Genomic DNA, 51,236 nt, shown 5'->3' on the forward strand with positions numbered 1-51,236 from the left:
TTCTTCGTCGGTTGTTCGATGAACTGTCGTCCGCAGTCGTGGCATTTGAACCGTTGTTTACCATTGTGGATACGTCCGTTCTTGACCGTTTTGACGGACGCACAAAGGGGGCAGGCAGGCATAGGAGGAGAACAACTCTACTTCTCTATCATTACATCTTGAGCACTACCATTTGGTGAAACGCACAGTAGAACGAGATTTACTGCCAATGGCAGAAGACTTAAATTTGAGCATTCTGGATTGGTCGCCGCTGGCGGGGGTGTGCTGACGGGGAAATACTTGAACGCTGATTCTGACCACGATCGACTTAACAAAGCTGAGTACTTTCAGCATTACAAAGTCGAGCGTGCCATGCAGATTGCTCAAATCGTGATCGATATTGCGGCTGAAGTCGGCTGTAGTGCTGCTCAGGTTGCCCTTGCTTGGATTCGGCAACAATCACCTTGCCACATTCCCATCATTGGAGCCAGAAATCTCGATCATCTCAAAGACAATCTTGGTTGCCTGAATGTCACGTTGAACCAGGCTCAACTCACTCGTCTTAATACAGCCAGCGAAGTTGATCCAGGTTTTGCTCTACAGTTTTTGCGTCGATTGCAAAACCTATTTCTAAGATCCTAAATAATTAGGATGAGAAAAAATGGGTAGTCCTAAAAATTTAATGATAGCTATGAATGCTTCCAGATCAGGGTTTCAGGACTTAAAGCTAACTTTGTAGACCTGAAGTAGCTCGACTTTTTTCACGTCTTTGCAACAACACATCCAGGAGCGCAACGAGAAAAGCAGCACTGTGGCTTCTATCTTAGACCGATACTTAGAGCTGCTCATACGACAGTCTCTCAATAAAATCCAGACAGGCAAGGTGTTTCAGCCAGCATTACCTTTAGGGCACTGCCAAAAAATGAATCGAACTCTCCTCCAAACAACTACCCTGATTTTGATTGCCGCTTCTCCTATTTTGGCTGCTCCTGCTCAAGCACAAAGTTTGATTCAACTGCCAACGGGGTTTCAGTATCCCAATGGCATCACTCACAGCCGCGATCCAATACGGCTCAGGTCCGCTGCAAGTACGTTGTATGTTGGCTCTGTTACGAGTGGACAAATTCTCCGCATCACGCTAAATGGCAAGACAGAAACCTTCTTTCCAGGAACAGACGAGATTTTTGCCGCAACCAGTCTACGCTTGGATGAGCAACGGGGCGTTCTCTGGGGAGCCTCACCTGACTTTCTTGGCGTTCGCGGTGCCGATGGTCAGGTGACTCGTCGCCCTCACCGAATTTTTGCGATCGATATTCGCACCGCTAAAGTCCTGCAAGTAATTGCCATGCCTGCTGGTGGATTTAGCAATGATATTGCACTGGATGAGAATGGAGGAGTCTATGTAACGGATAGTTCGCGTCCACGCATCCACTACCTTGCTCCTGGAACCACGCAGTTCCGAGTTTGGGCAGAAGATGAGCAGTTTCGCTCTCGTCAAATTGGGTTAGGTGGCATTGCCCGTGCTGCCAATGGCGTTTTGATTGTAGGCATGTTCTCAGATGGCAAGCTGTTGAAAATAACTCCGCAAGCGCAGGGAAACCCGAAAGTGGAAGCGATTCCGTTGCCGCGATCGCTAGAGAATCCCGATGGAATGCAATTTGCACCTGATGGTTCGCTGCTAATCACCGAAGGAGCAGTCTCCAGCGGTAATGGTCGTCTACTGCGGATCAGGAATATTTTGGATACCAAGACACCGAAGGAGATCGAAACGCTGGCAAGCGGACTGGAATCACCTGTAAACTTGACGATCGCGGGTCAAACCATCTGGATTACCGAATCCCGCATTCGTCATCGCTTGCTGCCAGGAAAAGAAGCCGCTGTTCCCAATACGTTTTTCGTGCGTCGGTTTGCACTGTAGGATGTGACCCGCCAAGTAGAGCAATCACGGCAATCGTTTTGCGGCTTTTAAGCGGTTGCGATCGCCCTTGCTTACTCAATAAATTGGTGCAGTACCAAGAGCGCAAGAATGCAACAAAACAGCGCAAGAATTGGGCTTTAGTTCAGCGAGGCCTTTTTCTAATCTTGAGGTATCCAAACGGGACACTACTCAAGGAACAGGAAATTGCCATGAACACCACAAAGCTCTTCTCGCTTGGAACGATCGCCCTGCTTGCGCTCACCCCCATTCCCACTGTTTTGTCAGAAACACCCAATCCTTCGCTTCAACGCAGGGAGCCAACGATCATGACCACTCAACCCACGTTCAGACCGGGAATCAATCGAGTCACCTTTCAAGGTGAAGGCGAAACGCTGGTCGGCAATCTCTATCTCCCTGCGACTTATCAAACCGGAGATCGCTTACCCACGATCATCGTCACGGGTGCATGGACAACGGTGAAAGAACAGATGCCTGCGGTGTATGCTCAACGGCTTGCCGATCGGGGGTTTGCTACCTTTGCGTTTGACTTCCGCTATTGGGGCGAAAGCAGCGGCACCCCGCGTCAGTACGAATCGCCTGCGGCAAAAGTGCAGGACATCAAGAACGCAGCAGCATTTCTGAAGTCGCTGCCAGTGGTAGATGCAAACCAGATCGGTGGCTTGGGCATTTGTGCCAGTGCAGGTTACATGGCAAAAGCGGTGGCTGAAGATGCTAACTTTAAATCGTTTGCGACGGTGGCAGCATGGCTGCATGATCCAGAATCTCTGCAAGCTCTATTTGGCAAAGAAACCGTGCAGCGTCGGATGGCAATTGGCAAAGCGGCTCGTCAAGCGTTCGATCGCACAGGCAAAGTAGAGTATGTCCCTGCGTATGCTCAAGCGAACTTCAATGCTGCCATGTCGGGCGATGTCAGCTACTACGGTAGCAAAGAACGCGGCGTGATTCCACAATGGACAAACCGTTTTGCCGTGATGTCGTGGCACGAATGGCAGGACTTTAATGGTGTGGCGCTTGCCTCTAGCATCAAAGCGCCAACGCTGATCGTGCACAGTGATGGGTCTGCGCTACCTGATAATGCCCGCAAGTTTTACAGCCAATTGGGTGGACAGAAGCAACTGGTGTGGACAGACGGACAACACCTCGATTTCTACGATCGCGATCCGCAGGTTTCCACGGCCGTTGCAGCCGTCGCAACTCACTTTCAAAAAACACTTGCCAGCCCAACGATTTCACAGAAATAACGCTCTTTGTGCAAGAGATTACCTTAAGCAGGAACACAACCTATGAGTGGACGTATGGATGGAAAGGTAGCACTAGTGACAGGTGGCAGTTCGGGGATTGGTCGAGCCACCGCGATCGCCTTTGCTAAAGAGGGAGGCAAAGTCGTGATTGCCGCACGACGAGTGCCTGAAGGTGAAGAAACCGTTCGGCAGATTGTGGAAGCGGGTGGTGAAGCGACTTTTGTTCAAACCGATGTAACGCAAGCATTAGAGGTACAGACATTGGTTGATCGCACGCTGGAACGTTATGGTCGGCTTGATTGTGCCTTCAACAATGCTGGGTCAGGCAAACCAGGCAAACTGATCGAGCTTGCGGAAGCAGATTGGGAGCAAGAGATGGCGGTGAATCTCAAATCTGTCTGGCTGTGTTTGAAATACGAGATTCCAGCTATGTTGCGATCGGGCAAAGGAGCGATCGTTAATATGTCTTCTCAAGGCGGCATTTTGGGAGTACCAAACTACGGCGCTTACGCAGCGGCAAAAGGTGGAGTGGCGGCTTTGACACGGGCAGCAGCGGCAGAATATGCAGCCAATGGTATTCGGATCAATGCAGTTAGCCCTGGTGCGGTGGAAACTGAACTGTGGGCAAACGCACCCGCAGGTATGTTAGAACAGGTTGCCACCGGGATTCCATTACAGCGCGTTGGGCAACCGAATGACATCGCTGAAGCCGTTTTGTGGCTCTGTTCGGCTGCTGCTGGTTTCGTGACGGGACAAAATCTGGCGATTGATGGCGGCTACACTACAAGCAATTAACAGGATGCATATCTGAAAAGGAGAAAACCATGAAAGGTCTGAATCGTCGGCGCATTCTTTCGATCGGAGGTTTAGGATTAGCAGGTGTGGCAACAACCCTGACAGGAAAAGCGCACGCCAATACGCCAACCCCGCAACCCTTGCAAACAACAACTCAAACTGGCAAATTTGCTAACAAAGTTGTCCTGATTACGGGTGCAACGTCTGGCATTGGGGAAGCGACTGCCAGACTGTTTGCTAAAGAAGGGGCGAACGTCTTCTTCTGTGGTCGGCGTGAGACGTTGGGCAAGCAAGTCGAAACCTCAATCCGCAGCACCGGTGGTGATGCCACTTACATGCGGGCTGATGTTCGCAAAGAAACCGAAGTCAAAGCTTTTGTCGATGCCTGTGTCGCCAAGTATGGTCGGTTAGACATCGCCTTCAACAATGCCGGGATTGACTATCCACCCAACTCGATCGCCGACACCGCGATCGCTGAGTTTGATGATCTGATGAACACTAACGCCCGTGGAGTGTTTCTGGGCATGAAATACGAAATTCCCCATCTGCTTAAAGTTGGTGGCGGAGCGATTATCAACATGGCAAGTATTGGTGGACAGCGGGCCTTTGCCAACATTGTCGGCTATGGTGCCAGCAAAGCCGCCGTGATTCATATGACCAAAATGGCCGCACAGGAATATGGCAAAACCATCCGCATCAATGCGGTCTTACCGGGAGCGATTGACACTGCCATGCTCGATCGGGTGGAGCGGGATTGGAAAGTGACGAAAGAACAGTTGGCTTCTGGCTACCCAATTAAGCGGGTGGGCAAACCAGAAGAAGTCGCTGCCGCCGTGTTGTGGTTGGCTTCGCCAGAAGCATCCTACGTTTCAGGCGTAGCTTTCAATGTGGATGGTGGCGGTCTTGGTTAAGCTGATAGCCTCAAAGGAACAAAGCTCATGCAAGCTGAAATTATTGATGTGGTCAATCGCATTGGTTTGATGGCAGACCGGCGAGATTGGCAAGCCTGTCGGGATGTCTTTAGCGATCACGTTGAAACCGACTACACCTCGTTGAACGGTGGGCAACCTACGTCGGTCAACGCAGACGACCTAATCAACGGATGGAAGGCGTTCTTCACCCAAACCTTTACAACGATTCAGCATCTCATTGGTAGTCATGTTGTCACCATCACTGGCGACAGGGCCATTTGCCTTTCCAACTTTCAGGCGCATCATGTTTACCTGGATACTCAGAAAGGAACCTGGACATTGGGAGGGTTCTATGAACATACTCTCGTCCACACCGCCGAGGGCTGGCGAGTCAATCGCATGAAAATGACCTGGACATGGGAGCAAGGAACTCGCCCCTAGCAAAAGTCTCAGTTATATTGCTATCAAAGTTGATAGTAAACTGCCCTCATGCTCCCTCTCATCACGCTTGAAACTCCCAGGTTAGTCTTACGTCCGCTGGCAATCACTGACGCGCCAGCTATCCAAAGACTTGCCAGTGATCGTGCAGTTGCCAATACGATGATTTCGATTACTCATCCTTACCCGGAAGGCGAAGCTGAGAACTATCTCTCTACGAGAATCTCTGAGTTTCAAGAGCAGCATTCTGTTGCGTTTGCGATTGAACGTAAGCCAGAGAAGTCGGTGAGCGGAGTGATTGAAATCCGAGAAATCGATCGAGAACATTCACTTGCTGAACTGAGTTTCTGGTTAGGAGTTGAGGCATGGGGGCGGGGATACATGAGTGAAGCTCTACTTTCAGTACTTTGTTTCAGCTTTAATGACCTGCATCTCAATCGGCTCTACGCTTACCACATGTTGAGAAATCCAGCGTCAGGTAGGGTGTTGAAGAAAAATGGGTTTGTTCAAGAGGGTGTGCTGCGGCAACGCGTTCAAAAGTGGGGAGTGTTTGAAGATGTAGTGCTGCTAGCAATTCTGTACAAGGATTGGAAGCGAAACGTGGCTCCTTGAGTATCAGAGTCTAGCTGCACTGCGATCGATAATTTTTGGGTGTCACGCCAGTCACTTTGCGAAAGTGCGCCGTGAAGTGGCTTTGATTGGAGAATCCTACCCGGTAGGCAATTTCAGCAACGGGCAGTTTGGTAACAGTTAAAAGTACTTTCGCTCGTTCAAGCCGACGCTGAGTCAAGTATTTGTGTGGTGAGTCTCCGCTCGCCGCTTTGAACGCACGGGCAAAATGAAACTGACTCATGGGAATTAACGCTGCCAGATCTTCAATGACAATCTCATCTGCTAGATTCTCCTCAATGTAATCCTGAATTTGCTTCAGTTTCACAACATCTAGCGCGCCTGCGGGAATCACCAATTTTTTCGCTGGAGCCTGTTCACAATACTGACGCAGTAAGTGAACCGCCAACAGATTCTTCAATGATTCCGCGAACAGAATGCCTGCCAGTCCTTCACTGAGCAACTCGCTCTTAAACAGGTGTGCCACTTGCACAATGATAGAGTCAGGAAAAATTACCCGATGAGCCAGTCTGGTTTCGGCGGATAGTTCGTTTTCGATCGCAGTCCGGCACAAAAACTCTGGCTCCAGATAAATCGTGACATACTCACTGGGTTTCGTGCGCTGATGCCAGATAAACTCACGATCGCCATACAAGAAGGCGCTTCCGGCTGGTAGCGGTGTGGTTTGCTTCAATCCATCCACTGACCAAGTGACGCGATCGTGAGGGATAAATGCCACACTGATAGCATGTTTCGGCATGGTAAAGTCAAAGTCACCGACTGCTTCCATCAAGCCATACTCGACCGTGATGTCTTTCCACTCTTTTCTGAGCAACAGCGCTGGCTGGTCAGTCATGCCTTGCACCTAGAGAACGCTCTACGACTGGGGTTTCTACACTTTCAGTATAAAACTACCTCAAGTAGATGAAGTCCACCTCCTCTAGGTAGGCAGTCTACGCTTAATTTACTCGGTAAACGCAACGACGATCGCGGTAGAACGGCGTCAGGCTGGGCTGATGGAGCTTGTAGAGCAAAGTCTAGCCAAAGTGGTATCAAACTCCGTCTTCCATGCGCGACGGACAGTGAACTCGCGCTCGGTAACTTTTTTGGGGTTGGTAGCGAGCGCCCGCTCCATCCAGGTGCCGAGGAACAAAACCCATTGGCAAGCTTTGTCAGCATCGACGGTGCCTGCGTGCTGGCGAAACTCAAGCGTGTCATGTTGCCAGAAGGGAAGCAGGTTGAGTTTGAAGTAGCGATCGCGTCCGGTCACGTTGCTGTACAAGTCTTCCAGTGAACTAGCATGGTCGATCGCTGCGAAAGCACAGTTGATGGTTTGGGTACGGTTGCCGCACTCAAACCGATACAGCAGGCTCTTGCAGTCGTTGTCGTGAGAGCTACGGCGGCTTTGGGGCATCATCGCATCCAACACATCTTTAAACTTAACGTAGTGCTTAAACAAGTTCTTGCAGTGTTGCAGGCTGAGGTCAGCCGCGCCGCAGTGAGTGTGCATCCCGCAGGACTGCTTGACCTTGGTAGCGATGTTTGTCAGTGTCTCCATCACCTGCGTACCTAGCGTAGTCCTTCTTCGCCTTGCAGCACTGGGCTAACCACTTCAAAGCCCTTGTTGCCGCTAATGGAGGCATCGGTGATCACCTTCCAACAGGGCTGTGTAGAGTGGTTGTAAGACTGGACTTCGGCGTTGATGCCTGCTTGTTAAAGGGCAGTAGCGACTGGCGCTTGTGTGCCGTTGTAGTCTTTAATCTCGACTCCGAAGGTGCGGTTAAACATGGTTGCGACGCGTTTGCTCTCGACTCCTAAAGCATCACCAGGGTCAGCGGCGAGCGACAATACTTTCAGGATGCGCGTTCGCTATCGCTGCCCGCCCTCAGCGATAAGGGTTGTGAATCGGTAGGGAAGAAGTCGTGTTAGTAGTAGCGATCGCGCTCGTTTAACTACGGGTCAATGAAAATTCTGTGAAGGCTAGGCAGTAGAACTAGCGGTAGCAGTTCTGTGGGTGCATGGTTGAAGAGCACTTGTATCTTCTGCCCTCATGAATTGCCGTCTTTGGTCGCTCGCTGTCTCTGTTGGACTTGCCTTAATGACGCTTATTGCCTTGCGTGCCCATGCGTTACCACCAGAGTCTGATAGTGCTTGTTACATGACTACTGCGTCTGGGCAAGTCATCGACCTGAAGCAATCGCTCTGCCGCACTCAGCCTGCCAGCCGTTTGACCCAAACACGTTCCTCCTACCGCCGCCCAGCTTCGTCGCACTCGCACACTGGAGTTCGGTCTGTGGTGAAAAGGGTTAATGGCGGCGTGACAACTACGGTGTATGCCTCGCCTGGCTATAACGCAACCATGCGGTCTGTTTATGCTGGGTACAACTCTAGCTACAACTCCGGTCGTCGCACTCAAACGTCCTCATCGTCTGGGTATTGAAGCTCTGTCCCATTAGTTCCAGCGCTTTGCCTGTTTTGGCTGAGTCAATCGGTTGTGCCGTGCTAGCTTTGATTATGTCTGGGTCTTGCCCAATTTTGAAGTCGTTGAGGAAGAGTGCGATCGCCACTTCTTTAAAAGCAAACCTTGTGCACATTGGGTGCTCTGAATGCTCCCACCAATGTTCTACTTTGACCGTTGCTCTTTGCACGCCCGCTTTGGAGTCAGGTCAATGAAGATGCGTTCGCTAGAGTGCGGTTGATAGTTAAACAGGTAGCGATCAAGATACCAATCAACGTCCTCTTATTCCCGGCACGGTTGGAGACACAAAAGGGTATCACACCATCACGAGGGTTCCAAAGCCATTCCACTTCACTGCCGTTATCCTAGCCGCTTGCTCTGCCGATGATCCTGCTCAACAATATTGTTTCAAATGAAGTCCAGAGTATTGCCCTGTGAATCAACCTAGCGGTACTTCCAGAGAGAAGCTGTCGTCTGCTGACTAAGTCAAAAGGTTCCTTACTGTCTCAGCTATGCAACTCATCGCAGTTTATACAACGGTCGCAACACAGGAAGAGGCCCGACGCATCGCTAAGGCGCTCGTCGAGCGCAAACTGGCTGCGTGCGCCCAGATCACCGCGATTGAGAGCTTTTACGCTTGGAACGGTGCCGTGCAGCACGAACCTGAGTGGCGCGTCCTGTTCAAAACCACCGCTGCACAGTACGCTACGGTCGAGACTGCGGTTCGTGACCTGCACACCTACGAGTTACCCGCCATTCATGCGGTAGCAATTGAACACATCTTTGCGCCTTACGCCGCCTGGATTGAAGAAGGCTCATCCGGTGAGTAGTGCTACGGCCAAGACAGTTAGGACGGAGGCTAGAGTTGTCCCCAATGCTAGGCATCGAATGCATCAATGGCAAAAGCTTACAGTTATGATCTGCGGCAAAAGGTGATTAAAGCGATTCAGTTAGACGGCATGAAGAAAACCAAAGCGGCACAAGTATTCCAACGCAGTCGTAATACGATCGATTTGTGGCTGGAGCGGCAGCGTGAAACCGGACACCTTTTTGGCGACTGCCTTGACTTGTAGTTGGGTTAGTGTTTCAGCCAGTCGCTCGCTGAGCGCCTGGTACTCGTCGGTCTCGGCTTTAAGTTGTTGTGCCTGCGCCATGACCAAGGCAGTTAACCGGACAAGGTTCACTTCGCCTTCTACCACCCACTGATCGAGGCACTGGTTGAAGTCTTGCTGCAAGCTACGATCTGTAGCGTCAGTAGACTCGGTCTTGGCGTTGGGTTGGGTTGGTTCTGACATGGGGTTTGTGGCTGTGGCGTGAACGGCTGTCCCACTATGGGAGCAGTAGTGTTACTTGTCTTGTGGCATGGTGTCTTGACCCTAGCACTATCTCACTGCCAACAAAAAGCCCCAAACATGAGTAGTCTAGGGCGGGTAGTACAAACTGTTGTTGGGTGTAGCGCCTGACGCTTAACGCTGGAAGGGAATCACGTTGCTGGCTTTGAGGGCCGCTAGCATTTCATGTTTCTTGAGGTGCTTGTGTTTCCCATGTGCGTCACGCCATTTGATCCCGGCTTGCTGACATTGTTGCCGTAGCTGCTCCACGGGGGAGCGTGGTTTGGACGGTGGGACGGTCTGAATCGGCGGCTGGGGACTCAATTCCCGTAAGACGGGTGTAGTCTGTCGCCGCGTCTGGAACTTAGTCTGGAACGGCTGGGTGAAGTGAAGGTGTGTGCGCCAGGCGAGTGACCCCGCCATATAGCTCAAACTAAACCACTCGACGGCCACCGTTGCCTGGGTCAGTAACTCTTCCATGTCAAAAACTCCTGGTATAGCCCCTCTGCCGCCAACGAATGTAGCGAAGCTGGGGACAGACGGGGAATTTGCTTTCCATAGTACTAGAGTCCCCCGGAAATGGATCACTCTAGCGCTTTGTCAAGACCCTCGTTTTGACAAAGCGCCAGTCAAGCAAGCAACGAAAGTCTAGTGGTGTTGCTAGTTTTGTGTTTTGTTTTAAGTTACAGCTTGACTTTTAAGCTCAAGGACGATTATCAGTGCAGCTGTTTGACGTGCCACGCTTAGCAACCGTACTGTTTGGGCACTCTAAGGTTGTACAGCGGTCAATGTCGCCACCTTGGTAAGAGCGCATTGGACGACTCCAACCTTTTAAGCATTATGGAAAAGCTGCTACTCATTATTGAGTCTCCCGGTAAGCGCGAGAAAATTACAAAGTACTGCAAGGACTTGGGCATAGACGCTGTGGTTAAAGCGAGCGTCGGTCACATTCGTGAACTTGGGGATTCCGGCGAAGACAGCCGTGGGTTCGACATTCACGGCTCTAAAGTAGTCTCAAATTGGGAAGTCTCCAAAGACAAAAAGAAAAACCTGAGTGCAATTAAGCAGGAAATGAAAGGTCGCCGAGTTGTTCTGGCGACAGACGGCGATCGTGAAGGTGAAAGCATTGCCTGGCATCTAACTGAGGAGTTGAAGCTGAAGAACCCTGATCGCGTGGTCTACCAGGAAATCACGAAGGACGCGATTCAAAAAGCGTTGGCGAACCCACGCAAGCTAGACGTTGATCTTGTGGGCGCTGCTTTAGGACGAGCACACCTGGACAAAATGGTGGGCTACTCTGGCACCAAACGGATTGTATGGGCATTGGACATTGGTGCTAAGTCAATGGGTCGTGTTCAATCCTCAGCACTGTGGTTGTTGGCTTCTCTAGAGCTGCGGATTCGTGCCTTCAAGCCAGAAGACTACTTCACACTCTCAGCAACCTACCCTGAAGGGTTCAAAGCGCTGTACCGTGCGTCTAAAGCGGGTAGCCAAGACACTGAAGCAGCAGTCTCTGAAGAACAGGAAGCCAAAGAGTCAGAGTCTGACCGTATTACAGACCCTAAAATAGCGGCTCAAATTGTGTCAGAGGCGCAGTCTAAGCCTCACAAAATTGTGAAGGTTGAGAGCCAGCAAGCCACGCTCAATGCTCCAGCACCGTTTACTACGTCCTCTTTACAGCAAGCAGCAGGGGCACTCCTGAAATTAGCCCCAGAGCGGACGATGGAGTTGGCTCAGGTGCTTTATGAGCAAGGCATGATCACGTATATGCGGACTGACTCAGTGGCATTGTCTGCCAGCTTCTGTGAGGCTGCCCTGGCATACCTCCAGCAGACAGACCCGACAAATGTGCCTGCAAAAACGGCAAAACATAAAAGCAAGGACGGTGCTCAGGAAGCTCACGAGGCAATCCGTCCTACTGATTGCGCAATGATAGCAGAGAAGGCTCAGTCTCTGGCTGAAGCGCCTTTTCAAAAGTTGAAGGGGAACGGCAAAGCAGAGGCAATCAAACTGTATGACCTGATTTGGCGGCGGGCGATCGCTACACAAGCAGCACCCGCACTGATAGCTAAAACGAAAGTGCTGCTACAGTCCGGCACAACAAATTGGGAGGCTCGTGGTCAGGTGCTAACCTTCCCTGGCTACACCAAGTACTGGAACAACCTGAGTGGTGATTCAGTGCTGCCTGCTGTTAAAGAAGGTCAAATGATGACTAGTGCTAAAGTCCAAGCTGACAAAAAACGCACGTCCCCACCCGGTCGCTTCTCGGAACCACGCTTGATTCAAGAAATGGAAAAGAAGGGCATTGGTCGTCCTTCTACATATGCCAGCACGGTCAAAACCTTGAAAGACCGTAACTATGTCCAGGTGGAAAAAGGTAAATTAGTTGTGACTCCAACTGGCATGGAACTAATGTCCTTTCTGGATGCTGTTATTCCTGATCTAGTGCGTCCGAAATTCACAGCTGAAATGGAATCTCAACTAGACCAAATTGCGTCTGGCAAGTTGGATTGGCAAACCTTTTTAGTTGATTTCTACAACCAGACATTTGCGCCATCGCTTGACAAAGCTGAGTCAGTGATCGCCCAACTTAAACTACAGCGTAAGGCTACTGCTGCTAAGTAGCGCTTGTTTAGTCTAATTATTATGCGAGGCTTCAAAGAGCACTGATGTGCTGACTGAAAGTCTCTTTTTTTGCGGTTATATCAATCCGTTTCAGTTTAAGAAGCGTCTCAGGCTTTCGAGTATATTTAAGCCTTTATTGTTAGCTGCTCCTTCTTCCTTTCGCTTCGTTTGTTTCCCGTGCTGTTCAAACTGATCAGCATGGAAAGCGATCGCTTGACGAGCTTCTTCAAACTTACTTGGATATTCTTCCGAAGCCGTTACTATAGTCTGTTGATTTCGGTTTATACCTCTTAGATCTAATGGTTTCTGTGGGTCATAGTAAGCTACTTTGTTAACGGGCACTCCGTTCAGAGTAACTGACTCCTGACTGCCCTTTTGAGACAAGTGTAAGTGCCCATAAGTCTGCATAGCCTTAGCCTTAGCCAAGCTTCCGAGCAGGTTGAGGAAGCGGTGCATAGAAACAGACTGAAAGCCCTCTTTGTAAATCAGTTCAATACCGATATTTACACCCCAACAGTCTTCTTGATTCAAACGGTTCCTTTGTTGAGCCAGTAAGAGCCACGTTTGGAAAAGGTTTTGACCAAACTCCGCTAATTGCTCAATTTCGGCTGGTGTTGGTAGTGCTTCTGCTGGTAGAGCTTCAATTGTTTCAATTACCTTTGATTCACTACTGTTGGGTAAGTCTTGAAGTACAGTAGTTGGTTCTGTGACAGAATCATTGAGTGTTTCTGTCACAGAATAAAGATTCTCTAGTCTGTAGTCTTGCTTTCCTTGCGTGGCAATGGCTTCAAGCTTTTTAAGAGTTTTTTCAGCGGTGCTACTTACGACAAATTCGTTAAAGGTTACGGGCGTGGCTGTTTTGAACGTAGTTACTGAATTGAGTGCCTCTTTCAATTCTGTAACGCTATTTTCTACTGCTTCGAAGGTGCCTGTTTCACTTTCAGTTAATTCTCCTGGAAGGGTATTGCTCGTGTCAGCTTTGAATTCTGTTACAGCATAGAGCCCCTCTTTTTGTTGCCCTTGCAATTCTGTAACAGAATATGGTTTGGCTGCACTTTCACTTACTTCAACGTGTTCTTCTCTGTAGTTATCGGTGTCAACACTCGTCTTGCCAAACGTCTCTTCAATGGTTGTCACTAGAGTCTGCAACCGAATAATTTCGGTTAGGTTAGGCGCTTTCGTTACCACGCTTTCTGTTGTTGCTTGTGTTTTCTCCGGTTCAGTAAGAAGCGCCTCAATGGCTTCTGCTTGGTCTGCATTGTCAGGGTTTGAATTTGCTTCTTCAGCGTCCGCAATATTTACTGTTACAGCATGTGGTTGTGTTATCAGGTCACTGCCTTGATGACCAGGGATTACCTTTTCAAGCAGTGGTTGTGTTGGTTCGATTGACTGTTCTATGACAGCATCTCTTTGTGGATCTATAGATTCAGTTAAGCCACTTGCAACTTCAGGACCGACAGCCATAACAGTACCTTCTTGAGTGCCACTCATTGTGCCTTCAGTTTCCTCGGTTATCAGCTCTAATGAACTGGTAACAAGGTCTGAGCCGCTGCTAACTTGCTCAGGTGAAGCACTGGGTTCTGCTGCCGGGTTATCGTCTTCTAGCAAAGCAGAAGTCTCTGTTAGTCTTGTTACAGAGCTAACAGAGACTTCTTTTTGAAAGACTTGTGACAACACTTCAACGGGAATTGGTTCGTCTTCTAAAAAGAGATCTTCTACAGCGCTAGAGCTAACAGCCTTGGTTGCTACTGGAGGGGTAAATTCACTCCATTGTGGCTCTTCAATCACTGCCTCCATGGGCTCGTATTCTGCTAGCAACTTATTTAGGACTGCTCTAGCTTCAGCGCCATTGCCGGCATCAATGGCTCTCGCTATTTTTTCAATTCCTACCTTAAACACCTTGGGCAAACGAAGTGTGTCGGTAGGAGCAAAATTCCAGGTTGATGTTCGAGACATAAGTTCTTCAAAAGAGAGGTAGCGTTAGTACTGCCAGACTTGATGTAGCCTCTAGAGACATTTACCCCGTTAGTATGCCCGTTTGAACAGTATTTACGTAGAGACTTTTTAATTGCACCAATTTTATGACGGCATAAGCTGAATTATTCTGAAACAAAACGATTAATTCTCCGTAATAACGCCTGCTAACTAACTTTTTGAGGCGCAATTCGGTAGATTTGGCGAGTTCACTTTGGCTCCAGAGCGGGGCAGTCTGCGTAAGGGCGATGACGTCTTTATTTTCACATGGATTGTTATGCACGGTGCTGTACGACGAGGATTGATTGCAGGAATCGGAACCTTAACGACGTTCGTTGTTACTGGTCTTTCGGGTCAGGCTTTGCCGAAACCGGATCACCTTCTCGTACCGACCGTGCAATTAGAAACTAGTTTTTCAGTCAATCAATTGGCTCTTTCTGAGCCTGAAAGTTTAGGACGCTCATCCCCTCTACTATTATTGAATGACTACAGCGCTACAGCTGCAACTGAGCCTATAGGGCACTCGGCTTCAAGCTCAGCGAGCGAACCCCTACCTCTTAATCCGGTTGTTTCTGGTGAGTCGACTGTGACGTCAGCACCTCTACTGGAACCTTCGTTTACGCCTGACGCTGCGAGCGTGCCTGGGGGGACGTTAGAAACACCTGAGGCTCCAGGTTCTTTGCATGACGACCCGCTTGCCCCGACTGTAGAGATGCCTACAACGACAGTGTTACCTCCCACTGAGTTACCTACGCTAAAGGCTACCAGGAAGCAACCGACTTCAGTACCCCCAGACATAAAGCTAATTCGCCACAAAGGTGAGGGGTACTGGCTCGAAGTGTCGCCGCCGACTGAAGCGCTTACGGTAGCATCGCCGGTACCTCCAGCAAGCCAGTCACCTCCAGTTACGACTCCAGTCGTACCGACTGCGTTACCGTCAGCAGCAGTTGTGCGACAAAGTGAGCCACAGCAGCTTTTTGTGCCACCAACTCAAACCATCGGCTACCAAGGTTTACCTGCTCCTCCTTCGGCACCTGTTGGTGGTTACATAAACAACTATTTCACGGTGGCGACTCAGTCTCATTACCGTCCTCAGCCCCGCTTCCCTCAAGCCCTTGATCTGCCGTCTTCTTTAGACCAGGTCGGGGCTTTGTTGCGTTATCCACTCCCTACTTCAGTACCAATCACGTCGGGTTTTGGTTGGCGGACGCACCCAATTACGGGCAGGCGTCGCTTCCATGCTGGCGTTGATCTGGGTGCTGCTGCTGGGACACCTGTTCTGTCTGCTTTAGGGGGCCAGGTTGTCTCTGCTGCTTACGACGGTGGCTATGGCCTGCGTATTCTCGTCCAGTCTCAGTGGGGCGGACGTTCCTTACAAACGCTTTATGCCCATTTGTCTGCCGTTACTGTGCGGACTGGTCAAATGGTTCAACCAGGTCAGGTCATTGGTCGGGTGGGCAGCACCGGTATGTCCACTGGTCCGCACCTTCACTTTGAACTGCGGGAATTTATAGACGGGCGTTGGGAAACTGTGGACAGCCAACCACTGCTGACAGCTGCAACCCAAGCAGCTAAAGCGCCTGCTCAATCATGGCAACAGAACGGTAGTGTACCTTTAGTCATGTCACAGCCAACTTCAGGTGTGACAATGCGCGTTGCTTTGGTGCAAGACGTGATTGCTCTACAGCTTGCTAGCTCTACACCTGCCTGGATTCTGGACTCATCTCAACGACCGCTTGGTATGGTGCCCGCAATGGAAAGCCTGATCACGTCTCCGAACTCTAAGGGCATTCAGCTAGGCTCGGTGCAGTTGCCGTCAACTTTTCTCATTCGACCCAGTGCCGGTGGCGCGATCGCTGTTGGTGGGAAGTGGTATCGCGGCACTTTAATGGTCACCGCTCAACCGGGCGGCTTGACCGTAGTGAACTGGGTCGCTTTGGAGCAATACCTGATTAGTGTAGTCGGTGCTGAAGCGTCCCCGTCCTGGGGTATGGAAGCGCTGAAGGCTCAGGCGATCGCTGCTCGGTCTTATGCGTTAAATCACCATATCAGTCCTGCTCACTCACTGTACGATTTGGATTCCAGCACTCGCTACCAGTCATACCGGGGCATTGACAGCGAGTTCAATACGACCGCTGAGGCTGTTGCTCAGACCCGTGGGCAAGTTATGCTCACCACAGACGGTCAAGTGCTGTTAGCTCAATATGCTTCCACTCAGGCAATTACTGACGAAGCTCACAGAGGGCTTGGTATGAGCCAATGGGGTGCGGCCTCAATGGCTCAACAGGGCTATGGCTACCGAGAAATTTTAGGTCACTATTATCAGGGCGCTTCTTTGAGTATGTTGGCTATGGGTGCCCGCTAGTCTGCAGCTACACAATGCGGTAGCTGGCTCAAAACCTTTCGTCAGCCACTGCCATAGATCGTACTGAGCGTCTTGTTGAGAGAAGCCATTAATCGCTCCAGAGTCTCTCCAGCAGTCCAATCATCCGGGTCATCGGATTTCGTGCCCACACCACCGAAGTTTTAGCTGTGCAAGCTGTCTGCTAATTTGCTTGCTCGCTAACAAGGGCAGGAAGGTAGTCGCCTGGTTCAAGTGCCGCTGCAATGCTTGCAAATAAATCGGCAGCAAAAAGGGGCTCCGACTGTTCATTGATTGTTGTTTTAAGTTGTTCGTCAAACTTCTCACTTTCTATAGAGCCTTCTTGGGTTTCCTATGCGTTGCCACAGTTTATTTGAGCAAAGGATTTGGTCGTTGTCAGAAAATGACGTCAACTCAACTACCCAGTCTTAGCAGTTGATTAGCCCCACGACTCCTGACGCAAAAGCGTTGGGACGTGCTAAGCAGGGGACGGGGGAGGCTTCAAGCCACTAAAGAACCCTTCCTTAAAAAGGGTGTCACTACTTTGCCTTACTTAGAGGTTAAGGCCGTTTTGCGGCTGTGGCAGCTTAGCCAAATCGGTGGGCATGGTACACAAAACCACTGCTTGCTAGTCGTGAGTTTGGTGGCGTTCCAGCACTTTACCTCGGTCGTGCTGCCAGGTCGGTTGGCGAGTGGTAACAGGTACTTTCTGCCTGCGCTTTGGGTCTGAAGCGGCAGAGGCTTAGTTGTTGTTAGTGACTGAGTGGAGCGATCGCTCTGTCTGCCTCTAGCACTGTGTTGCGTGCTTCTGTCTACTTTTAGCACTGCTTTTGCCCTGTTCTGACTACTCCCACTTGTGGCTTTTCCGAGGGAGGGGGAGAGGGTGGGACACTCTCCTCTTTATGGTTTCTCCTTTTCTCTACAGGTAGCATAGCCAGACCGGGCGATCATCCTTGGTGATTGACTACAGGCAGCGGTTTTAAGTGCTGAGTCTCGTTCAGCCCAAAAGTTTTGCGAAGGTTTGCAATTATTTTGAGTGTTGGTGGTCTAGGGTTAGGGCTTTTCGGGTGGGAGTCCTAGCTGTTGGCGAAAAGCGGGGCTGTAGCGGGCACCTTGCCAGTTGTCGGCTTCTTTGATTTGTTTGGTTTTCATACCTTTTGTGCCCAGAAGGCGGGCACCACGGAAGCGGGCACCCTCGAGATCGGCACCTTCAAGGACAGCACCTTCGAGCTTGGCGTCAAAGAGTTTAGCACCTTCGAGGTTGGCAAGAAGGAGGGTAGCACCACTAAGGTTAGGTTTCTGCAAGCTCAGCATCTCACCCTCTCGCTCGTGCCTCACTTCTCGTCGCCCAATGATTGTCCAGGCTGTTTGGACGTCAGTAGCTACGCCTGCTAACTGCTGCTTTGAGTCTTTTTTCCAGTTCTTCGGTAACGGCGACTTGTTCCTTATCAAAGCGGTCAGCACTTCCATAATTGTCCAATGGTCTTTGGGCGAGTCCTTGGCAATGCGCTCTAGTAAATAAATGCACCAATGCGCACGTTAAGTTCCTTGCTACCCAGTTGCTCTACCGCTTTTGCAAAGCGGTCAGCCACTAAGCGTTCGCTGTTAAGCTGTCGTTCCTGCTGTGCTGCTTCTAGTTGCTCTTGTCCAGTGCGGTAGGTCAAGTACAAACCCACTCCAGCAAATACAGTCGCCAAGACCCCAAAGGCTGAAACAACAAACTTTAAAGCGTCTAACTTGAAACTACGGTTCTCAGTGCTGAACGCTGTTTGCCAGGACTGACGTACTCTCCACCCCAGCGATCGCTCTCGCTTCAATGCTTCAATCGCCCCGTCCCAATGAACTTCCGCACTCCCTTCAGGGTTGGCTTACCACAGTTTATAAGCCCGCTTCCGAATCACCTCTTCTGTAAACGGCAAAGGTCTAGGCTGCTTAGATTTCAAGGCACATCGTTTCAGCTCACTGGCATAGCTCACTAAATTCTCACCGTAATTAACCTGCGTTGGTGCTCACGGTGAGCTAACGTCCCTTGCGCTCGACCGCATTGATCAAGCAGAAGCGAGCCGCAAGACTCGGGCACTGCTCAATTTCTAGACTCCTCCTGTGGTTTCTCATTCTTCTCTACGGGTAGCATAGGAGTATTGGGCGATCGCCCCTTTCGACTGATGTGGATGAGCAAATGATTCGGCGCAACTAGCAAATGAATGGCGTCAATCCCTGCCCCTAGAGTAGGCAAGCGTTTTGGGGCTTAAGTGTAGGATATTGATAATCCTTGGCTTGATTTGTCTCAATATCCGAAAGTCTCAAATATTATCGGTTTCAGAGTTTTAGAAAGTGTGCAACTGATTTGCTAATTGCGCAAGTTTTACTGCTCAGTTACAGCAGCAGTCGTTTCACATATCTAAAACATTACTGATGTTCACAACATTACAACTGAGAAGAGCAATAAGGGGACATAGCGTTATTCAGATAGATTTACAGAAGTAGCCTGTCAAAAGATTATAGGCGGGAGAAAGAGGCAAATAGTAATCTGGGATCGGATCAATAATGACATATTGAACTTGTTTATGACTTGTGTTTAACGTTGCCAGAATATTTTTCTGATTCAGGCTAAAAATTGTGATTCCTCTTTCAGATAAACGTTGAAACAGATAAGTAGACTGAATTTTGAGCAGTTGGCGCTGCTGATCAGGATCGAGGAAACGGTGTAGAGAGAACCTAAATTTTCGTAGGATTTCGTTGCAGGTAGGGATCTTGAATATCTGACAAAATTCAGCACTAAATCCGGCTTCGGTTTTTCCTAATGGAGTACCCTCGATTTTTTGCATAAATAAGCTTTGCTGAAAGAGAGCACTCCGGACGCGCGTCTGGAAGTGTAAATAAACAGGACAAATCTGGAGCAGCGCTTTTTCTCGCTCGTTTAACCGAGTTTCAAATTCCCAAGCTAGTTGGATACTCCTGAAGAACTGTTTTCTGGGGTTTTCTGCGCCCCAACGCCCTTCTGAACATTTTAATGCTAGAGATGAATCCGGAAAAACATCTAATTCAGAACCGTGTTTACCTAAGATGTGAATGCCTCGATTAAATTTTTCTGTGTAGGGATTGATGTTGTATTGCTCCTGGTTGTGTTCTAGCGCTGTAATGAAAGCGCTTAGCTTCTGAATGAACTCAGTCAGGCTGACAGATTGTTTCTGCAACTGCTGGTAGGTGTAAGGTGCCAGGTCAATTGTGACTTCCCCTTGGTAGCAAGTTTGAATACCAAAGGACGAAGTTGTTTCATTCATAAACAAGATAGACAGTGCTAATGGGTCATGTCTTGAACTATTTACGAGAGACATACCAGCGGATAAATAGCTTCTCTGCTTTAATCTAGACAAAGACGAGAGAACTAAAGCCAAGGCAAATGAGTAACTCTAGGCCACTCAGGTAATGAGTATTGAAGAAGTTTCGGAGTGCTTCAACATAAACAAGCATTAGTTGCAAGATAGTGGTGACGGAAACGGATAGCAGAACAGAGGGATTCGAGAAGGGGTTCACTTCTAATATCAACCGCGTATTAGAACGCATTGCCAGCGCCTGTCCCATTTGCGCTAAGCAAAGCGTGGTAAACACCATTGTTTGCCAGCGATCGCAGTCTAATAACTCACTCTGTACTTGAGCGGTATAGCCGTATGCCCAAACCATCATCAAGATGGTAATGACTACCAAAATAATGCCAATCCGTATGATGTAGGAACCTAAGCCGCTGGCGAAAATTTTCTCCTTTGGATCTTTAGGTGGTTGTTGCATGACGATCGGTCTACCAGGTTCGACTGCCAATGCCAGAACTGGCAAGCCGTCTGTGACTAAATTTATCCAGAGAATTTGCAGTTGGCTACCGAGGGCGAATAACCATGTCACCAAGCAGAAAGCCGAGCGTTGGGGACTGCAACTGAGACCCAAGTCCCGCAGGCAAGAAATACGGCTACTAAAAACCGGGGACATGCCCCGGCTTTTTAGGTCTGTGTCGTCTCGATTCAACAGCCGTCTGGCCCACAGAAACTGTGCCCGTACAGTACCTCCGCGTCACAGATGTAGATCATGCCCGCAAAATCGAGGAAAAACTTCACTGCGACCTGATCCGCAATATTCTCGGCCATATCCCGATTCGGGGTGAGCACCTCGAACTTTATATTCGCATTGGTGTCAGAAACGCTAGGTTGTCCCGACGAGCGCACGTTGCGACTGCCTTTACCGCCGGTTTCCAGAACCGTATAACCGGTTGCCCCGGATTCTTCGATGATATCGGCGATCTTTTTCAGCAGAATCTTTTCCGTGACGATGACAAGCTTTTTGGCTGGCTTGGCCATGTTGGTTACCTCCTTACCGTAATTGATCTTATATATTGAGTCGCTTGGTCTGCCGGGTCAAGGGAGAGCCGACAGACCGCGATCTATTTGGGATTAGCTGCCGCCTATCCCGCCTATTGCCTGGGCGAGTCCGAGGAAGAGCGGTATTGCCAAGCCAATCGCAATGGGTGTACCGATGGCTGTGGAGGCACCGATGTAGGCGGAGGGATTTGCCGACGGGATACCGGCTCGCAACGTGGGCGGACCTGAGATGTCTGAACTGGAGGAGGCGATGACGGCTAGGATCACAACACCGCCCAGGCTGAATCCTGTGGTGTAGTGGGCAATCATGCCGAGACCGAAGGCGATGAACCCATGCACCAGCGGTCCCACTACGCTATACACGACGTACCACTGGGCCACCTTACGTAGTTCGCCAAGTCTTGACCAAGCCTCCATACCCATGACCAGCATCAAGATCGAAAGCAAGCCGCGGAAGAGGGGATCGTAGAAGCTTTTATAGACACTTTCCGGCTGAGTGAACAGGCCAAGAGCAATGCCAAGCAACATTGCCGATAGGGCAGGACCCTGGAGGCTTTCCTGCACGATCGGCCATATTTTGACCCGATTATCCGCAGACTGCTGCTTGCTGAGATACTCTTGCCGGCTGCTGGGATAATCCTGCTGATCAGGATAATCGCCTGCCGCAACGGTCTGCTTGCTGAGATACTCCTGCTTGCTGAGAGACTCGTCTGCTGCCCTACGCTTCTTCTTGTGGTTGAGATAAATGTTGGCCACTACAATTGCCGTTACAAGCGCTGGGATATCCATAAAGGGATAGAGTGCAGCAGCCCATGCCTCGTATTGGATGTTTTGTTCTTCCAGGAGCGTCAGGGCAGCAGCCATAGTAGAGCCACTCACAGCACCAAACAAGCCCCCGGTCGCAATCGCATCCACGGTGTTAACCTTCGGCAGCTTAGCTAACGTATAGCGTGCGATGAATACAACAAGAATCCCTACTGCTACAGCAAACGCTGCAGGTAACACCATCTCTGTCAGGTTGGAATTGCGGATCGCCTGACCACCGGTCAGACCGATTTTCATGAGCAGCATGAAGACGATGATCTGAGTAATTGCCTCTGGAATTACCAATTGGCTACCGAGGGCGGCAATGACCATACCACCAATCAAAAACCCGAGTGTTGGGGACTGCAACTGCTTAACGAAGTCCATTAAAAATAAGGACAAGAAATCCACAAATACCTCCTTACGCCTCCTCTAACGAGGAGTGCTTATTGTGATAATTGAGCTTTAAAAAGTAGGGGTACAGCGCTACACCTGTACAGCACAGGTATGACGCGAGAACATGTCGGCAGGGGGTTCGGAGATGACCGCTCTCCGAATGGGGCTAGAAGGTATTGCTGTCCTACAGCGCTCCCATAGATTTTCTTCTATTAAGACTTGAATCTCTATGCGATTAAGTCTATCCTGAAGTGCACCGATTTTTGCACTCTACAACCTGAATTTGAAACATAATGTCAAATTCAAATCATAAGTTTTTCTTTTAAAGTCCTGATCTGCCTTCAAACAAGGCACCTGGTTGTCTCTAACCGTAAACGACATCGAAGACATCACCCCTCTACAGTCGCTCACTAACCTGGAGTATCTATTTCTAGACAGTAGCAACATCGCTGATCTGCAACCGCTAGCAACCCTCACGAATCTCAAAACCCTGTCGCTGTACGATAAGCGTTTAACAACCAGATCACCGAGCTTTCCCCTCGCAGACCTTAATCAGCTTTGGTATCTTGCCCTAGGCAATAACCGCATCCGTGACCTGCCGCCCCTAGCCGCTCTGAGTCAGCTTCAGAGTCTATTTGTATTTGGCAATGGGATTGTCGATGTCGCACCGTTGCAAAATTTGACGGAGCTGCGATCGCTCTCGTTCGGCAACAATCCGATCACGGATATTGCACCAATGACAAACCTAGGCGAACTTGAAGAGTTACTGCTGTTCAATACTCAAGTTACCGTTGTGTTAGGTTTTGCAAGGCTTCACCTAACCGACAAAATCAGTGCCTCTTCGTTATGCAGCGTCTTAATACCAATTTCGTATGACCTGGATAGATTCGTCGCTTGTCAGTCGGTGGATCTAATTAAATCTAAAACCTCTGTCGGTTGGGTTGACGAAGGAAGCCGAACACCCGCATCGGTTGCGCAATCGCCTTTCTTGTCTGTTGGAACGGCTTTACCCATCTTACATTTGATTCCATTGACCGCCTTGTTGAATCTAACGAAGCCGAACAGAGCAAGACTTGGCATTAGGTTCCACGCTGTTTGAAAAAACCTAAAGCAATCACTCCATACACCCCTCAAAAGAATTGGTATAGATTTACTGCTTATTGCCTTTATCGTGCACCAGCAAACCTATGCAGCCCTTTGCGCGATTATGGGTTCTTACTTTTAGCAGCACATGCCCATCTAAACGCTTAACCGTACGAAAGGCTTCTATCGAGAGGCAAGGAAATTTCAATGGTAGAAGGCGCACATCTTGGAAGTTAAGTTGTGACTTTGTAGTAATTTGATAAATCAATGCCCCATATGGATTTCTTTCATTCAGCATTTTAAGGAATGACGCAAGGCTTTTTTAGACCTCGCCGTGTTGGTTGCTCCGTCTAGTGCAAGCGTAGTGCAGGCAAAGCTTGTAAAGACATAGCTGAAGTTTGTAGTGTAAGCATCCTGTTTGCACTGCACTGACACATCCTCACTGCCAAGCGAGCGTTCTCTGCACGTTGTCACATTTTAAGCAAGGCTGCCAACGCAGCAAGCTTCATGTTTTGCCCATTCTGTATTATTGACTGCTTCACAATTTCTTACTCCAGCCATTTATTTGATTCACCTGAATGGCACTTAACAATCAAATCCATTTTGATAATCTGCGCGACGATCTTTTCGGCGGGGTGACGGCGTCAAGCGGTTGACCATGTGTATCGCAAAAGTCTTGTCGTGTAATTGTCATCGCTGGTAAGCAACTGCTGTGTGCCCCTACCAGGCAAATGCGTTTGAACCTGTTCTTACTAGAAAGCCAGACTCATGTTTTTAATCCCTGCGATCGTTCTATCCCAACGTCCGTTTCTGATCCCGCATCCCCTGCTAGCAACCGCTGCACCCGCAAACGCGTCGATCTTGCTGTCTGGCGTGCTACTGAGTTTGGTGGTGATTTACCTTGCCAGTAAATGTGGGGCTGAGTTTTCCAAACGTTTAGATTTCCCCCCGGTCTTAGGCGAACTGGTTGCCGGAGTTGTTGTCGGTGTATCGGCCCTGCATCTGGTAATTTTTCCCGAAAGCGGAATGGAAGCCTCTGATTCAGTGGTCATGACGGTGCTGCAATGGCTTAACGGGCTAACACCAGACGCATTGACCAATGTGTTCCAGTCACAGAGTGAAGTGGTTTCGGTGCTGGCAGAACTGGGCGTAATCATTCTGTTATTTGAAATCGGGCTGGAATCGGATTTACGTCAACTGAAGGAAGTTGGTTCTCAGGCAGTGATCGTTGCTTGCGTTGGGGTAGCTGTCCCGTTTACAGCAGGTACAGCTGGGCTAATGATGTTGTTTAACGTGCCAACGATTCCAGCCATTTTTGCAGGGGCAGCACTGACGGCAACCAGTATCGGCATTACCTCCAAAGTATTGTCCGAACTGGGACGGCTCAAATCCAAAGAAGGTCAGATTATTGTCGGCGCAGCGATCATTGATGATGTGTTAGGCATCATCGTGCTGGCAGTAGTTGCCAGTCTCGCCAAAACGGGCGAAATCGATGTCACGAATGTCATCTACCTGATCATAAGCGCGACAGCCTTTCTCATCGGTTCCATCCTGCTGGGCAGCATCTTCAACAAGACCTTTGTTACCGCTGTGGATAAGCTCAAAACCCGTGGCAATATTGTGATTCCGGCCTTTATTTTTGCTTTCTTCATGGCCTTTCTGGGCAATGCGATTCACCTGGAAGCCATTTTGGGGGCTTTCGCCGCTGGTCTGGTGTTGGACGAAACTGATGCCCGAAACGAACTAGATGCACTAGTGAAACCGATCGCCGATCTGCTGGTTCCTATCTTCTTTGTCACCGTAGGTGCTAGAGCCGATTTAAGTGTCCTTAATCCGGCACTCCCCGAAAATCGAGCCGGTTTACTGATTGCCGTGTTCTTGATTGCCATCGCGATCGTGGGTAAGGTTGTCACCGGTTGGGCAGTGTTTGGGCAACCAGGGATTAATCGACTGGCGATCGGTGTAGGGATGATTCCGCGAGGCGAGGTCGGTCTAGTGTTTGCCGGGATTGGCTCTGCCAGTGGTGTACTCGACAAACCGCTAGAAGCCGCCATCATCATCATGGTAATTCTCACCACCTTCCTCGCGCCACCCTTCCTAAGGGTGGCGTTTGGACAGCCCGAAGAACCACCTGCCAATGGCGAACCCTCGCTGGAGCCAGCGGCAGTCGTGAATGAAGCTTGAGATGGGAGTAGAAGAGTGAAAGGGTAAGTGCAATCCTACTCTCTCATCATCCCGCCCACCCGTCACCCCCTCTCCCCAGCCATTCTCATGTTAGAAGCCTGTATCTTTGCAACCATTCTGTGCGGCTTTTTCGGCATCATTTTCAAGCAAAATCTGGTGATGAAAATCATCGCCATGGATGTCATGAGTACGGGAGTGATTGCCTATTACGTGCTGATTGCATCACGAAAGGGCTTATTCGCTCCCATATTTTCTACAGCGAATCAGGGGAAATATGCCGATCCGGTGCCCCAGGCAGTCATTCTAACGGCGATCGTGATCGGCTTTTCAATTCAGGCACTTATGTTAGTGGGGGTGATGAAGTTGGCACGGGATAATCCGACGCTGGAAACGAGTGCGATTGAGCAGAATCATGCGCCATGAATAGACTGACAATTATCTGGATCGCCCTACCTTTTTTTGTCGGGTTTATCAGTTATTTACTGCCTCGGTACGTTCGCATCCTCTCGTTGGGAGTGGCGATCGCGTCAACAGGGTACGCCCTTTGGCTGTTTACCCAACCGCCGCTAACGCTGCAATTACTGGATAACTTTGGCGTCACCTTACTGCTCGATTCCTTGAGCGGCTTCTTCATCCTGACAAATGCGCTGGTAACAGCAGCCGTCATTTTCTACTGCTGGAACACTGGTAAGACTGCATTCTTTTATATGCAGATCATCATTCTGCATGGCAGCGTCAATGCCGCTTTTGCCTGTACCGATTTTATCAGTCTGTACGTAGCGTTAGAGGTAATCAGCATTGCCGCGTTTCTGTTGATTGCTTACCCGCGTACCGATCGAGCCATCTGGGTGGGCTTGCGCTATCTATTTGTCAGCAACGTTGCCATGCTGTTTTACCTAGTGGGCGCAGTGCTGGTTTACCAAACCAACTATTCCTTTGCGTTTGTTGGCATCCGCGGGGCACCACCAGAAGCCCTAGCGCTGATCTTTATGGGACTGCTGGTAAAAGGAGGAATTTTTGTACCGGGTTTATGGCTGCCCTTGACCCATTCCGAATCAGAGTCACCCGTCTCAGCCATGCTCTCAGGTGTGGTGGTTAAAGCGGGCGTTTTGCCACTGGTGCGCTGTGCTCTGCTAGTGGAGGAATTTGACCCTATCATCCGGATCTTTGGTGTAGGAACGGCGCTGCTGGGCGTGGGCTATGCCGTCTTTGAGAAAGATACGAAGCGAATGCTGGCGTTCCACACAGTTTCCCAATTGGGCTTCATTCTTGCCGCACCGGAAGTTGGCGGCTTCTATGCCCTGACCCACGGGTTAGTCAAAGCAGCTCTCTTTTTGATTGCGGGAGTTCTCCCCAGTCGCAACTTTAAAGAACTGCAACATCAACCCATTCACACGCCGATCTGGATTGCCCTGGTAATCGCCAGTTTTTCAATTTCAGGCTTTCCACTGTTATCTGGCTTTGGGGCAAAGGTCTTAACGATGAAAAGTCTGTTGCCCTGGCAAGTGGTTGGTATGAACGTTGCAGCACTGGGGACGGCAATCTCCTTTGCCAAATTCATTTTTCTGCCCTATGAACAACAGGCGCAACAAGAAAAGATCCAGTCTGGTTTTTGGGCGGCGAGCGCCCTGCTTATCGGCAGTCTCTTTCTAGCAAATGTGGCGTATTACGAAGCGTACAGTTTGGAGAATATAATCAAACCGCTGGCAACGATCGCCCTTGGTTGGTTGGCATATCTTTTGGTTTTTCGGCGAACCACTGTTAAGCTACCGCGTCTATTGGAGCAATTTGATCACCTGATTGGGGTAATGAGTTTGATGTTGATCCTACTCTTCTGGATGGTGCTGGCATGAGCAGCTATCTCAATCTCATGCTGCGACTAGTCATCTGGTTTTTGCTGACTGCTAATTTAAGTCTGGCAAATATCGTTATTGGCGTTTGCGTTGCCCTCCTATTACCCCGTCGACGCACGGCACCCGGTGCCTTAAAGGATTGGCTACGGGTGTTATGGGAAATCATTGTGGCAGTTCCCCAGGCCTATCGGGAAGCCTTTGAATTGGTGCTCCGTCCTCATACAGAGGAAGTGGTCATAATAGAACGCGTCAAGCCAAGTCGAATTTCTTCAAAGGGGGCACTGCCAAGCCCCGGACTAATCTTTCTGGATATCTTTCTGATTACGTTCACACCCAAGACCATTGTCTTGAAGTACCACGAAGAGGGCTGGTATGAAGTTCATCGAGTGCAACAGCGGCAGGGAAAAGGTAAGAGGTAAGAAGATAACATGCTAGAGAAGCAGAGATATGGCAATGATGAATGTGATACTGATTGCGATGCTTCTGGCGTTGCTCATTCCCCTCTACGAAGCGTGGCAGGACGAGGACATCTGGCAGAAGATGCTAGCGTTCGCCAGTATTGCCACTAAAACATCCGTAATGATCTTAGTGATCTCTGTTTTTCGTGGTGATTGGATGATTGGAGTCGTCGGCGTGATCATTTTGAGTGTGGGAAACGCTGGCTTAATGCTGCTGGCACACGTGATCAAACGACTCAATGACGTAGCAATGGGAAACAACAATGATCAATCTTTTTAGTTACCTTTGCATCGGTGTTGGCATCGTTTTCTGGTTTTGGGGCACCTTGCCTCTCCTGGGTAAGCGATCGCTCCTATTTAAACTGCATAGCCTTTCAGTTGCCGACACCCTCGGCTCGATGAGCATTATTGTTGGGCTGCTGCTGAAGATTCCTAGTCAATGGTCATTGCTCGTCCTCGCGCTGCTTTCCCTGGCAATCTGGAATACAGTGCTGGGGTATGTGCTGGCGTACTGCTCTAGCAGTGGAGGGACAGATGGACGCTAGCTACATCTATGTCATTATCGCTTTACTGCCGTTAGCAGCAGTGATGCTTACCGTTCAGGTCAACCCCTACCATGCCCTAGTCATTCGTGGCATCCTGGGAGCGGTCGCAGCCCTGGTTTATGCGGTTTTGGGTGCCGCCGATGTAGCCTTAACCGAGGCATTGGTCGGCACTATGCTGGCAATTACACTTTATGCGGTAGCAGTGCGTTCCTCCCTGGTCATGCGGGTCGGTATACTCAAAGATGAATTAAGCCAAGTAGGTCAGCCTCCCTTCGCCCCACTACTGGCTGACTTAAGAACCATTGCCAGCAAGTACCATCTGCGGTTGGAATTGCTCCCCTATCCCGATCCAGCGTCTCTACATCAGGCATTGATGGAAAAAGAAGTACATCTCACCTGTATTGAGCGAGCGCCCCAAATCGATCAAGCTACTGCACCGGAGTCGAGACCAGAACTCTATCAAACCATCACGCGCATTCGCCGCCTTTATGACATCCTGAAAACCGAACTGACATCACCCACCATGTGCCTGACCTACATCACAGTACAAGACTCAGGAGAAAAACATTAAATGAAATGGCTTTACATTGCAGCAGGCATCGCCCTCTTCATTAAGTTCCTGATCATGCCCAACGCGAGCGCAGCGGTGCTCGATCAGTCGATCGTGGCAGCGGTTGTGCAGGATAGCGGCGTACCCAATGCAGTGTCGGGCATCATTTTCAGAAATCGGCTATATGACACGATCTTTGAAGTGATCGTCTTTACGATCGCCATTATGGGTGCTCAATTTCTGCTGTCGAACGATCGCCCCTTTTGCACCATTTATCAGTTCACTGATCAACCCTCAATTGTGCTGGCACAGTTGGGCGCGACTATTGCCGCGATCGTCGGCATCGAACTAGCCATTCGGGGGCATCTCAGTCCGGGGGGTGGCTTTGCTGCTGGAGTCGCAGGTGGAACCGCGATCGGTTTGGTAGCAATGACTTCATCCTCCCACTGGATGGAGTCAATTTATCAGCGCTGGCACACTGCTACATGGGAAAAGGTTTCAGTCCTGGTGTTCATTGTCTTAGCGGTGCTTACACTGATCGGGTTTGAATTACCCCACGGCGAATTAGGCACACTGGTTAGCGGTGGAGTCGTGCCCCTGCTCAACATCCTGGTGGCAATTAAAGTTGCACTGGGTTCATGGACAATTGTGCTGATTTTTATTCGCTACCGAGGATTGCTGTAGCTCAGACATATCAAACTGAGGGTAGCGCTACATAAGTAATGAAGCATTGTAGCGATGACTGAAAAATCAAATGGCACCGCAGTCATTCTGTAAGGGTTTTGGAAAAGGATAAGGTTTTTTGGGCTAACCGGGATACTCTTTGCCTCAGAGTGTTGTTGAAGCGCTCAATGTACCTGGTTTTTCCCGTCTCTTTGCCTACCGCCTAATGACGCTTGCTGGGTAGAACTGCTGCATACGTTGCCCAAAAGTCTGTATAGGCGATCGCGAGTCAACTTTCGCTTAATTATTCTGACGATGAAGAAGCTCGCAAAAACGATTAACGCCAGCACAATATTGGGCAGCAAAACAAGAAGCCATTTGCCATTGCCTGCATTTTCTATCTGAAATTTAGCGATCGCTACGCTGCAAGTTCTGGATTTCGGTTCGTAAGGCGATAATTTCGGTTCGCAAGGCCTCGATCGATTTCGCTCCAGCTAGTTCAGCTTCGTCGTCATCAGCATCCTGCCCAACAAAAAAGGTTGCTAGTGTTGCGGTCACATAACCAAACATCGCAAAAGCATAGAGCGCCAGCAGAAAAAATAAAATGCGACCTTCTACCGTCTGCGGGCTATAGTCTGAGCCCATTGTGGTCATTAGCATCGCTGTCCACCATAGAACGGTGCCCAAGTGATCAAAGCCAGACGCACCGTTCGTTTCTTTCTCAAAGGTGTATAGCCCAGCCGCGCCTACAATGGTGACGATCGCGGTTAGCAGCACGACGTAGCCAAACCCACGTCGGGTAAAGTTTGCGGCTAGTGATCGCATACTGCGATTGGTTCGCGTCAGCACCCGCAGCAACTGTAAACCCCGCATTGCCCGTGTTGTTTGCAGCACCCGGAGAACTCTGACGATCCGCAATGTCCTAAGGGCAGGGAGCAGCAGTGAGATTGCGGTTAGCCACTGCGCTTTGAGATACGCTATTTTGCGAGGAGCGAGGAGCAGCTTAACGCCAAACTCGACAATGAAGATGATCCAAATTGTGATGCTTAAACCGTCTAGAAATGGATTTAAGCCATCGGTAAGTTCAAGCACAAACAGCGCTAACCAGATAAAGCTGAGTACCAACAGCGGTACATCAAGCCATTCTTCAAGCTGCTGCAAAAGCTCAGAGCGTTCGTGTTCAAGGGCTTGTTTTTCAGAAAGCGTTGGTAAATTCATCCGCAGGTTAATTAGTTAAACGCAGGCGTGCACAAAGAGCTGATGCATTTGTCCTTATTAATCTCCTAACGCTAGCAATTTATTCCCTCTAGAGAGTGTTGTGTTTTGCGGGTGGCTTCGCTAAAAATGTGGGCTGAAGTGAATTTAATTAAGATCAAGAACCTATTTTGAGCAAGCGATCTCCGCATCAATCCGATCATCACTCTGAGAAAGCCAGTTTGAAACCCATCAAAGGTGCCGATCGTTCACTGCGAAGCCGCTTGAGTTTACAGGGTGAATTTGCTTTGGCGCTAGCTCCAACAGTGGTGATTCTGGTAGTTCTAGCCTTTGTCGAAGCCCTCAGCCGTCAACGCCTGTTGTTTGCGTCCTTAGCCTCTAGTGCGTTTCTCATCTACCTAGATCCGCAACATGGCACCAATACCGTTCGGACACTCACAATTTCTCAACTGATGGCAGCGACAATCGGCTTAGTGACTTACCTCCTCTTTAATTCCAGTTACCTGGGAGCAGGCATCGCAATGGTTTTGACCATCACTCTAATGATCTTGCTGGATACCGTGCATCCCCCCGCGGTGGCAACGTCCCTCAGTTTTGCCTTGCGAGCAGGTAATGAAACCAATTTAGCGCTGTTTGGGTTGGCAGTTGGTGTGATTGCGCTACTGATTGTCTTAGAACGCTGTGCGCTTTGGCTACTAGCGTATTACAGTCGATCGCGCTGAATTTATTAAACCTCTTCTGAAAAGTCTTGCTGAAGAAAGGGCGCTAGTTCTCGGTTCAGTTGTCCGGCTCGGACAAATTCGGCATAAGTATCTGCCTCAACTGCCAGCAGTTCTAGCCTGAATTGTTCAGCAGCAAACGTGCGTAAATCCGGATGCTCGTCTTGCAAGGTATCGATCTCTTCCTCCAGACGCCCAATTTCTCCTTGAATCAGAGTCTCCTGATAGCGGTAGAACTCTGGCTCAATAACCGGTCGATCTGTAGCTTGACCAAGATGCTGTAACACACGTTTCAGCGCTGCTAAGCGAGCGCTCGCTTCTGTAAATTGCTGTTGCAGCGGTTGCTTTCCTAGCAGATTGAGCCATTCCAGTAAGGGTTTAATCGTCAAGCCCTGCACCAGCAGGGTGAACAACACCGCCCCAAATACAGTGGCAATGATTTCTTCACGATCGGGCAGGATGGCAGGCACACTCAACGCTAGAGCAATTGACACCGATCCTCTCAGCCCACCCCAAAGCAGCACGCTTTGTTCTTTAAGTGGCACCTTAGATTCACTAAATCGGTTACTCAGAGCACTCAAGCTATAAATGGCGATCGCCCGTGTCGCCACCATCGTTAGCAGCGTAATTGCAATGATATCGAGGTTTTGTCCCAGGATATGGAAGCGGATTTGATCGCCGATCAGCAGGAAGACAATCGAGTTAACGAAAAACGCTAGAAATTCCCAAAACTCACTCACAATAACCCGCGTCCGAGGGTTCATACCAATGCGAGAACCAAAGTTCCCCAAGATCAAGCCCATCGTCACGACACCAATCACCCCAGAGCCACCTAAATCCTCAATGATTAAATAGGTGCCATAGGCAGAGACTAACGTGAGCGATTGCTCCACCAGAGGCAAGTCAAACCGTTGTGTCAGGTAAGAAATCCCAAAACCAATCAGGCTAGCCACTGCAATGCCGATGCCTACCACGCGCACAAACTCAAGCACAGCCGATGGAATGGAAAGATCTGCGGTGCCCAGCGGCAGGGCAACCAGAAAACTGAAGGCAACGACTGCCATGCCATCGTTAAAAAGGCTTTCCCCTTCCATCAAAAGGCTGAGTCGGCTGCCCACACCCAGTTCCCGAAACAACGCAATGACTGAGACGGGATCAGTAGCAGACAGACTTGCTCCGATCAACAGTGCTGTTGTAAGCGGCACTCCTGCTAGTTGATTCAGCCCCAGTGCCATGCCTGCGATCGCAATCATGACCCCAAAGATGGCATAAAGACAAATGGGTAAGAGTTCCTGCTTCAGTTCTGACCATTTCAAATTCCATGCCGCTTCAAATAGCAGCGGGGGCAAAAAGATGGACAGGATCAGCTTTGGTGATAAATCCACCAGGCGCACATCCACAAAAGCCAGCCCCAAACCCACAATCACTAGCAAGAGGGTGTAGGGAATTTGACGAAACCAGCTTAAAATGCGGGGCAAGGTTGCCACACTTAAGGAAATCGACAGCACCAGCAAAAATTGCTTCAGGTTTGTCTCGATCGTCATTTCGCCTAACGTTGCATCCATTGACCACTGCTCTCCAAACAATCAAACCGTTATCATCTTCAGCCTATTGGACCACGACCGCTACAATCACAGGTGAAAGGTTGGGCAAAAGTCAGAATCTTAGCCTTCTGGGAGGAATCGGGATGTGCTAACAAATATCCGTGAGCGCTTCAGAGCCTTCAGAAATCAGGGAAAGAGCCTGATTCTGTCGCAGCAGCTTCAAACAGAGCTACTGGCAGAATCGACGCCTGATCCGTCTTACCTCATCTTGACTGTCAGTTCCTGCGCGATCGCCACCTTTGGTTTGTTGGCAAACAGCACGGCAGTGATTATTGGCGCGATGATTATTGCACCCCTGATGCTGCCCATCCGCGGACTCGCGTTTGGGGCACTGGCAGGCAATGTCGTGCTCTTTCGACGTGGCTTGGTTGCAGTTATTGTAGGGACTGCACTGGCAGTCGGGCTTGCCTGGGTGTTGGGCAAATTGGTTGGCATCGCCAATTTTGACAGTGAAGTGTTAGCAAGATCTGAGCCCACGCTGCTTGATTTAGGCATTGCCGTTGCGGCGGGGGGCATTAGCGGCTACGCAAAAGTGCAACCCAAAATCTCAGCCAGTCTTGCCGGGACAGCGATCGCAGTGGCCCTGATGCCCCCTCTTTGCGTGATTGGCTTGGGACTATCTCAGGCTAATTGGAGCCTGAGCCAGGGAGCGCTGTTGCTCTATCTCACAAACCTGTTGGGCATTACCCTCTCCTGCATGGTCACTTTTCTACTGGCGGGCTACGCTTCTTTTCACCACGCCCGTAAGGTACTTGCTGGCATACTGGCTTTTACCGCGATCCTGCTGATTCCTTTAGGATTTAGCTTTGCTCAACTGGTAAGGCAGGCACAGTTGGAAGCCAGCCTACGACAAGCACTCTTAAATCGCACCGTTACCTTTCAACGGTTGGGTCTGGTGAGCAGTACCACAAACTGGTTAGCTGATCCCCCCGAAGTTCGGTTAAATGTACGTGCTAGAGAACCGCTTACACCCAAGCAGGTTGCTCTCTTGGAAGAGTTTGTGCAACGTGAAATGGGGCAGCCTTTTACACTGATCTTTATAGTTGCACAGGTCGAAGAGATCCGCCGAGAAGGTACCAATCATGACAGCAGTACTGTTCGTAAGCAGCCCGAAGGGAACGACCGCACAAGAGCCAACGATTAAAATCAAGTAGCTGCCCTTAAAAATAGATTTCTTCACATTCAGGGATTAACTGATGCTGATTTCACCTAGCTCTTACTGCTAATGGCTCTAAAACTAGGATTAATTCTTTGGATTTACGATCAATGCAACTATTACAATTTCCTGCTTTTGTAGTGCAAAGTTAAAGAGTGAAATCAGGATGAAATATTGCTCTGTCTTTTGAATACAAGTGCTGCAAGTGGCTTGCACTAAAGGTTTCATAAAAAATGAAATCAGCATGAAATCTTTTGCGACTTTTAGACAGAGATTTTTAGTCTACCGTAAGCGTGAAGAAAAGAGCACTTTGAATTCTTATATTGAAATGACCAAAAACACTGAATTAACCGGATCGAAATTCGGGTTTGAAGGATTAGACAATTGAATCTAATCGCAAACGGATTGATTTGCTTTTGAAATTTCAATGAGTAGAAAAGACATTTAAGCTGGAGATTATCAGCAGAGCCGCTTAAAGAGAAGTTATGAATTTAGAAATATCTACAGCTTGGGCTAAAGTTCAGGGGATGCTTAATAGTGCGATCGCCCTGTTGCCGAATATTGGCTTAGCACTCATTGTCTTCCTTCTCTTTGTGCTTGTAGGAGGATGGATTAAAAGGTTAGTCAAACGCTTAACTCGCAATCGTCGTCAAGCTCGTAACGTGGGTATGGTGCTGGGACGCTTAGCTCAAGGGTTCACAATCCTGTTGGGTTTATTTATAGCGTTATCCATCGTCATTCCTACCTTCAAGGCAGGCGACTTGGTGCAACTGTTGGGGATTAGCGGGGTGGCGATCGGCTTTGCGTTCCGCGATATCTTGCAAAACTTCTTGGCAGGGATCTTGATTCTCTTAACCGAACCTTTTCAGATTGATGACCAGATTGTGTTTAAAGGTTTCGAAGGTACGGTTGAAAATATTGAAACCCGTGCCACTACCATCAGAACCTATGACGGTCGTCGCATTGTGATTCCTAATGCTGAGTTATTCACTAATTCAGTTACAGTCAACACAGCTTTCGACAATCGCCGTTTGGAATATGACATAGGCATTGGCTATGGCGATGACATTGATCGCGCTAAACAGTTGATTTTAGAAGCAATGGCTAGTGTGGATGGAGTTTTAAAGAGCCCTGCGCCGGATGTCTTAGTGATGGAATTAGCAGGTAGTACTGTGAACATTCGTGCCCGTTGGTGGATTAACCCACCGCGGCGGGCTGCTGCTCTTGATATGCAAGACCAGGTGCTGACCGCTATTAAGAACACACTGACTGCTAACGGCATTGACCTCCCCTTCCCCACTCAACAAATCCTTTTTCATGACCAAACCGAAGAAACCGATGGTGATCGCTCTCGTCAACGCGAAGGCTGGCCTGCGGGCAAACATGAGGTGCCTAAGCCCCGAAACATCAGCGGCTCTTTGCGGCAGCTAGCTGTAAGGCGGGCACAGAGGAACGGTAACAACTCCACTCAGTAGCAGATGCGTTATGAAAAATGTCAAGTGGAGCAAGTTGTGGGATTCGCTCCACTCTAGTTATTGGTTTTTGCCAACTGTGATGGCTGTGGCGGCGATCGGTCTAGCATTTGCCATGTTAGCGATTGATCGAGCGTCTCAGGGTTCAATGAAGCAGCTTAGCTGGATTTATACGGGCGGACCTGATGGGGCGCGGGCATTACTTTCAGCCGTTGCCAGTTCGATGATCACGGTTGCTGCAACAGCCTTTTCAATCACGATTATTGCGCTTCAGCTTGCCGCTTCTAATTTTGGTCCCAGATTGCTGCGCAACTTCATGCAGGATACTGGAAACCAGTTGGTACTGGGTACTTTCATTGGCACCTTTATTTATTGCTTACTGATTCTGCGAACCATTCGGGGAGAAGACTATGCTCTCTTTGTCCCTCAGGTAGCGGTAACTGTGGGTATTTTGCTGGCGATCACTGGCGTAGGAGTCCTGATTTACTTTATCCATCACGCTTCCACGATCATTCAGGCATCTCACGTTATTGCTGGCGTGAGTCATGATTTAGATGAGGCGATCAAGCGATTATTTCCAGAAAAGCTTGGGCATAGTGTTTCGACAAAAGCAGGTCGGTTGATCGAAGACATCCCGGCAAATTTCGACTTAGACGCTTACCCAGTCAAAGCCTTGAAAACTGGCTATCTCCAAGCGATTGATAACCAAGAATTATTCAAGATTGCCTGTAAACATGATCTGCTGTTACAGCTTCAGTCTTGCCCTGGTCAGTTTATTGTCCAGGGTAGCGATCTAGTGCTGGTTTATCCCGACAAGCACTTATTTGCAAAACTGACGAAACGACTGAATGATGCTTTTATCGTGGGCAATGAGCGCAATGAGCAACAGGATGTAGAGTTTCCGATCAATCAACTGGTTGAAGTTGCGCTGCGAGCTATTTCTCCGGCGGTAAATGATCCGTTTACAGCCATTCGTTGCATTGATCGGCTTGGTGCTGGCTTGTCTCGCCTTTCCCAACAAGAGTTCCCTTCCCCTTATCGCTACGATCACCAGGGAACCCTGCGCGTGATTGCTGAGGGCGTCACGTTTGAAGCGTTAGTGGATGCTGCCTTTAATCAAATCCGGCGCTATGCCCAGTCGGATGCTGCCGTCACCATTCGTTTGCTCGAAGCGATCGCCACTATTGTCTCTACTACCGGCAATGCGAAGCAACGAGCAGTTTTGCGTCGTCATGCTGAAATGATTCAGCGCGGAAGCAGCGAAGGTTTATCAGAAGCACTAGATCGGCAGGCTATAGAGCAGCAATATGACAAGGTTATGACTAAGCTGGCTCAGCAAAGCCAGTAGGTTGAGCGATCAAACCAGAAACATACTGATGATTTATAAGAGCAAGACTAATGTTTAGTTTCAACTGGCAAGGATATAGAACAACGGCCTGGATTGGCGAAGCTTTACTGGCATTGACAGTGGTTGCTGCATTGATTCAGGGGCATTGGAGTAATGCTCTAGCACTGGTCTGTTTTCTACTAGCATTCCTGGCTTTTATGCTTCTAGCTAAACAGCTACCCACGTTATTTGATTTGTTCTTCATCGTGGCTGCTCTCCTAAATGCAGGCGGTTGGGTATGGGGATGGTTTTACCTACCGGGAATCTATGATGAGGCAGTTCATGGTTTTACCATGTTTGCGATTACTTTAGCACTCAGTTTTCTCACCTATGGTGCACTTCTGACAGCATTTCATGATCATAAACTGTTGTATTTAGCCGCGATCGCCAGCTTTGGCATTGCTATTGGAGCACTTTGGGAAATTGCAGAATGGGCAGCAGGAAATGTTCTTTCGACTCCAGTCATTGGTAGTGTAGACGATACCGTTATTGATCTAGCGATGGATACCCTAGGTTCTGGGCTAGCAGCACTAATTAGCTTATGGGCACTGGAAGAACGAGTACATTCTAGGGTATCACCCCATCGGCGCCCCAAATCACAGAGCCATTTCTAAATTAGCTTTGCTAGATTGAGCCAGCGCCTTATCCAAGTCCATCCTTCAGGTATTCCTTTATAGTTCAGCCTTACTTCTGGCAATCTAGCAAAGCTTCTATAGGCTCAGCTCTTCTTAGGCATCAAAATACTATATTTTCAAGGAGCTAATAAATTTAATTAGCTCAGAGCAAAATGCTATGGTTCTTTTGTAATGCCACCTTTAAAAATTTTTAATTTTGTCATGAAAGCGAGCAAGTCATAGTCTTTTTTGCTTTCATGGCATACACAATCTTAAGAATATGATGCTTACTACATAAGGGTTCTGCTCTTATATACTATCGATACAAACGAAATTTATTCTATCTCTTTCGATAGCAAGATTTATTAAATTTAGATCATTTCTAATATAGACATAAGCAAATAAGTTTGGAGGAAACAAACATGACTTTAGTAAAACTCAAAGACTTTTATCCCAACTCGCATGAAGATTCATCTAATGTAGACGACATTAAAGACTTTGATGTCTATACTCAAAGCGATGAAAAGATTGGTTCAGTTGAGCATATCTTAGTCGATGGCAAGAGTGGTCAATTCCGCTACTTTGTGGTTGACACGGGCTTCTGGATCTTTGGCAAAAAAGTGTTGTTGCCGGTGGGACGTGCTGTTATTAAGCACAGCGATCGCCGACTCGAAGTAAAAGGCTTAACAAAACAACAGGTTGAAGATTTGCCTAACTTCGATGACCTTGAGAAAGTAGATTACGACTACGAAGAACAGGTGCGCGGGACGTATCGCCCTGCCGCAGGCGCTGTCACCTACGATCGCGATAGCTATAACTATCAGCAAGACCCGTCTTTGTATGACTTAAACGATCGCGATCATCAAAGCTTAAAGCTCTACGAAGAGCGGCTCATTGCTGATAAGCACAAACAGAAAGTTGGAGAAGTTTCGATTGGCAAACGAGTCCAAACAGAGACAGCACAAGTAGCTGTTCCCGTTGAGAAGGAGCGTGTTGTGATCGATCGATCGACTCCATCTGCAGGCACTGTTGTTGATCCTAACAATGTCAACTTTGGTAGCCAGGAAGCAGTACGGATGGAAGTTTACGAAGAAACCGCTGACATCCACAAAGAAGCGTTTGTGCGTGAGCAAGTTAACGTCAGTAAGGTTGTAGAAAAGGATACTGTGAACGCTGAAGAGCAAATTCGTCGGGAAGAACTGGATCTAGATACACAAGGTCGTCCAGTCATCGATAACCGCCGTTAACGTTAATAGAGAGTTCTAGGCTCATCATTGTAGGGCTAAAGCCGCTTTAAGGAGTGTGCTTTTAGCCCTACTTCTTCATAGAATAAAAAGCTATAGCTAAAATCATAAAGATGGAATTACAGTAAGATTTCGCTGGCGATCGCTCAATCGTCTTAATCAAGAGGTAGACCTGTGCGTTTAGGGCAATGGATTGGGTTTCTTGCCCTTATGATCTCGCTTTACATTCTCTGGAGAATTCGGCAAGTGCTGTTGCTGGCGTTTACGGCTGTTGTTTTAGCAACCGCGCTCAATCAACTCGTAAAGCGTTTGGAGCGTCAGGGAGTTCATCGAGGTATTGGTATTGCTCTAACGATTACGAGTGTTCTGATTGTTTTAGCACTTCTAGTAGCACTAATTGTCCCTCCTTTCTTTGAGCAGTTACCCGCCTTGATCGAAGCAGTGCCCAGAGGCTTAGACCGCTTGCGGGTATGGTTTGAGGCGTTACGCAGCCAGATTCCAGGGCAGACCGATGATGAGGTTGGTATCTTTACCCGACTGACTCAACAACTACCCGATTTTATTAGCCGAGTGTTTGGCAGTTTTTATGGCCTCTTTACTTACTCGATTGAAATTATCGTGAACTTATTGCTGGTTCTAGTTGTCACCATCATGTTGCTGGCAAACCCTAGATCCTATCAACGAGTCTTCTTACTGCTTTTTCCCAAGTTTTATCGCCAGCGAATCGATACAATTCTTTCAGAATGCGAAATAGCTTTAAGTGGCTGGCTAGTCGGCATTCTGTTTAACATGACGGTAATTACGGTTTTTAGTGGACTGGGTCTGTGGTTTTTAGATGTGCCTTTGCCATTAGCAAACGCTTCGTTGGCAGGTTTACTCACGTTTATTCCTAATCTCGGACCAACCCTCAGCGTTATTCCTCCTGCGGCTCTTGCTCTACTAGATGCGCCTTGGAAGGTGGGAGCCGTAGTAGGCTTATATGTTGTGATTCAGCAACTTGAGAGCAATGTTTTAACTCCTTTGGTGATGAAGCATCAGGTTTCTTTACTGCCAGCTATTACCCTCCTAGCCCAAGTCGCTTTCTCCATCTTCTTTGGTTTTATGGGTCTGCTGCTAGCCCTTCCTTTGCTGGTTGTGGCACAAGTATGTCTAAAAAATGTGCTGGTTGAAGATGTCATGAGCCATTGGGAAAGCCATGAAGCAGACAAAGGTAGTTAAGAGCGGTTGGGTCGTTCTAAAACGCTGACATCAATGAGAGGAGTCACGTTAAATCCTTGATTGAGCAGATGGGTTTGAATCGCTTGGGTTAATTGAGTGCGGATGGTTTCAGTAGACTGCTCTACCCCTTGTTGTCGCTGCACATAAACTGTGCCCAACAGGGTATTTTGCCCTTTAATATCGGGGCGAGTGAAGCGAACATTGGCTTCTACTAGGCTTGCTAAACCACTTTCATCAACCACCTTCTGAATTTCAGCAGTGGCTCGTTGCGAACGGCTAGAACGTTGTAGATTAGGCGAGTTGGAAAATTGCCAGGTGAGAAGTCCAGCCAAGGCTACCGTTGTAACCACTAAAATGGCTGGAAAAGCCCAGGCTTGACCTCGTTGATAGCGTGCTCCTTGTGCAGAGATACCATAGAGCCGAAACACGATCGCCGCCGATAGATTAATGCCAGCCAGTTGCAGCAACAGCACAAAAGCGCCATTGACTGTCAAGTCCCAGCGCCCCATTGCTCCTGCCATACCCACTAGACCAGCCGGAGGTGCCAAGGAAGCTGCAACCAGCATTCCAGTTGCCGCACCAGAGACCAAGCTACTGCGTTCAGACTGCACCAGATTCAACGCGCCCGCTGCACCCGCTACAAATGGCAGCAACACAGCAACAGCAGAAATTGTACTCGTTGCCGCCATTTGCTCTGTCACAACTTCTTGACGCAGAACCAAGGTAACTAGTCCCGTTACAGTGATCGTGACCGCTAAGGCCGCAAAATATCTCAGCAAACTCTGACCCAGGAGATGGCGATCGCCTCGTGCAGTAGCCAGTGCTACGTTCATAGCAGGCCCCGCAAACGGAGCAATTAACATTGCTGCGACTAAGAGATAAGTGGTATTGGTAAATAACCCAATCCACACTACGACTCCAGCCGCCACCGCATAGCCCAAAAAGCCTTTCCAAGAGCCAACGCTTTGCAACCCAGAGAGAAACACTTCAATGGGGCTACGGGCTGCCACATCTGTCACTTGCTGTGCCGCCTCATCCGCAGGTGGCTTTAATCCCATCACTCCATGCGGATTAAGTGTAATTTGGAGATTGGGCATCCCTTCTAGCGCCTGCATCAGAGCTTCAACCTTGCGGTTCGAGATGTGAATAATCACCACATCCAGCAGCACATCAGTTCCCGTAGCCTCAAATAGTGCCAGATTCGCTCCATCATGAGTTTTGGCAGTATCTAAGACCTCTTTTCCACATCCTCGTGGAACTTGTACGAGTAGTTGACGCATGTCACTTTGGCTCCTGATGTATGATCTTGATGATTGCTAGAGGCTTAATCCAACTGAAAATTTAGTATTTATCCTGTTTGTACTCTATGAGAATTTGTCGGGTAGAGCAGGTTTAGCAGGAAGTTGATGAATTCAGGGCACCAAAGAACAACATGATTGAGCCATTTACTCTAGAGGTAAGCGCACAGTAAAGGTGCTGCCCTTACCGAGTTCACTTCGTACTTGAATCGTACCGTGATGAGCCTGAGCAATAGCTAACGCAATGGGTAAGCCTAAACCAGAACCACCTGTGTGCCGTGATCGATCTTGTTCGACTCGATAAAAGCGATCGAAAATTCGACCTTGATCGGCTGGGGCAATGCCCGGCCCTGTATCCTGCACTTGAAGCATGGCGGCTTGTTCATCCTTGTTTAGTGAAACTCTAACTTGTCCTCCCGCTGGCGTTGCTTGAATTGCATTGTTAATTAAGTTACAAACCAAACGATAAAGCTGTTCTTCGTCGCCTAAAACATAAACTGAGTCAGGCACTTGTAACTGCATTGAGAGTCCCACTTCCTCTTTAACTGCTAAGAAAGCGAGTTCTTCCACTAAATCGCTGATTAAATCATTGAGACAGCAACGGAGCTGCTTTCCGGTCAGTTTACGCTGGTCAATGCGGGTTAGCAGTAGCAGATCTCTGACCAATTCTGAGAGCCGCAGAGTTTGGCGTTGCAGAACGGCTAAAACTCCCTCTGTCATCTCTGTGATGGAGCTTTCAGACTTACTTTGAAAGCGCAGCGTCGATTCAATCGTGGCTTGCATGGCAGCGAGGGGAGTGCGGAATTCGTGAGCAGCATCGGCGGTAAACTGCTGCATTTTTCGATAAGAGTGGTAGATCGGCTGCATCGCCAATCCCGCTAGCCACCAGCTTGACAAAGCCACCAGAAGCAGCGAGATTGCGCACCCTAGCAGCAATGTCCAGCGTAAGGCAGCCAGATTGTGGTCTAAGTCTTGGAGCGATCGCCCCACCTGCACATAGCCGCCAGGTTGATTTTGTATCTGTAGAGGTAAGGAGACTTGGCGATAGCGAATCCCTTGACGATCTTTCATCGTCTGCCACTTTGCTTTTCCCGACGTGCTGGGTAATTGATCGATTTGTAGCCCCATCACTACGATCGGTCTGCCACTCGTATCCAATAAGCGGATGTAGTAATTGATAGGATCAGGCACTTTGACCAAGGGGGGGCGAATCATTTCAGGCAACTGAGCTGCCTTAGTAGCCTCGACGGTAGGGATACAATCTGTTTCAGTCAGACACAGACGCAAGGAGAAGTTTTTAGCTACCTGACGTAACTGTTCGGGTCGCTGTATGACAGGCTCAATTTGTTTAGCCACCACCCCTGTAACGGCCTGCAACCCTTGATCAATAGTTTTACGGTAGGCATGGGCAACTACCTGATAAACTCCCAAACCGCTTAACCCCATAATGCAAGCCATGACTCCGGCATACCAGAGAGCCAAACGAAGACGAGTGGAACCAAACAGTTGATTGTCTTTCATGTTCATCCATCCAGGTTAAAGCGATAGCCCACACCGTAGATGGTTTCAATCACAGATTCCTCATCTTCCAATTTGCGTCGGAGTAGCCGAACCTGGGCGGCAACAACGTTACTCACGGGTTCAGCCCCCACTTCCCAAAGCTGGTTCATGATTTGATCCCGATTCACAATTTGGTTGGGGTGCTTCATGAAGTACTCCAGGAGCTGAAACTCTTTGATGGTTAGGGGAATTACCTGGCAATCGCCCTTAGCATTTTGTCGAACGACTGCGTGAGTCCCGTAGTTGAGTGTTAAATTACCAGCCTGGAGTTGTGGTGGCTGAAGCTGGGGCGATCGTCGCCGTAAGGCTCGCAGTCTTGCTAGCAGTTCTGCCATCTGAAAGGGCTTCACCAAGTAGTCATCGGCGCCACTATCTAGCCCTTGAATCTTTTCCTCCATGCGGTCTTTTGCAGTCAGCATCAAGACAGGGAGCGAGCTATTCTGGGCGCGTAGCCGTTTGCACAACTCCACCCCTGACAGCCCTGGCAGCATCCAATCAAAAATCGCTAAAGTGTATTCGTTCCAGTGTGTTTCTAAATAGTTCCATGCTTGCTTACCATCCAGCACCCAGTCCACTACGTAGGTCTGGTGGTTAAGAACTTGTTTGATGGCTGCGCCTAAATCGGCTTCATCTTCAACTAATAGAAGTCGCATTATTAATAACTTTGTTTCTTACTAAAATACCTTATAACTAAGAGCTTTACAGAATATGAAAACAGCGTGAAATTCGTCTCCTCCATCAGATACAAATGCTAACACCCTATCCATAGAAGGTTTGAGTTGATGATGAAATCAGTATGAAATTCTACTCAATCTATAAATGGAAAAGTTCGCTATCCCCTTAGCTAGAAGGAGCAAGCAACTTCAATCTCTATAGTAATGAGGAAACAATAAAGTTTGATGGTTAATCAGAGAAAGAACCTTTAGAGACAGTTGAGAATGCTTTAAAGCAAATGCTTTCTTTTCAAACTTTATTTAAGTTTAATAAGCATCCTCTTTTTGGAGAAGCTTATGAACTATGAAACTCATTTAATGCAGAGAAACGGAGAAAAATCGCATGACTCGCCACACAAGCTCTCATCACACTAGCTTTACTCAAAAGTTAGGGAAACTGAATGGTTCCCTTCCAACAGGAATTGCTCTTGCCATCATGGCTCTAGTTCTTCCTGCTTGCACTAATGCACGACAAGAGGCCGTTGCCCCATCACCTGTAGGAAATGTTACGGCTAAAGAAGTTGCCAATGATACTAATCGTCTCATTGGACAGACCGTGACAATTAGAAGCGAGCCAATTAAGAAGATTGATCCGAACACTTTCACAGTGAGCGATGAGCAATTCTTTGGCACTGAATCGATTCTGGTTGTAAATGCGTCGGGTAAGCCTTTCGTTATGCCCACTGATGATGACGTTAAAGTGCAGGTTACAGGTCAGGTTCGTAACTTTGTGCTAGCAGAGGTTGAACGGGAGTTTAACTTGGGCTTAGATCGCGAAGTGTATGTTGAGTATGAGAATAAACCTGCCATTGTTGCTCAAGCGATCGCACTAGCACCAGAACCAGGCAAAATCACCGAAGATCCTCAGCGGTATTATGGCAAACCGCTAGCAGTCACAGGCGAAATCGAAGACATTAGAACTCCAAACTCCTTCACGCTAGATGAGGATAAGTTGTTTGGAGCTGCTGATTTGCTGGTCTTACGAGTCAACCCTAAAGCGGGTGCCCCAGCTATCGCTCCAGTAAAAGATGGCGAAACAGTTGCGGTAACGGGTGTACTGCGTCCCTTTGTCGTGACTGACATTGAACGAGACTATGACTTGACCTGGGACTTAGATTTGCAGAAGAAGCTGGAAGCAGAGTACAGCCAAAAACCTGTATTGATTGCTGACGCTGTTTATCCTTCAGCAATTCCAGACGTTAGAAAGTAAGTTACAGCCTTCGAGATGGGTTGGGTAATATGACCACTCAACCCATCCATCTTTCATTGAGCAAGTGACAACAGCACCTTCATGCGAAGCTCTATGCACCCTACTAAGTGAGGGTTAGTGGCTCATGCGTGAATCAACCGTACAACAACCTGAGCCTGTGCTGAAATAACCATAATCAAAGTAGACAGCAGCATGAACAGTGATCAACAAATACGAACGACAACACTTATTGATCAACCACAATCGCAAGTTCCTCCACCGCCTCAGGGGCGAGATTGGCTGAAGTGGCTGGGTCCTAGTTTTCTCTGGATGCTTTCTGCCGCTGGCTCTGGTGAGTTGCTGTTTACCCCCCGCATTGCGGCGCTCTATGGCTATACGTTGTTGTGGGCACTCCTAGCAGCGGTAGTCCTCAAATGGTTTATCAACCGCGAAGTTGGCAGGTTTACCGTTTGCACTGGGGTGACAATTCTAGAAGGATTTAAGCGGCTCCCTGGTCCCAAAAACTGGGCGATCTGGCTGATTTTGGTGCCTCAGTTTGTAGTGGCGATCGCAACTGTGGCAGGGATGGCAGGAGCCGCAGCAACCGCGTTGATTTTGATGACTGGGGGTACGGTTCAACTGTGGACGGTAATCATCATTGTGGTGACAGCAGCGATCGTCTTTCTAGGACAATACGATGGAGTCGAAAAAGCTTCATCCTACATTGGTATTGGTCGCACGATAGCCGTGGTAGCTGCTGCGGTTTTTGTTTTTCCTAACTTAGGGAAACTGTCAGGTGGATTAGTCCCTCAAATCCCGCCAGATGTCAAGTATGAGGAAATCTTGCCCTGGTTGGGGTTCATGCTAGCAGGGGCTGCTGGAATCATGTGGTACTCCTACTGGATCGGTGCTAGAGGCTATGGTTCTGCCACCAACAAGCGCGAAGAACCAATAGATTTTAAGCCGCTCGATCACGACCAACGAGAACGATTGCAGGGATGGCTAAACTTGATGACCTTCTCCAATACCCTAGCCGTAGTAGGAGCTTTATTAGCAGCCCTATCATTTCTGATCTTAGGCGCAGAACTGTTGCGTCCACAAGGCTTAATACCCCAAGAAAACCAGATTGCCGAAACGTTAGGGAGCCTCTTGGGCGATCTTTGGGGGCCTTTTGGCTTTTGGTTTATGGTTGCGATCGTCTTCATCACCTTTTGCAGTACCACAATGTCTGTACAAGATGGGTTTGGGCGGATGTTTGCCGATGGAACGCAAATTTTACTGCAAGGGTTTGGTGTCCGGGGCGGTCGTTGGACGAATGAAAAATTCTTACGCAAATTCTATATCGCAACCTTGCTAGCAGGACTCCCCATTGGCGTGTATCTGTTCTTTGGCAAACCTGTGGGATTGCTCCAAACGGCTGGAGTCATTGAAGCCTCCCATATTCCAGTTGTCACTGGGCTCACTTTATATCTCAACCACCAGATGCTACCGAAGAAACTACAGCCTGCTCCTTTAAGCTTCTGGGCAACGGCTTTAGCAGGACTGTTTTTTGCTGGATTTGCAGTGACCTATTTATTACAACTCACTGGGCTCATCGGCTCAAGTGGAGCGTAGAGCAAGGAACGAAGTACATAAAGCTGCTGTGAACAGCGCTGTTTACAGCAGCTAGAGCAAACCCAGAAAGTGGAGCCGAGAGGATAGTGATGGCACAAAGACAAGAGACTCACCTCACAAAACCCCAAGCGACTAACCCTGTCTGTAACCGCAATGGAATCGTATTCGACTTTGACGATACGCTAGCCGCGAACACCTTGGATGAACTGGTAAAGGCTGTCGGGTTAGATGTAGAGCAATTTCATCAACAGCAATATGCACCCTTGAAAAATGCAGGCTGGGATCATGTTGCCGCTAGATTCTATTGTTTGATTCAAGCATCCAAACATCACCCAGAGATTCAGCACAAAATCACCAAAGATTATCTCATACAGTTTGGGCAACAATTACAACCTTTTGACGGCGTTACCGAGATGTTCGATCGTTTACGTCGGCGTGTACAGGATCTCAATCCACAAATTGAACTAGAATTTTACATGATTACAGGTGGTTTTGGTAAAGTGGTTCGCAATACCTGCATTGCCCCTTACTTTAATCAAATTTGGGGATGCGAGTTTCACTACAGCGAGACTGGCGAAATTGATTTCCTTAAACGCAGCATCAGCCATACAGAAAAGACCCGCTATTTAATGCAGATTGCCAGTGGTCAGGATCAGGTGGATGGAAATGGGCGCTCGCTTGCCTACCGAGATGTTTCAGAAGATCAGCTGCACATTCCGTTGTCACAAATGATCTATGTTGGAGACGGGACGTCAGATGTTCCTTGCTTTTCAGTCCTAAATGACGAAGGCGGGATTGCGATCGACGTTTACAAAGAGGCTCAAGCTTGGGATGAGCAAATTCAAGTTAGTGAGAGCCAACAAGTCACCAATTTAGCTGAAGCCGATTACCGTGAAGATTCAGAGTTAATGCGATCGCTCACTCTAGCGGTAGAAAGTTTATGTAAACAGATTTCTCTTCGCCAATTAAGCGTTGGAGAATAAACAAAGCACACAATATTAATTAGGAGATAGCAAAGTAATGAGTCAACCGATTGGAAAAACCCGCTGGGCGATCGCAGAAGGGTACATTCCTGCCTATAGTACTGGACCCGAACCGCAATTTACCAGCCATGAAACTGCCTGTTTACTGAATAGCTCAGACCAGGATGCTCATGTTGAGATCATGGTTTATTTCAATGATCGCGAACCTGTAGGACCCTATCGCGTCACCGTTCCAGCACGTCGCACAAAGCATTTACGGTTTAATGACTTGTCTGAGCCTGAGCCCATTCCCCGTGATACAGATTACGCCAGTGTGATTGAATCTGATATGCCGATCGTGGTTCAACACACTCGTCTCGATTCCCGCCAAGCAGAGAATGCCTTATTAAGTACGATTGCTTATGCTAGTAATGATTAGGAGCCAATTCGTCTATCAAGCTTAATCACAGCTATCCCCACAAAGACTTGGTTTTCTCAGAAATAATATTGAACTTAAAGGAGAAGGTTAGTTTATAGCCTTTCCATAGCATGAAAATGAATCTCGATTCAAACAATAAACAATAATTGAGTAAAGCAGAAGTGAAAGTCATGATAAGTAAATTTGTAAAAATCCTAACCCAGATTGCTTTAGCTAGTGTGTTTTTAGTGGGTGCTGTTGCTTGCACTTCTGAACAAGGGGAACGGGAAGGTACTGTTGAAAGAAAAGGCAGGGAGCAGGAAGGCGCTGTGGAAAGAGAAGGTGCTGCCGAAAGGGAAGGCGGGGAGCAGGAAGGTGCTGTGGAAAGAGAAGGCGCTGCCGAAAGGGAAGGTACCGTAGAGAGGAAAGGCGCTGTAGAGAGGGAAGAAGGGGAGGAAGGTGAGTCTAAAGTAGAGAGAGATTAAACGCGCTAAATCAAAGTCTACTAACTAATATGGTTATTATATTGGCTTCCAAAAATTTGTTTGATGTAGAGACATTGCATATATGTTTCTAGAGGAAGTTGAGTTAACTATTGGTTCAATTAAAAACATTTGAAATGAGCTAAAGCGATCGTACTAATGAAAAGCATTTGGTATAAAGATGCCATTATCTACTCGCTAGATGTAGAAACTTTTATGGACGGCAATGGTGATGGCATAGGCGATTTTGTTGGACTCACCCAACATCTGAACTATCTGGCTGGATCAGGAATCACCTGCTTATGGTTACTGCCGTTTTACCCATCTCCCAACCGGGACAATGGCTACGACGTGATGGATTACTACAATGTTGATCCACGCTTAGGAACATTGGGTGATTTCGTCGAGTTCATGCACCAAGCGCGAGAACGAGGCATACGAGTGCTGATCGATCTAGTAATTAACCATACGTCTGATCAGCATCCTTGGTTCCAGCAATCTCGCTCCAATCCTCAATCTCGGTACCGGAATTATTATGTTTGGTCAAAGAATCCGCCTGAAAGTGATCCGAGCCTCATCGCCTTTCCAACAGTGGAAGATAGTTTATGGGAATATGATGAGCAGGCAGAGGCTTATTATCTGCATCACTTCTATAAACACCAACCCGACCTGAATATTGCCAATCCCTTAGTGCGAGAAGAGATTTGCAAAATCATGGGCTTCTGGTTGGAATTGGGTGTATCCGGTTTTCGGATTGATGCGGCTTCTTTTGTCATTGAAGGCATCGGCATCGCAGAGGCTCAACAGGCAAGCCTACAGAGCTTTTTTGATGAGATGCGGGGGTTTCTGACTTCGCACCAAGGAGATGCAGTCTTGCTGGCAGAGGCAAACGTGCCAGCAGAAGAAATTCCTACTTATTTTGGGCAGGGAAACCGCATCCATCTACTGTTTAATTTTTTGTTAAACCAATATATGTTCTTGGCGCTAGCTCGTCAAACAGCCGAACCGTTGCACTATGGGCTAAAAAACTTACCAGAAATTCCTGCCCAATGCCAGTGGTTAAATTTTGTACGTCACCATGACGAATTGACGCTCGATCGCCTGAGTGACTCAGAAATGCAAGAGATCTTTGCCGCTTTTGCCCCTGAAGAAAAGATGCAGATCTTTGGGCGGGGAATTCGTCGGCGTTTACCGCCTATGCTCAAGGGCGATCGCCGCCACATTGAACTCACTTATAGCTTAATGTTTAGTTTGCCGGGTACGCCCTTATTGCGCTATGGCGATGAGATCGGTATGGGCGATGACCTCTCTTTGCCTGGACGAACCAGTGTGAGAACGCCAATGCAATGGTCTGACGAACCAAATGCCGGCTTTTCTAAGGTGCCACCTGATCAACTCATTCAACCCATCATCAGTGAGGGAGCATACGGCTACAAAGAGGTTAACGTTGCTCAGGAACAGCGCGATCCAGCAGCCCTTATTAACTGGATCGAACGTCTGATTCGGATCCGCAAGCAATGTCCAGAATTTGGCTATGGCACATTGCATATTTTAGAAACGGATGCTCCCTGTGTCCTTGCTCATTGCTGCACCTGGAGCGATCGCGCTGTCATTGCGTTGCATAACTTAGCGAACCAGGACTGCTCAGTAACACTTAAATCAACTGATTATGGGCATTTATCGGAGCTATTTGGCGATCACCCCTATGAATCATTACATAGGGATCACAAAGCCATTCAACTGTCTCCCTACGGCTATCGCTGGTTTCAGGCCAATCAGGCTCATTAAGCGCTGTTATGACGCCCCACAACTCTCAACCTCAAAATCTACACCAACAGGCGCAACGAGTGGCTGCCCATCCTTGGGTTGAAAAACTAGCCCGCTTCGGCTATGCAGCAAAGGGAACAGTTTATTTTGTGGTTGGCTTACTGGCAGCTCAAACAGCGATCGGCAGTGGGGGCGAGACCACTAGCACCAGTGGGGCCTTGGAAGAGATAGTGGCTCAGCCTTTTGGCAAGGTTCTCCTCGGTCTGATTGCGATCGGCCTTATGGGTTATGTGTTTTGGCGGTTGGTGCAAACCATCTTTGATCCAGAACATCAGGGCGAGAAGTTGAGTCCTAAACGGGTTGCTCAACGCTTAGGCTATGCAGCCAGCGCCATCTCCTATGGCAGTTTGGCGCTAACTGCAATCGGGCTGATTTTCAGTTTCGGTGAAGGTGAAGGAAACAGCATTACCACTGAGGATTGGACAGCTCGGTTTCTGTCACAACCCTTTGGGCAATGGCTAGTTGGACTAGCAGGCGGACTCACAGTAATGGTGGGCCTGTACCACCTCTACTATGCCTACCAAGCAAAGTTTATGCAGAAATTTAAGCAGCACCAGATGAGCCCAACCGAGCGTAAATGGACCAAGAGAGCAGGGCAGTTTGGGATTGCGGCTCGTGGATTTATGTTTGGCCTGATTGGTATTTTCTTAATCCTAGCGGCGTGGCAATCTAAGGCCAGTCAAGCCAGAGGCTTTGGTGGAATCTTAGCAACCCTAGAACACCAAACTTTTGGTTCTTGGTTGTTAGGTTTCATGGCCCTCGGACTAATTGCTTATAGCATCTATGCCTTGGTGGAGGCTCGTTATCGCCACATTATTAACTAGTAGATTGTAGTCAATTATCCCGGAGGACAGGTCATGGTGCAGATTGGTTATCACGCCTCTCATGAACAATTTCCGCCTAGTCAACTGCTGCAGTATGCCCAAAGGGCAGAACAGGCAGGCTTTACCCGCGTTCTCTCATCGGATCACTTTCA

At 48.6% G+C, this 51,236-nt stretch carries 51 protein-coding genes and 3 pseudogenes; 35 read left to right on the forward strand and 19 right to left on the reverse strand.

Annotation, left to right across the window (positions count from 1 at the left end; genetic code table 11):
• A partial coding sequence (locus tag H6F86_RS13890; RefSeq protein WP_190446062.1) for an IS1 family transposase occupies window positions 1-122 on the reverse strand: 122 nt, incomplete at its 3' end.
• 118 nt (window positions 123-240) lie between these two features.
• Here H6F86_RS13890 and H6F86_RS13895 point away from each other — a divergent pair.
• From H6F86_RS13895 to H6F86_RS13925, 7 genes are all read left to right on the forward strand, one after another.
• Window positions 241-621 carry an aldo/keto reductase gene (locus tag H6F86_RS13895; protein WP_190449209.1) on the forward strand — a complete coding sequence of 127 codons (381 nt, stop codon included), beginning with the start codon at window positions 241-243 and terminating at the stop codon, window positions 619-621.
• A 280-nt stretch (window positions 622-901) separates the two neighbouring features.
• On the forward strand, window positions 902-1,897 hold the full coding sequence (locus H6F86_RS13900; protein ID WP_190449210.1) for a gluconolaconase: 996 nt from the start codon (window positions 902-904) through the stop codon (window positions 1,895-1,897).
• 209 nt (window positions 1,898-2,106) lie between these two features.
• Entirely contained in the window at window positions 2,107-3,159 is a 1,053-nt protein-coding gene (locus H6F86_RS32215) for an alpha/beta hydrolase (RefSeq protein ID WP_190449211.1), read from the forward strand.
• Window positions 3,160-3,201: 42 nt separating this feature from the next.
• On the forward strand, window positions 3,202-3,954 hold the full coding sequence (locus H6F86_RS13910; RefSeq protein ID WP_190449212.1) for a glucose 1-dehydrogenase: 753 nt from the start codon (window positions 3,202-3,204) through the stop codon (window positions 3,952-3,954).
• Window positions 3,955-3,983: 29 nt separating this feature from the next.
• Window positions 3,984-4,865, forward strand: a complete 882-nt coding sequence (locus tag H6F86_RS13915; protein ID WP_190449213.1) for a glucose 1-dehydrogenase — start codon at window positions 3,984-3,986, stop codon at window positions 4,863-4,865.
• 27 nt (window positions 4,866-4,892) lie between these two features.
• Entirely contained in the window at window positions 4,893-5,306 is a 414-nt protein-coding gene (locus tag H6F86_RS13920; RefSeq protein ID WP_190449214.1) for a nuclear transport factor 2 family protein, read from the forward strand.
• A 48-nt stretch (window positions 5,307-5,354) separates the two neighbouring features.
• A complete protein-coding gene (locus H6F86_RS13925; RefSeq protein WP_190449215.1) occupies window positions 5,355-5,915 on the forward strand; it encodes a GNAT family N-acetyltransferase in 561 nt (186 codons plus the stop codon).
• 10 nt (window positions 5,916-5,925) lie between these two features.
• Here H6F86_RS13925 and H6F86_RS13930 read toward each other — a convergent pair whose 3' ends face one another.
• The 3 genes from H6F86_RS13930 to H6F86_RS32815 form a co-directional block, all read right to left on the reverse strand.
• Window positions 5,926-6,768 (reverse strand): AraC family transcriptional regulator, encoded by an 843-nt coding sequence (locus H6F86_RS13930; protein ID WP_190449216.1) that lies wholly within the window; start codon window positions 6,766-6,768, stop codon window positions 5,926-5,928.
• Window positions 6,769-6,915: 147 nt separating this feature from the next.
• Window positions 6,916-7,470: an amidoligase family protein gene (locus H6F86_RS13935; RefSeq protein ID WP_206756042.1), complete on the reverse strand. Its 555-nt coding sequence runs from the start codon at window positions 7,468-7,470 to the stop codon at window positions 6,916-6,918.
• A gap of 155 nt (window positions 7,471-7,625) precedes the next feature.
• Window positions 7,626-7,760, reverse strand: coding sequence for a hypothetical protein (locus H6F86_RS32815; RefSeq protein ID WP_277881667.1), 135 nt, complete (start codon window positions 7,758-7,760; stop codon window positions 7,626-7,628).
• Between the two features lie 202 nt (window positions 7,761-7,962).
• Here H6F86_RS32815 and H6F86_RS13940 point away from each other — a divergent pair, with 202 nt between their 5' ends.
• From H6F86_RS13940 to H6F86_RS13950, 3 genes and pseudogenes are all read left to right on the forward strand, one after another.
• Window positions 7,963-8,352, forward strand: a complete 390-nt coding sequence (locus H6F86_RS13940; RefSeq protein ID WP_190449218.1) for a hypothetical protein — start codon at window positions 7,963-7,965, stop codon at window positions 8,350-8,352.
• Between the two features lie 530 nt (window positions 8,353-8,882).
• Complete coding sequence (gene cutA / locus H6F86_RS13945; protein ID WP_190449219.1) at window positions 8,883-9,200, forward strand: divalent-cation tolerance protein CutA; 318 nt, start codon at window positions 8,883-8,885, stop codon at window positions 9,198-9,200.
• Window positions 9,201-9,266: 66 nt separating this feature from the next.
• Window positions 9,267-9,413, forward strand: a pseudogene (locus H6F86_RS13950) (IS630 transposase-related protein); the annotation flags it as partial.
• A 423-nt stretch (window positions 9,414-9,836) separates the two neighbouring features.
• Here H6F86_RS13950 and H6F86_RS13955 read toward each other — a convergent pair.
• Complete coding sequence (locus H6F86_RS13955; RefSeq protein ID WP_190449221.1) at window positions 9,837-10,181, reverse strand: hypothetical protein; 345 nt, start codon at window positions 10,179-10,181, stop codon at window positions 9,837-9,839.
• A gap of 360 nt (window positions 10,182-10,541) precedes the next feature.
• Between H6F86_RS13955 and topA the strand changes: the two genes are divergently transcribed.
• Window positions 10,542-12,326, forward strand: coding sequence for a type I DNA topoisomerase (gene topA / locus H6F86_RS13960; protein ID WP_206756043.1), 1,785 nt, complete (start codon window positions 10,542-10,544; stop codon window positions 12,324-12,326).
• Between the two features lie 90 nt (window positions 12,327-12,416).
• On the opposite strand, the gene H6F86_RS13965 is transcribed toward topA, so the two are convergent.
• Entirely contained in the window at window positions 12,417-14,282 is a 1,866-nt protein-coding gene (locus H6F86_RS13965) for a hypothetical protein (protein WP_190449223.1), read from the reverse strand.
• A 604-nt stretch (window positions 14,283-14,886) separates the two neighbouring features.
• Here H6F86_RS13965 and H6F86_RS13970 point away from each other — a divergent pair.
• A complete protein-coding gene (locus tag H6F86_RS13970) occupies window positions 14,887-16,665 on the forward strand; it encodes a SpoIID/LytB domain-containing protein (protein WP_190449224.1) in 1,779 nt (592 codons plus the stop codon).
• Window positions 16,666-16,794: 129 nt separating this feature from the next.
• Here the strand turns inward: H6F86_RS13970 and H6F86_RS13975 are convergent, their stop codons facing one another.
• From H6F86_RS13975 to H6F86_RS14005, 7 genes and pseudogenes are all read right to left on the reverse strand, one after another.
• Window positions 16,795-16,953, reverse strand: coding sequence for a hypothetical protein (locus H6F86_RS13975; RefSeq protein ID WP_190449225.1), 159 nt, complete (start codon window positions 16,951-16,953; stop codon window positions 16,795-16,797).
• Window positions 16,954-17,715: 762 nt separating this feature from the next.
• The gene (locus H6F86_RS13980) at window positions 17,716-18,114 is read right to left on the reverse strand and encodes a pentapeptide repeat-containing protein (protein WP_242033518.1); all 399 of its coding nucleotides are present in this window, start codon (window positions 18,112-18,114) and stop codon (window positions 17,716-17,718) included.
• A gap of 59 nt (window positions 18,115-18,173) precedes the next feature.
• Window positions 18,174-18,506: pseudogene (locus tag H6F86_RS13985) on the reverse strand (hypothetical protein); the annotation flags it as partial.
• 621 nt (window positions 18,507-19,127) lie between these two features.
• Window positions 19,128-19,946 (reverse strand): hypothetical protein, encoded by an 819-nt coding sequence (locus H6F86_RS13990; protein ID WP_190449228.1) that lies wholly within the window; start codon window positions 19,944-19,946, stop codon window positions 19,128-19,130.
• Between the two features lie 85 nt (window positions 19,947-20,031).
• Window positions 20,032-20,562 carry a cation-translocating P-type ATPase C-terminal domain-containing protein gene (locus H6F86_RS13995; protein ID WP_347240337.1) on the reverse strand — a complete coding sequence of 177 codons (531 nt, stop codon included), beginning with the start codon at window positions 20,560-20,562 and terminating at the stop codon, window positions 20,032-20,034.
• A gap of 116 nt (window positions 20,563-20,678) precedes the next feature.
• Window positions 20,679-21,011 carry a hypothetical protein gene (locus H6F86_RS14000; RefSeq protein ID WP_190449229.1) on the reverse strand — a complete coding sequence of 111 codons (333 nt, stop codon included), beginning with the start codon at window positions 21,009-21,011 and terminating at the stop codon, window positions 20,679-20,681.
• A gap of 93 nt (window positions 21,012-21,104) precedes the next feature.
• Window positions 21,105-22,247 (reverse strand): sodium-dependent bicarbonate transport family permease, encoded by a 1,143-nt coding sequence (locus H6F86_RS14005; protein ID WP_190449230.1) that lies wholly within the window; start codon window positions 22,245-22,247, stop codon window positions 21,105-21,107.
• A gap of 343 nt (window positions 22,248-22,590) precedes the next feature.
• Between H6F86_RS14005 and H6F86_RS14010 the strand changes: the two genes are divergently transcribed.
• The 9 genes from H6F86_RS14010 (at window position 22,591) to H6F86_RS14050 (ending at window position 29,589) form a co-directional block, all read left to right on the forward strand.
• Window positions 22,591-23,331 carry a leucine-rich repeat domain-containing protein gene (locus H6F86_RS14010; RefSeq protein WP_190449231.1) on the forward strand — a complete coding sequence of 247 codons (741 nt, stop codon included), beginning with the start codon at window positions 22,591-22,593 and terminating at the stop codon, window positions 23,329-23,331.
• Between the two features lie 752 nt (window positions 23,332-24,083).
• Window positions 24,084-25,499, forward strand: a complete 1,416-nt coding sequence (locus H6F86_RS14015) for a cation:proton antiporter (RefSeq protein ID WP_190449232.1) — start codon at window positions 24,084-24,086, stop codon at window positions 25,497-25,499.
• An 87-nt stretch (window positions 25,500-25,586) separates the two neighbouring features.
• Window positions 25,587-25,922, forward strand: coding sequence for a cation:proton antiporter subunit C (locus H6F86_RS14020; protein ID WP_190449257.1), 336 nt, complete (start codon window positions 25,587-25,589; stop codon window positions 25,920-25,922).
• Window positions 25,919-27,352, forward strand: coding sequence for a cation:proton antiporter (locus H6F86_RS14025; RefSeq protein WP_190449233.1), 1,434 nt, complete (start codon window positions 25,919-25,921; stop codon window positions 27,350-27,352). Before H6F86_RS14020 ends, H6F86_RS14025 begins: the two co-directional genes overlap by 4 nt.
• Window positions 27,349-27,771 (forward strand): Na+/H+ antiporter subunit E, encoded by a 423-nt coding sequence (locus tag H6F86_RS14030; RefSeq protein WP_190449234.1) that lies wholly within the window; start codon window positions 27,349-27,351, stop codon window positions 27,769-27,771. Before H6F86_RS14025 ends, H6F86_RS14030 begins: the two co-directional genes overlap by 4 nt.
• A 37-nt stretch (window positions 27,772-27,808) precedes the next feature.
• Window positions 27,809-28,090, forward strand: coding sequence for a hypothetical protein (locus tag H6F86_RS14035; RefSeq protein WP_190449258.1), 282 nt, complete (start codon window positions 27,809-27,811; stop codon window positions 28,088-28,090).
• A complete protein-coding gene (locus H6F86_RS14040; RefSeq protein WP_190449235.1) occupies window positions 28,074-28,355 on the forward strand; it encodes a monovalent cation/H(+) antiporter subunit G in 282 nt (93 codons plus the stop codon). The genes H6F86_RS14035 and H6F86_RS14040 overlap by 17 nt, the downstream gene beginning before the upstream one ends.
• Window positions 28,345-28,926, forward strand: a complete 582-nt coding sequence (locus H6F86_RS14045) for a DUF4040 domain-containing protein (RefSeq protein WP_190449236.1) — start codon at window positions 28,345-28,347, stop codon at window positions 28,924-28,926. Before H6F86_RS14040 ends, H6F86_RS14045 begins: the two co-directional genes overlap by 11 nt.
• A complete protein-coding gene (locus tag H6F86_RS14050) occupies window positions 28,927-29,589 on the forward strand; it encodes a Na(+)/H(+) antiporter subunit B (protein WP_190449237.1) in 663 nt (220 codons plus the stop codon). It begins immediately after the preceding gene.
• A gap of 66 nt (window positions 29,590-29,655) precedes the next feature.
• Here the strand turns inward: H6F86_RS14050 and H6F86_RS14055 are convergent.
• Together H6F86_RS14055 and H6F86_RS14060 are read right to left on the reverse strand one after the other, a co-directional pair.
• Window positions 29,656-29,854 (reverse strand): annotated as a pseudogene (locus tag H6F86_RS14055) (IS1 family transposase); the annotation flags it as partial.
• A gap of 122 nt (window positions 29,855-29,976) precedes the next feature.
• Window positions 29,977-30,786: an ion transporter gene (locus H6F86_RS14060; RefSeq protein WP_190449238.1), complete on the reverse strand. Its 810-nt coding sequence runs from the start codon at window positions 30,784-30,786 to the stop codon at window positions 29,977-29,979.
• A 218-nt stretch (window positions 30,787-31,004) separates the two neighbouring features.
• Between H6F86_RS14060 and H6F86_RS14065 the strand changes: the two genes are divergently transcribed.
• Window positions 31,005-31,505 carry an HPP family protein gene (locus H6F86_RS14065; protein WP_199305277.1) on the forward strand — a complete coding sequence of 167 codons (501 nt, stop codon included), beginning with the start codon at window positions 31,005-31,007 and terminating at the stop codon, window positions 31,503-31,505.
• A 5-nt stretch (window positions 31,506-31,510) separates the two neighbouring features.
• Here the strand turns inward: H6F86_RS14065 and H6F86_RS14070 are convergent, their stop codons facing one another.
• Window positions 31,511-33,067, reverse strand: a complete 1,557-nt coding sequence (locus tag H6F86_RS14070) for a sodium:proton antiporter (RefSeq protein ID WP_190449240.1) — start codon at window positions 33,065-33,067, stop codon at window positions 31,511-31,513.
• Between the two features lie 124 nt (window positions 33,068-33,191).
• Here H6F86_RS14070 and H6F86_RS14075 point away from each other — a divergent pair, with 124 nt between their 5' ends.
• From H6F86_RS14075 to H6F86_RS14100, 6 genes are all read left to right on the forward strand, one after another.
• Entirely contained in the window at window positions 33,192-34,250 is a 1,059-nt protein-coding gene (locus H6F86_RS14075; RefSeq protein WP_190449241.1) for a DUF389 domain-containing protein, read from the forward strand.
• 497 nt (window positions 34,251-34,747) lie between these two features.
• Window positions 34,748-35,737, forward strand: coding sequence for a mechanosensitive ion channel family protein (locus tag H6F86_RS14080; protein WP_190449242.1), 990 nt, complete (start codon window positions 34,748-34,750; stop codon window positions 35,735-35,737).
• Between the two features lie 10 nt (window positions 35,738-35,747).
• Complete coding sequence (locus H6F86_RS14085) at window positions 35,748-37,082, forward strand: DUF2254 domain-containing protein (RefSeq protein ID WP_190449243.1); 1,335 nt, start codon at window positions 35,748-35,750, stop codon at window positions 37,080-37,082.
• Window positions 37,083-37,132: 50 nt separating this feature from the next.
• Window positions 37,133-37,735 (forward strand): hypothetical protein, encoded by a 603-nt coding sequence (locus H6F86_RS14090; protein WP_190449244.1) that lies wholly within the window; start codon window positions 37,133-37,135, stop codon window positions 37,733-37,735.
• Window positions 37,736-38,157: 422 nt separating this feature from the next.
• The gene (locus tag H6F86_RS14095) at window positions 38,158-38,982 is read left to right on the forward strand and encodes a DUF2382 domain-containing protein (RefSeq protein WP_190449245.1); all 825 of its coding nucleotides are present in this window, start codon (window positions 38,158-38,160) and stop codon (window positions 38,980-38,982) included.
• A 171-nt stretch (window positions 38,983-39,153) separates the two neighbouring features.
• Window positions 39,154-40,197, forward strand: coding sequence for an AI-2E family transporter (locus tag H6F86_RS14100; RefSeq protein ID WP_190449246.1), 1,044 nt, complete (start codon window positions 39,154-39,156; stop codon window positions 40,195-40,197).
• Here the strand turns inward: H6F86_RS14100 and H6F86_RS14105 are convergent.
• The 3 genes from H6F86_RS14105 to rppA all read right to left on the reverse strand — a co-directional run bounded on the left by H6F86_RS14105 (window position 40,194) and on the right by rppA (window position 43,708).
• On the reverse strand, window positions 40,194-41,477 hold the full coding sequence (locus H6F86_RS14105) for a DUF389 domain-containing protein (RefSeq protein ID WP_190449247.1): 1,284 nt from the start codon (window positions 41,475-41,477) through the stop codon (window positions 40,194-40,196). The two genes, H6F86_RS14100 and H6F86_RS14105, sit on opposite strands and share 4 nt — an antisense overlap.
• Window positions 41,478-41,642: 165 nt before the next feature.
• Window positions 41,643-43,016 (reverse strand): two-component system sensor histidine kinase RppB, encoded by a 1,374-nt coding sequence (gene rppB, locus H6F86_RS14110; RefSeq protein ID WP_190449248.1) that lies wholly within the window; start codon window positions 43,014-43,016, stop codon window positions 41,643-41,645.
• 2 nt (window positions 43,017-43,018) lie between these two features.
• On the reverse strand, window positions 43,019-43,708 hold the full coding sequence (rppA, locus tag H6F86_RS14115) for a two-component system response regulator RppA (RefSeq protein WP_190449249.1): 690 nt from the start codon (window positions 43,706-43,708) through the stop codon (window positions 43,019-43,021).
• 496 nt (window positions 43,709-44,204) lie between these two features.
• On the opposite strand from rppA, the gene H6F86_RS14120 reads away from it, so the two are divergent.
• The 7 genes from H6F86_RS14120 (at window position 44,205) to H6F86_RS14150 (ending at window position 51,084) form a co-directional block, all read left to right on the forward strand.
• On the forward strand, window positions 44,205-44,978 hold the full coding sequence (locus tag H6F86_RS14120; RefSeq protein WP_242033519.1) for a hypothetical protein: 774 nt from the start codon (window positions 44,205-44,207) through the stop codon (window positions 44,976-44,978).
• 192 nt (window positions 44,979-45,170) lie between these two features.
• On the forward strand, window positions 45,171-46,571 hold the full coding sequence (locus H6F86_RS14125) for an Nramp family divalent metal transporter (RefSeq protein WP_190449251.1): 1,401 nt from the start codon (window positions 45,171-45,173) through the stop codon (window positions 46,569-46,571).
• An 89-nt stretch (window positions 46,572-46,660) separates the two neighbouring features.
• Window positions 46,661-47,554 (forward strand): haloacid dehalogenase-like hydrolase, encoded by an 894-nt coding sequence (locus tag H6F86_RS14130; protein WP_190449252.1) that lies wholly within the window; start codon window positions 46,661-46,663, stop codon window positions 47,552-47,554.
• Window positions 47,555-47,591: 37 nt separating this feature from the next.
• Entirely contained in the window at window positions 47,592-47,972 is a 381-nt protein-coding gene (locus H6F86_RS14135) for a sensory rhodopsin transducer (protein ID WP_190449253.1), read from the forward strand.
• A gap of 146 nt (window positions 47,973-48,118) precedes the next feature.
• Complete coding sequence (locus tag H6F86_RS14140) at window positions 48,119-48,436, forward strand: hypothetical protein (protein ID WP_190449254.1); 318 nt, start codon at window positions 48,119-48,121, stop codon at window positions 48,434-48,436.
• Between the two features lie 156 nt (window positions 48,437-48,592).
• A complete protein-coding gene (locus H6F86_RS14145; RefSeq protein WP_190449255.1) occupies window positions 48,593-50,221 on the forward strand; it encodes an alpha-amylase family protein in 1,629 nt (542 codons plus the stop codon).
• 8 nt (window positions 50,222-50,229) lie between these two features.
• The gene (locus H6F86_RS14150) at window positions 50,230-51,084 is read left to right on the forward strand and encodes a DUF1206 domain-containing protein (protein ID WP_190449256.1); all 855 of its coding nucleotides are present in this window, start codon (window positions 50,230-50,232) and stop codon (window positions 51,082-51,084) included.
• The last annotated feature ends 152 nt before the right edge of the window (window positions 51,085-51,236 follow it).

The sequence above is a fragment of the Phormidium sp. FACHB-592 genome (assembly GCF_014695795.1).
Taxonomy (GTDB): Bacteria; Cyanobacteriota; Cyanobacteriia; order Leptolyngbyales; family Leptolyngbyaceae; genus Stenomitos.

What these genes read in the sequence shown, in the direction of transcription:
- H6F86_RS13900 (WP_190449210.1), top strand. Translation starts at nt 902, where the DNA reads ATGAATCGAACTCTCCTCCAAACAACTACCCTGATTTTGATTGCCGCT.
- H6F86_RS32215 (WP_190449211.1), top strand. Translation starts at nt 2,107, where the DNA reads ATGAACACCACAAAGCTCTTCTCGCTTGGAACGATCGCCCTGCTTGCG.
- H6F86_RS13910 (WP_190449212.1), top strand. Translation starts at nt 3,202, where the DNA reads ATGAGTGGACGTATGGATGGAAAGGTAGCACTAGTGACAGGTGGCAGT.
- H6F86_RS13915 (WP_190449213.1), top strand. Translation starts at nt 3,984, where the DNA reads ATGAAAGGTCTGAATCGTCGGCGCATTCTTTCGATCGGAGGTTTAGGA.
- H6F86_RS13920 (WP_190449214.1), top strand. Translation starts at nt 4,893, where the DNA reads ATGCAAGCTGAAATTATTGATGTGGTCAATCGCATTGGTTTGATGGCA.
- H6F86_RS13925 (WP_190449215.1), top strand. Translation starts at nt 5,355, where the DNA reads ATGCTCCCTCTCATCACGCTTGAAACTCCCAGGTTAGTCTTACGTCCG.
- H6F86_RS13930 (WP_190449216.1), bottom strand. Translation starts at nt 6,768, where the DNA reads ATGACTGACCAGCCAGCGCTGTTGCTCAGAAAAGAGTGGAAAGACATC.
- H6F86_RS13935 (WP_206756042.1), bottom strand. Translation starts at nt 7,470, where the DNA reads ATGGAGACACTGACAAACATCGCTACCAAGGTCAAGCAGTCCTGCGGG.
- H6F86_RS13940 (WP_190449218.1), top strand. Translation starts at nt 7,963, where the DNA reads ATGAATTGCCGTCTTTGGTCGCTCGCTGTCTCTGTTGGACTTGCCTTA.
- cutA (WP_190449219.1), top strand. Translation starts at nt 8,883, where the DNA reads ATGCAACTCATCGCAGTTTATACAACGGTCGCAACACAGGAAGAGGCC.
- H6F86_RS13955 (WP_190449221.1), bottom strand. Translation starts at nt 10,181, where the DNA reads ATGGAAGAGTTACTGACCCAGGCAACGGTGGCCGTCGAGTGGTTTAGT.
- topA (WP_206756043.1), top strand. Translation starts at nt 10,542, where the DNA reads ATGGAAAAGCTGCTACTCATTATTGAGTCTCCCGGTAAGCGCGAGAAA.
- H6F86_RS13965 (WP_190449223.1), bottom strand. Translation starts at nt 14,282, where the DNA reads ATGTCTCGAACATCAACCTGGAATTTTGCTCCTACCGACACACTTCGT.
- H6F86_RS13975 (WP_190449225.1), bottom strand. Translation starts at nt 16,953, where the DNA reads ATGAACAGTCGGAGCCCCTTTTTGCTGCCGATTTATTTGCAAGCATTG.
- H6F86_RS13990 (WP_190449228.1), bottom strand. Translation starts at nt 19,946, where the DNA reads ATGAATGAAACAACTTCGTCCTTTGGTATTCAAACTTGCTACCAAGGG.
- H6F86_RS14000 (WP_190449229.1), bottom strand. Translation starts at nt 21,011, where the DNA reads ATGGCCAAGCCAGCCAAAAAGCTTGTCATCGTCACGGAAAAGATTCTG.
- H6F86_RS14015 (WP_190449232.1), top strand. Translation starts at nt 24,084, where the DNA reads ATGTTTTTAATCCCTGCGATCGTTCTATCCCAACGTCCGTTTCTGATC.
- H6F86_RS14020 (WP_190449257.1), top strand. Translation starts at nt 25,587, where the DNA reads ATGTTAGAAGCCTGTATCTTTGCAACCATTCTGTGCGGCTTTTTCGGC.
- H6F86_RS14025 (WP_190449233.1), top strand. Translation starts at nt 25,919, where the DNA reads ATGAATAGACTGACAATTATCTGGATCGCCCTACCTTTTTTTGTCGGG.
- H6F86_RS14030 (WP_190449234.1), top strand. Translation starts at nt 27,349, where the DNA reads ATGAGCAGCTATCTCAATCTCATGCTGCGACTAGTCATCTGGTTTTTG.
- H6F86_RS14035 (WP_190449258.1), top strand. Translation starts at nt 27,809, where the DNA reads ATGAATGTGATACTGATTGCGATGCTTCTGGCGTTGCTCATTCCCCTC.
- H6F86_RS14040 (WP_190449235.1), top strand. Translation starts at nt 28,074, where the DNA reads ATGATCAATCTTTTTAGTTACCTTTGCATCGGTGTTGGCATCGTTTTC.
- H6F86_RS14045 (WP_190449236.1), top strand. Translation starts at nt 28,345, where the DNA reads ATGGACGCTAGCTACATCTATGTCATTATCGCTTTACTGCCGTTAGCA.
- H6F86_RS14050 (WP_190449237.1), top strand. Translation starts at nt 28,927, where the DNA reads ATGAAATGGCTTTACATTGCAGCAGGCATCGCCCTCTTCATTAAGTTC.
- H6F86_RS14060 (WP_190449238.1), bottom strand. Translation starts at nt 30,786, where the DNA reads ATGAATTTACCAACGCTTTCTGAAAAACAAGCCCTTGAACACGAACGC.
- H6F86_RS14070 (WP_190449240.1), bottom strand. Translation starts at nt 33,067, where the DNA reads ATGGATGCAACGTTAGGCGAAATGACGATCGAGACAAACCTGAAGCAA.
- H6F86_RS14080 (WP_190449242.1), top strand. Translation starts at nt 34,748, where the DNA reads ATGAATTTAGAAATATCTACAGCTTGGGCTAAAGTTCAGGGGATGCTT.
- H6F86_RS14085 (WP_190449243.1), top strand. Translation starts at nt 35,748, where the DNA reads ATGAAAAATGTCAAGTGGAGCAAGTTGTGGGATTCGCTCCACTCTAGT.
- H6F86_RS14090 (WP_190449244.1), top strand. Translation starts at nt 37,133, where the DNA reads ATGTTTAGTTTCAACTGGCAAGGATATAGAACAACGGCCTGGATTGGC.
- H6F86_RS14095 (WP_190449245.1), top strand. Translation starts at nt 38,158, where the DNA reads ATGACTTTAGTAAAACTCAAAGACTTTTATCCCAACTCGCATGAAGAT.
- H6F86_RS14105 (WP_190449247.1), bottom strand. Translation starts at nt 41,477, where the DNA reads ATGCGTCAACTACTCGTACAAGTTCCACGAGGATGTGGAAAAGAGGTC.
- rppB (WP_190449248.1), bottom strand. Translation starts at nt 43,016, where the DNA reads ATGAAAGACAATCAACTGTTTGGTTCCACTCGTCTTCGTTTGGCTCTC.
- rppA (WP_190449249.1), bottom strand. Translation starts at nt 43,708, where the DNA reads ATGCGACTTCTATTAGTTGAAGATGAAGCCGATTTAGGCGCAGCCATC.
- H6F86_RS14120 (WP_242033519.1), top strand. Translation starts at nt 44,205, where the DNA reads ATGGCTCTAGTTCTTCCTGCTTGCACTAATGCACGACAAGAGGCCGTT.
- H6F86_RS14125 (WP_190449251.1), top strand. Translation starts at nt 45,171, where the DNA reads ATGAACAGTGATCAACAAATACGAACGACAACACTTATTGATCAACCA.
- H6F86_RS14130 (WP_190449252.1), top strand. Translation starts at nt 46,661, where the DNA reads ATGGCACAAAGACAAGAGACTCACCTCACAAAACCCCAAGCGACTAAC.
- H6F86_RS14135 (WP_190449253.1), top strand. Translation starts at nt 47,592, where the DNA reads ATGAGTCAACCGATTGGAAAAACCCGCTGGGCGATCGCAGAAGGGTAC.
- H6F86_RS14145 (WP_190449255.1), top strand. Translation starts at nt 48,593, where the DNA reads ATGAAAAGCATTTGGTATAAAGATGCCATTATCTACTCGCTAGATGTA.
- H6F86_RS14150 (WP_190449256.1), top strand. Translation starts at nt 50,230, where the DNA reads ATGACGCCCCACAACTCTCAACCTCAAAATCTACACCAACAGGCGCAA.